Raw genomic sequence first — 57,671 nt, 5'->3', positions numbered from 1 at the left:
GCTCCAGGCTGGCGGCGTCGATCTCGATCTCACGGTCGAACACCGCGCCCTCGTCGGTGCGGAGCGTCTTCCAATAGCTGACGGCGGCCTCGAACGCGGCGCCCTTGGGGGCGCGCGGCTTGCCGGCGACGTAGGTGAAGGTGGTCTCGTCCGGGGCGATCAGGCCCGCGCGGGCGCCCGCCTCGATCGTCATGTTGCAGACGGTCATCCGGCCTTCCATCGACAGGCCGGTGATCGCCTCGCCGGCATATTCGATCACATAGCCGGTGCCGCCAGCGGTGCCGATCTTGCCGATGATCGCCAGCACGATGTCCTTGGCGGTGACGCCGGCCGGGGCCTGACCCTTCACCGTGATCCGCATGTTCTTGGCCGGCTTCTGCACCAGGGTCTGGGTCGCCAGCACATGCTCGACCTCGGAGGTGCCGATGCCGAACGCCAGCGCGCCGAACGCGCCATGGGTCGAGGTGTGGGAATCGCCGCAGACGATGGTGCTGCCCGGCAGGGTGAAGCCCTGTTCCGGCCCGACGATGTGGACCACGCCCTGGCGGATGTCGTCCATCGGGTAATACTCGACCCCGAACCTGGCGGCGTTGGCGGCCAGGGTCTCGACCTGAATCCGGCTTTCCGGGTTCTCGATCCCGTGCGAGCGGTCGGTGGTGGGGACGTTGTGATCGGCCACCGCCAGGGTGCGCTCGGGGTGGCGGACGCGGCGGCCGGCCATCTCCAGCCCCTCGAACGCCTGGGGCGAGGTCACTTCATGGACGAGATGACGGTCGATGTAGAGCAGACAGGTGCCGTCATCCTGGACGTCCACCAGATGGGCGTCCCAAATCTTGTCGAACAGCGTGCGAGGCTTGGCCATGACGATTCCCTGAAGTGCGGCGCGGCCCGGTCGGGCCCGATCGCCTCAAAGGTCGGACACATCCGGCACCGGCCGGGGAGCGGCGGGGCTGCCGCCCCGCACCCCGCCCGGGGGCCAAGCCCCCGGCCCCCCTTATTTTCGAAAATAAAGGGGGTCCGGGGCATCGCCCCGGGCGGGTGCGGGCGGCAGCCCGCCCACCATCGCCAGACCGGCCGAGGGACGGCCGAAGTTACTCTTTCGCCTTCGCCTTGGCGGCGGCGGCGTCGGCGCGCTCGGCGGCGGCCACCTTGCCGGAATGGCCGGTGGTCTGCTCGGCGATGCGGGCCGCCTTGCCGCGCAGGTCGCGCAGGTAGTACAGCTTGGCCCGGCGGACGTCGCCGCGACGGACCACCTCGATCGAGGCGATGTTCGGCGAGTAGAGCGGGAAGATACGCTCGACGCCTTCACCGTAGGAGATCTTGCGGACGATGAACGACGAATTGATGCCGTCGTTCTTGCGGGCGATGCAGACGCCTTCGTAGGCCTGGACACGCTCGCGGTTGCCTTCGATCACCTTGACGTTCACCTTGACGGTGTCGCCGGGGGCGAAGCTGGGGACGCCGCGCGCGGCGGTCAGCTTCTCGATCTGCTCCTTTTCGAGCTGCTCAATGATGTTCACCATGGCTCAACCCTCGCTCAGGTCAGTGGCGGCCTGGTACCGGTCCCACAGATCGGGCCGGCGCCGCCGGGTTATCTCCTCCGCCTGGCGACGCCGCCAGGCGCGAATCTTCTCGTGGTGACCGGACAGCAACACCTCCGGCACCGCCCGCCCCTGCCACAGCTGGGGACGGGTATAATGGGGATATTCGAGCAATCCCCACTCGAAACTCTCTTCGTCCAGCGATTCGGCCGCGCCGACGATCCCCGGCAACAACCGCACCACCGCGTCGAGCATCACCAGCGCCGCCGGCTCGCCGCCGGACAGGATGAAGTCGCCGATGCTGACCTCGACCGCCTCGCGGGCCTCCAGCAGACGCTGATCGACCCCTTCGAACCGGCCGCACAGCACCCGGACCCCGGGCCCCGCCGCCAATTCCCGCACCAGCGGCTGATCGAGCCGCCGCCCGCGCGGGGTCAGATAGATCAGCGGCCCGACCCCGCCCGCGCCGTCAAGAGCGGCGTCGAGCACGTCGGGGCGCATCACCATCCCGGCCCCGCCGCCGAACGGCGAATCATCGACCGAACGGTGACGGTCGGTGGCATAGCCGCGGATATCGACCGCATCGAGCGACCAGATTCCCTCGGCCAGACCACGCCCGGCCAGCGACAGGCCGAGCGGCCCCGGAAACATCTCCGGGAAGATCGTCAGCACCGTGGCACGCCACGGCCCGTCAGGTCTCTGCTCCACCCGCGCCCTCGTTTTCCTGCCCGCCCTCGGCATAGACCGGCGGCACCACCACCAGTCGGCCGTTGGCGAGATCGACTTCCGGCACGCTGGCCCGGGTGAAGGGCAGCAGCAGGCTGCCGCCTTCGTCCAGGGTGATGTCCAGCACGTCGCCGGCGCCGTGATCGGCCACCGCGCCGACCCGTCCCAACCGGTCGCCTTCCCCGGTAACGGCCACGAGGCCGACCAGATCGGCATAGAGGAACTCGTCCTCGCCGGTCGCGGGCAGACGGGCCCGCTCGACATACAGCCGCGCCCCTTTCAGCGCCTCGGCCGCGTCACGGTCGGCGATGCCGTCGAGGGTGGCGATCACCGCCCCCTTGGCTTCACCCGTGACCCGGAGCCGCCAGCGCCGCGTTCCGCTCTCGTCCTCCACCGGGGAGTAGCGGCCGATGTCGGCCGCCACCTCGGTGAAGCTCTTGAGACGGACCGCGCCCCGCACGCCGTGCACGCCGACGACCAGCCCGACACAGACACGCGAGGCCATCGGGCGTGATTACTCCGCCGAAGCCGCGGCGGCGGCGCGCTCGGCCGCTTCCTTGGCGCGGAGCTGCGCCTTGGCCTTCGGCTGCGGCTGCTTGGTCTGCTCGGGACGGGCCGGCTTCACCACCAGACCGAGGTCGGCGAAGAAGCGAACCAGACGGTCGGTCGGCTGGGCGCCGACCGACAGCCAATGCTTGGCGCGTTCCTGGTCGAGCACCAGACGCAGGCCGCTGTCGCTCGGCAGCATCGGGTTGTAGGTGCCGATCTTCTCGATGAAGCGGCCGTCGCGCGGCGAGCGGGCGTCGGTGACCACGATCTTGTAGAACGGGCGCTTCTTGGCGCCACCGCGGGAAAGGCGAATCTTCAGAGCCATCCTTGGGTCTTCCTCTGTTCGAAATCAAACACCGTGGGCGGCGGACCGCCCTGGGCGACTGGACCGGGCGGGTTCTACCGCCCCATTCTGATGTTGGGCGGCAGCAGCCCGGCGATGCCATGGCGCGCCAGCCCTTTCTGCCCCAACTTGGCAACCTTCTTCATCACGTCGGACATCATCAGGTACTGCTTCAGCAGCTTGTTGACCTCCTGGACGTCCACCCCGGCGCCGGCGGCGATGCGCTTCTTGCGCGAGGCCTTGATCAGGTCGGGATTGCGGCGTTCCTGCATCGTCATCGACAGGATGATCGCCTCCTGGCGCGCCAGCAGCTTGGGATCGACGCTGGCATCCTTCATCGCGGCGGCCATCTTGCCGGCGCCCGGCAGCATGCCGAGCATACCCTTGAGGTCGCCCATCTTGCGGACCTGGGCGAACTGCTTGCGCATGTCGTCGAGGTCGAACTTGCCCTTCTCGATCCGCTTGGCGAGCCGCTCGGCCTCTTCCTTCTCGACCGTCTCCATCGCCTTTTCGACCAGGGAGACGATGTCGCCCATGCCGAGGATGCGGCCGGCGACGCGGTCGGGGTGGAACACTTCGAGCGCGTCGAGCTTTTCGCCCGCGCCGAGGAACTTGATCGGCCGGCCGGTGACCGCGCGCATCGACAAAGCGGCGCCGCCGCGGGCGTCGCCGTCGATCCGGGTCAGCACGATGCCGGTGACGCCGACCTTCTCGTTGAATTCGCGGGCCAGGGTCACCGCGTCCTGACCGGTCATCGCGTCGGTGACCAGCAGGGTCTCGGCCGGGCGGGCGACGTCGCGCACCTCGGCGACCTCGGCCATCAGCGCCTCGTCGATATGCAGACGGCCGGCGGTGTCGAGGATCAGGACGTCGAAGCCTTCCTTGCGGGCCATGTCGAGGGCGCGGTGGGTGATCGCCACCGGCTGCTCGCCCATCACGATCGGCAGCGAGCCGACCTCGGCCTGCTCGGCCAGGATCTCCAACTGCCGCTGCGCCGCCGGGCGGTAGACGTCGAGCGAGGCCAGCAGCACCTTCTTGCCGGCCTTCTTGAGGCGCAGCGCCAGCTTGGCCGAAGTGGTGGTCTTGCCCGAGCCCTGAAGGCCGACCATCAGCACCACCGCCGGCGGGGTGACGCTGAGGTTGAGTTCGACCCCCTTGCTGCCGAGGGTGTCCATCAGCTCGTCATGGACGACCTTGACCACCATCTGGCCGGGGGAGACCGACTTGATCACCTCGGTGCCGACGGCGCGGGCCTTGACCCGGCCCATCAGTTCCTTGACCACCGGCAGGGCGACGTCGGCTTCGAGCAGGGCGACGCGAACCTCGCGCAGCGCCTCGGTGACGTCGGCTTCGGTCAGTGCCCCCCGCCCGGTCAGGCGTTCGAACACGTCACCCAGTTTCGCGCTCAGGCTCTCGAACATGCGCTTTCCCCACCCTGGTGGCCGTTCGCCCGCAACGAAAGTCACGCCGGTGCGCGAAACTCGCGGGCCGGCGGACCCCCTCGGGGGCATAAATCCGTCTTCAGCGAACCGAAGAGAGGCGGTTTCTACTCCGTTCCCCACCCCCGGTCAATAAAAATGCACAGATTTCCGTGCGCGACCGCAACCGCTGCCCCCCACCCTGCCCCCTCCCCGCTGCCCCGTCCTCCGCGCCCACAAACAGCGAAAAATTTTCGGTTTATTTTAGCCTTCAAGAATCGAATCTCTTTCTGAGTTTAATAAGATTGACTCGTGGCAATCAAAAAAAGAAATTGACGCCCCCCCCCCCTTCCCCGCTTCGCGCGCCACGGCGGCTGTCGTCGATGTTGGCGACCGCAACGACAGAGCCTTGCCATGCCCAATGATCTCACCACTCTGTGCATCGTCACCGGCCCGGCTCCGGCGCTGCTCGCCTTCCGCAACCGCTGCCTCCGCGTCCCGGACGGCGGAGGGCCGGGGTCGATCGTTCTCGATTTCCAGGCGATCCTGCCGATGCCGGAAGCCCTGATCGACACCACCCGCAGCGGCGAGACGGCGATCGCCATCGAGGCCCTGACCGGACAGACGCCCGACACCATCGGCGCCGGCTCCGCCCTCGCAACCGACTGGGCGCGGGAGCGGGACCTTACGACGCTCGAACAGCTCCGGGCCCATCTGGAGGAGAACCGACCGGAACTCCTGGCCGCCGCCCGGCGCTGCCTCGCGGCCTTCGCCGCGACGGGCCATTACAGCTGGTATGACTGGTGCCTCGAACACTGGGGCACCAAGTGGAACTGCTATGCGTTCAAGGAGGTGTCCGCCACCCCCGATCGCTATGAATTCAGGTTCGACACCGCGTGGGGCTTCCCCACGCCGATTTTCCGCCGGCTTGCCGCCGACTTCCCCGAACTGACCTTCGAATGCGCCTGCTTTGATGCCCTGGCCAATTTCGGCGCGCTCGGCCGGTTCGGCAACGGCGTGTGTACGTTCGCGGAGACGGAGCCGACCGAGGCACTCTATGAACGGGTCTATGGGGCGCCGCCACACCCCCACCACGGCGCACCGCAGGATCAGGCCCACCCACAGAGACGGGGCCGGCTGGCGCGGCTCTCGCGCCGGGTGATCAGCTGGCTGGGACGGGGACGGAAGCCGGGCTGAGCGTTGCCCCGCCGCCGTTCACAACCCCAGCAGCTTGCGGATCACGCCGAGGTTCCAGCCCTTGGCGGTGTCGAGCAGCAGGTCGGAAGAGGCCACCCCGTCGCCCTCGACCTGAAGCAGGGCACGGCCGCCCAGCACCAGCGTCACGTCGCCGGAATGGGTGCCGCCATCCCAGCGCACCAGCGCCTCCTCGCCCGCCACCTTGACCCGGCGGACATTGGCCGCCAGCGGCGCCCCGGGCTGGAACTGGGCGGCGGCGGCGGCCACCGCCGGGCTGTCCAGAATCAACAGCACGTTGACGCTGGCATCCTCGCGGGTGAAGGCCCGCCCGACCGACAGCCCGCCGCCCGAGCTGAACAGGCTCTGGGTTTCGGCCGCCTCGGCCTGCCAGCCCGACGGCGGCGGCGGCAGGGCGGCGGCCAACTGGGCGCCGATCCGGGTTTGCAGGTCGGACACCGCCGCCTCGAGATCATGGGCGGCGCGGGCCAGATCGCCGCGCGCATGGGCGGCGCGGGCGGAGTCCAGCCAGCCCGGCACCGGGTCGGGCCGCGCCGCCGCCGGCCCGTCGGCCGCCAGCCCCGGACCCGCCGTCACCACCGCCAGCGCCAGCATCAGCCCCGCTCCGGTCGTCAGCAGACGCATCTTGTTCGCCTCCCTCTTGCCGATCGCACCGGTTCCCGACTCTAGTCCCGAAGCGGCCGGGGCCGACCCGCGCTTTGCCCCGCCCTTCCATGCCGGCATCGCAAGGCCGGCCCGTTGCCTCATCGCGCCAGCTCCCGCCGCACCCGGTCCTTCTCCAGCACCAGCCATTGCAGCGCCAGCACCGCCATCGCGTTGTTGATCCGCCCGTCGCGGACCATCGCCAGCGCCTCGGCGGTGGAAACGACATGGGTGCGGATGTCCTCGCCCTCGCTCTCCAGCCCGTGCACGCCATGGATGGCGCGGCTGTCGATCCGGGCGCAATACAGCCGGCAGCTTTCCGACGAGCCGCCGGCGGTGAGCAGGAAATCGCCGACATGGACCATCGCCTCGGGATCGGCTCCCGCCTCTTCGCGCGTCTCGCGCCGGGCGACGTCGTCGGGATGCTCGCCCGCCTCGATGATCCCGGCGACGCATTCGATCAGCCAGGGATGCCAGCCGGCGGCATAGGCCCCGGGGCGGAACTGCTCGATCAGCGCCACCTCGTCGCGCTCGGGATCATACAGCAGCACCACCACCGCGTGGCCGCGCTCGAACACCTCGCGCACCAGCTCGCGCGACCAGCCCCCGGCGAAGGTGCGGTGGCGCAGGCGGTAGCGATCGACCCGGAAATAGCCCTGGAACACCGTCTCGCGGCTGATGACATCGACATCCTTGCTGGCGTCCACACCGTCTCTCCGTTGGTCGTGATGGGGGGGGGAAAGGCCGGGAAACGGCCAGGGGGGAAAGGCGAGAGTAAGCCGCCCCTCGCCGCTTGAAAAGGTGGGAAACGCCGCCCGGCTCCCCCTCCCCCCGGCGCGGGGCTTGACGGCGCGGCCCGGCTTGTCTACTCACTGGGCGAAAATCCCCGCTTTGTCCTTGTCTTCCCCCGGAGAGCCCGATGGCCGCCTATCAGTACGTCTACGTAATGAAGAATCTGACCAAGGCCTATCCGGGTGGCAAGGAAACCCTGAAGGGCCTGTGGCTGAGCTTCCTGCCCGGCGCCAAGATCGGCGTGCTCGGTGCCAACGGCGCCGGTAAATCGACCCTGCTCAAGATCATGGCCGGGATCGACAAGGAATATGGCGGCGAGGCCTGGGCCGCCGAGGGGGTCAAGGTCGGCTACCTGCCGCAGGAGCCCCAGCTCAATCCCGACAAGGACGTGATGGGCAACGTGATGGAGGCGGTGGCCGAGACCAAGGCCCTGCTCGACCGCTTCGAGGAAGTCTCCGCCCGTTTCGCCGAGGAACTGTCCGACGACGAGATGAACGACCTGATCGCCGAGCAGGCCGACCTTCAGGAAAAGATCGACCATCTCAACGCCTGGGACCTCCAGCGCACCATCGAGATCGCGATGGACGCCCTGCGCTGCCCGCCCGGCGACGCCGACGTCACCAAGCTGTCGGGCGGCGAGCGCCGCCGCGTCGCCCTGTGCCGGCTGCTGCTGTCCCATCCCGACATGCTGCTGCTCGACGAACCGACCAACCACCTCGACGCCGAATCCGTCGCCTGGCTCGAACGCTACCTGGAGGATTACAGCGGCACCGTGGTGATCGTCACCCACGACCGTTACTTCCTCGACAACGTCACCGGCTGGATCCTCGAACTCGAACGCGGCCAGGGCATCCCCTACGAGGGCAACTACACCGGCTGGCTGGAGCAGAAGGAAAAGCGCCTCGCCCAGGAAGAGCGCGAGGAAAGCGCCCGCCAGCGCACCATCAAGGAAGAGCTGGAATGGGTCCGCGCCAGCCCGAAGGCGCGCCAGACCAAGAGCAAGGCCCGCATCAACGCCTTCGAGGATCTGGTCGCCAAGTCGCAGGAAAAGGCCACCGGCCCGGCCCAGATCACCATCCCGCCGGGGCCGCGCCTGGGCGGCAAGGTGATCGAGGCCGAAGGCGTGTCGAAGGGCTTCGGCGACCGCCTGCTGTTCGAAAACCTGTCGTTCCGCCTGCCGCCGGGCGGCATCGTCGGCGTGATCGGCCCCAACGGCGCCGGCAAGACCACCCTGTTCCGCCTGATCACCGGCCAGGAGAAGCCCGATACCGGCAGCTTCACCGTCGGCGAGACCGTGGTGCTCGGCTATGTCGATCAGAGCCGCGATTCGCTCGATCCCAACAAGACGGTGTTCGAGGAAATCTCCGACGGCCAGGACGAAATCGACCTCGGTCGCCGCAAGATCAACTCGCGCGCCTATTCCGGCCTGTTCAACTTCCGCGGCCCCGACCAGCAGAAGAAGGTCGGCGTGCTGTCGGGCGGTGAGCGCAACCGCGTCCACCTCGCCAAGATGCTGTCGCGCCCGGCCAACGTCATCCTGCTCGACGAACCGACCAACGATCTCGACGTCGAAACCCTCCAGGCGCTGGAAGAGGCGCTCGGCGAGTTCCCCGGCTGCGCCGTGGTGATCTCGCACGATCGCTGGTTCCTCGACCGCATCGCCACCCACATCCTCGCCTTCGAGGGCGATTCGAAGGTGGTGTGGTTCGAAGGCAACTACCAGGATTACGAGGCCGACCGGCACCGCCGCCTCGGCACCGAGGCTGATCAGCCCCACCGCATCAAGTACAAGCCGCTGACCCGGTAGAGATAAAAGTGGGCGCTGCCCACACCCGCCAAGGGCCGCAAGGCCCTTGGATCCCATCGATGGTCGGGCACCCCCGGCGATCAAGGGAACGGGATCCAAGGGCCTCCGGCCCTTGGCGGGCGTGGGCGGAGCCCACATGAACCGCGTCTTCGTCGCCCTGGTGGCGGTATCGTTCCTGTTCGCCGCCGCCGGTGGCGAAGCGGCGATGCAAAAGCTCTCCACCGGGCTGGTCGAGGGCGCGGCGGCGGCGGTGCCGCTGGCCTTCGGCCTGATCGGCATCATGGCCCTGTTCCTCGGGGTGATGAAGGTGGCCGAGGCCGCCGGTCTGCTCGACGCTCTGGCCCGGCTGCTGCGGCCGGTGCTGACCCGGCTGTTTCCCGAACTGCCGGCCGATCATCCCGCCTTCGGGGCAATGGCCCTCAACCTTGCCGCCAATCTGCTCGGGCTCGGCAATGCCGCGACGCCGTTCGGGCTGCGGGCGATGCAGCAGCTTGAACGCGCCAATCCCCATCCCGGCACCGCCAGCAACGCCCAGGTGCTGTTCCTCGCCCTCAACACCGCCGGCATCACCCTGCTGCCAGCCAAGGTGATCGCCCTGCGCGCCAGCGCCGGCGCCGCCGATCCAGCGGCGGTGGTCGGCCCCACCCTCGCCGCCTCGCTGACCGCGCTGGTGGTGGCGGTGATCGCCGCCAAGCTCCTGCAACGGCTGGTGCCCCCGCCGATCGCCCTGCCCGCCCCGCCCCCGTCCGACGCGCCACTCGCGCCGCTGCTGCTGACCCTGGCCGGGCTGGCTGGGCTGGCGGCGGCGCTGCTGGCCTGGGGCAGTACGGTCGGGCCGTGGCTGCTGCCCAGTCTGGTGGCGGGGATCCTGCTCTATGGCGCGGCGCGGCGGGTGCCGGTCTATGAAAGCTTCGTCGCCGGGGCGCGCGGCGGCTTCGCGGTGGCGATCCGCATCCTGCCCTATCTGGTGGCGATCCTCGCCGCCATCGCCATGCTGCGCGCCTCCGGGGCGCTCGAAGCCCTGTTGACCCCGCTCGGCCACCTGACCGCCCCGCTCGGCCTGCCGGCCGAGGCGCTGATGATGGCGGTATTGCGCACCCTGTCGGGCTCGGGCTCCTATGGGCTGTTGGCCGACGCGATGAAGACTCCCGGGATCGGGCCGGATTCGCCGCTCGGGCTGCTGCTCGGCACCCTTTACGGTTCGACCGAGACCACCTTCTACGTGCTGGCGGTCTATTTCGGCGCGGTCGGGCTCAAGCGCATCCGCCACGCCCTCGCCGTCGGGCTGATCGCCGATACCGCCGCCCTGGTCGCGGCAGTGCTGGCCTGCCGGTAAAAAAGCGCGGGCTCTGCCCGCACCCGCCAAGGGCCGCAAGGCCCTTGGATCCCATCACGAAAAGGAGATCGGGATGAGTCTGGCCTTTCTGCTCACCTCGCTGATCGTGGTCGCCTCGCCGGGGACCGGGGTGGTGATCACCCTGGCCGCCGGGCTGTCGCGCGGCCCCCGCGCCGCGCTGGTGGCGGCGCTGGGCTGTACCCTCGGGATCGTGCCGCACATGCTGGCGGCGATCACCGGGCTGGCGGTGCTGTTCCATGCCAACACCCTTGCCTTCGAGACGATCCGCTGGGCCGGCATCGCCTATCTGCTGTGCATGGCCTGGATGACCCTGCGCGAGCACGGCACGCTGAAGGTCGAGCCGGCGGGGGCGCCGCGTTCGGATGCCCAGGTGATCGTCCAGGCGGTGCTGGCCAACCTGCTCAATCCCAAACTGTCGATCTTCTTCTTCGCCTTCCTGCCCCAGTTCGTCGCCGCCGACGAGCCGCAACCGACCCTGCTGATGCTGGAACTGTCGGCGGTGTTCATGGCGATGACGCTGCTGGTGTTCGCGCTGTACGGGCTCTGCGCCGCCGCGATGCGCGACCGGGTGCTGTCGCGGCCCCGGGTGCTGACCTGGCTGCGGCGCAGCTTTGCCGCCGCCTTCGTCGGCCTGGGGGTCAAGCTGGCCCTGACCGAACGCTGACTTCCCCCAAAGGGTTCCAAGGGCCTTGCGGCCCTTGGCGGGTGCGGGCAGAGCCCGCATCCTTGTTTCCCCTTCAGTTCACCCCTGCCAGGAGAACATCTCGGCCGGGGCCTCACTGCAATGGCAGGTTTTGGTGCCGCAGCATCCGCCCTGCTGACGCTTGACCTTGCCCCGGGCGATCCACTGATCGAGCACCAGCGCGACCGCATCGGGATCGGCATCGCAGGCGATGGCGAGGTCGGTCCGGCTGGCCGGGCCATTTTCGATCAGGTAGGCACGCACACTCGACAGGCTCAGCATGTGGGTCACTCCGCGGCGGCCGGATCGAGGCGGCGCACCTGCCGCCGTCCGGCGATGGTCATCAGCACCACCGCGCCGGTGATCAGCAGGAAGCATCCCACCAGCCACGCCCCAGCGGTGGCCGGGTGGCGGCTGAAGGTGGCGGCCTGATAGAACACCACCGCCGACAGATAGCCGAGCGAGGTGGTCCAGGCGGCGGCGAAGGCGGTCCACCCCCCGCCGGCTTCCTGGCGGATCGCGCCGGCGGCGGCGACGCAGGGGGTATAGAGCAGGATCAGCATCATGTAGGCGAAGGCACCGATCGCGCCGTCGAAGCGGGCCACCATCGCCCCGAACACGCCGCCGGCCACCTTCAGTTCCGCCGCCACCTCTTCGGTCTCGTGGTGGGCCGCCGCGCCGAAGCCGAGCGGGTCACCCGCGTCCTTGGCCAGGGCGCCGAGCTTTTCCGGGATGGTCGCCGCCGCCGCCGCGAGCTTTTCGCTCAGGGTCGGGGCCGGCGGCGCTTCGCCGGACGGGGCCGGGGCGGCGGCATCGTCGATCTGCGAATAGAGCGCGTTGAGGGTGCCGACCACCGCTTCCTTGGCGAAGATGCCGGTGAACAGCCCGACCGCCGCCGGCCAATTCTCCTCGGTGAGGCCGATCGGGGCGAACACCGGGGTGATGGTCCGGCTGATCACCGACAGCAGCGATTCCTTGGTGTTCTCCTTGCCGAAGCTGCCGTCGGTGCCGAGCGTGTTGAGCAGCGACAGCACCATCACCATCGGCACGATCACCTTGCCGGCGCGGAACAGGAAGTCACGCAGCCGCTGCCACGCCTGGAGCCCGACGCCGCGCAGGGTCGGCAGGTGGTAGGGCGGCAGCTCCATCACGAAGCGGGTCGGCTCGCCCGGCAGCAGGGTCGATTTCAGCAGCAGACCGGTCACCACCGCGAAGGCCAGCCCGAGCAGATACAGCCCGAACACCACGTTCTGGCCGTTGTCGGGGAAGAACGCCACCGCGAACAGCACGAACACCGGCAGCCGCGCGCCGCAGGACATGAACGGCGCCATCAGGATGGTCAGGATGCGGTCGCGCCGGTTTTCCAGGGTGCGGGTGGCCATGATCGCCGGCACGTTGCAGCCGAAACCGACGATCAGCGGCACGAACGACTTGCCGGGCAGGCCGATCGCCCGCATCGCCCGGTCCATCACGAAGGCGGCGCGGGCCATGTAGCCCGAATCCTCCAGCGCCGACAGGAACAGGAACAGGCAACCGATGATCGGCAGGAAGGTCGAGACGGTCTGGATGCCGCTGCCCAGGCCCTTGGCGACGGCGACGACCAGATCGGGCGTGCCCAGCCCGGCCAGCGCCTCGCCCAGCCCGTCCACCAGCAGCGCGCCGAAGGCCTGATCGAAGAAATCGACGAAGGCGCCGCCGATCTTGATGGTGAACAGGAACATCAGATACATCGCGAACAGGAACACCGGCACGCCCAGCACCCGGTTCAGCACCACCTGATCGATCCGGGCCGACAGGGTGGACGAGACCCGGCGGGTGCGGCGCAGGCCGGCGGCGATGAACCGCCCGGCCAGGGCGTAGCGGGCATCGGCGATGACGATGTCGGCCTCGTCGCCCAGCGCCTCCTCGATCGCGTTGCGGCCGGCGATCAGTTCGCCGTCGAGCCGGCCGGCGGCGAGCGATTCGGCCAGTCCGTCGCCTTCCAGCAGCTTCAGCGCGGCCCATTCGGGATCGACCCCGCGCGCGGTGGCCGCCCCGGCCAGACCGGGCAGCAGCGCCCCCACCGCGTCGAGCACCGCCGGCGGGTAGTCGGGGCGCACCGCCGAGGCGACCGGCCGCGCCGCCACCGCGGCGATGGCGCCGCGCAGGTCGTCGATGCCCTTGCCCCGGCTGGCGACGATGCCGACCACCGGGCAGCCCAGCTCCCGCGCCAGCGCGTCGAGATCGACGGCAAGGCCGCGCCGGCGGGCGATGTCGATCATGTTGACCGCCACCACCATCGGCACCCCGGTCTCCAGCAGCTGGATGGTGAGGTAGAGATTGCGTTCCAGCGCGGCGGCATCGACGATGTTGACCACCAGCCGGGCCTGGCCCGACAGCAGGTAGTCGCGCGCCACCCGCTCGTCCTCGCCGCCGCCCCCGCCGCCGCCCAGCAGATAGATGCCGGGCAGATCGACCACGGTGACCTCGTCGCCATCGAAGCGATAGCGGCCTTCCTTGCGCTCGACGGTGACGCCGGGCCAGTTGCCGACCTTCTGGCGCGCCCCGGTCAGGGCGTTGAACAGGGTGGTCTTGCCGCAATTGGGATTGCCGGCCAGGGCAATGGTGATGGGCATGGTCAGATCCGCTCCAGCCGAAGAATCGCCGCCTCGCCACGGCGCAGGGTCAGGGTGAAGTCACGCAGGGCGATTTCGACCGGGTCGCCGAGCGGGGCCACCCGGGTCACCCGCAGCGACACGCCGGGAGTCACCCCCATCGCCAGCAGACGCTGGCGATAGGCGCGGTCCCCTGCCCGAAAGCCGGCGACCCGGGCGGACTCCCCCGGTTTGAGATCGGTAAGACTGAGGTCCATCGTCAACTCCCGGGATCCTTATTCGCAGATTTTGCGAATGAATTGCATTTGGACCTCAGGCTAGTCCCTGAACCGCGTGGGGTCAAGCGCGGGATGTGCCTGCGACGCACTCGCATGGCTGCCCGCCGCCAGCGGCGGGGCCGATCGGCAAACCGGCGTTGGCAGCGCGGCGGAACGCGCCGTAAGATGCCGGCCTGCCCTCTTCCTGCCGGGATCCCTTTTCCTTGACCAGTTCCGATCCGGCCCTCGGGGCCGACCTTCTCGCCCTGCTGGAGCGCCTGATCGCGCTCGACACCTCCTATCCGCACGGCAACCTGCCGCTGCTGGAGCTGGCGGCGGAACGGCTTGCCGCCTGCGGCGCCAGCCTGCGCTGGAGCTGGAACGACGACCGCACCAAGGCCAACCTGTTCGCCACCATCGGCCCGGCCGACCGCCCGGGTTTGATGCTGGCGGGCCATACCGACGTGGTGCCGGCCGGCGCCCAGGGCTGGAGCAGCGAGCCGTTCCGCCTCGCCCGCCGCGAGGGGCGGCTGTTTGGCCGGGGCACCGCCGACATGAAGGGCTTCATCGCGGCGATGCTGGCGCTGGCCCCGGCCTGCGCCGCCGCGCCGCTGGCCCTGCCGATCCATTTCGCCCTGACCTATGACGAGGAAATCGGCTGCATCGGGGTGCGGCGGCTGATCGAGGATCTGCGCGATTTCGCGCCCCGCCCCCGCCTGTGCGTGATCGGCGAGCCGACGATGATGCGGGTGGTGACCGGCCACAAGGGACGCAAGGCGGTGCGGGCCCGGGTGCTGGGCCATCCCTGCCATTCCTCGCTCAACGACCAGGGGGTCAACGCGGTCGAGATCGCCGCCGAACTGGTGGCGCGGCTGCGGGCGATGCAGCAACGCTTCCGCGAGGAAGGACCGTTCGCCCCGGGCTACCAGCCGCCCTACACCACCGTCCATACCGGCCTGATCGCCGGCGGCCGCGCCCTCAACATCGTGCCCGATCTGTGCAGCTTCGAATTCGAGATCCGCAACCTGCCCCGCCACGACCCCGACAGCGTGATGGCCGAGGTGCGCGGCTGGGCCCAGGATCTGGTGCCGGAAATGCTGGCGGTGTCGGACGAGGCCGGCATCCTGCTCGACGAACACACCACCGCCGGCCTCGACATGGACGACGACGACCCGGCGGTGCGCCTCGCCCTGCGCCTCGCCGAGGGCGGTCCCACCGCCCGGGTGTCCTACGGCACCGAGGCCGGATTGCTCCAGCAGGCCGGCTTCCCCACCGTGGTGTGCGGCCCCGGCGACATCGCCCAGGCCCATAAGGCCGACGAATTCATCGCGATCGACCAGTTGGCCCGCTGCGAGGCCTTCCTCACCCGCCTGCTCGCCTTCGCCCGGAATCCGGGCTGACACCGGCGGGGGGAGTTACGCGGGCTCCCGCCCGCGGGCCCGGCCGGGGCGATGCCCCGGACCCCCTTTGATTTCATCTCTGTAAATCGAACCTGTATCTGGATCAGGGCTCGCATTGAAGAATGACGGCTTGGTGTTTCTGGCCATACTTCCCGAACAGCGCGACCTCGACCCTGTCGCCCTCGACCGGCTGCATCTTGAGGTAGCCCATTGTCAGAATGGAGCATTTCCCCGCCCCGGCTCCCTTGAACGAAAAGGTCGAGATCGTGCCATCCCGCCCCGAAAACTGAAGGGGAAAACCACAGAGCCAGGGTTCCTCGAAGCGAATCTCTCCGCTGGTGGCTCCGAGATCGACCGGGGAACGAGACAAGGTCAGGATCACCGGAACCAACCGTTCACCTATTGGCGATGGGAAAGTGCCTAAGCAGCGTTGTTCCGCCGCCAGAGCCCCACCCTGGAAAAAAACCAGCATGACGCCCACTACGCCGAGCAGAAACAAGGGATTGGTCATTGATTCCTCCTGATCCTGGAGGTCAGAACCTCATGGCAACACGACGTTTCATTCGCTAAAAATTACAACTAAAAATAAAATAAATAAAGATATTTTGATTTAAAATATGACGCTGCCATAAATATAATCAAAGAAACGAACAAAAATCCTCCAAAAATATAGACTTTCTTTTTAGATGATCTTTTTTCAATAAAAAGCCCCCTCACCCGATCCCATTCTTCATTTGAAAGCGTCAGAACGATCGGCTTCCGCTGATTCATCCTCCCCCCCCTTGCCGTGGGTAACGCGCAACAAGCACACCGTCGATCCGCGCCTCGATCGGTCGGGCGGGATCACCGTCGAGCAAGATGGTCAAAGCATGCCGTTCACGGCCGGACCGCCCGTCACTCATCACCTGCAACGCCACCCCGTCCGCCCCGGCCTTCAGCCGGGTCTGGAACTCCACCTCCAGCGAGGCGATACGGACCTGGGGCCAGCAATCCCGACAGGTGGCAGTGGCACGATCGAGTTCGGCGCCGAGACGGCAGGCAAACATTTCCAGACCACTGCCCATTACCCTGCCTCCTCCGGATCAAGCCAGTAGGGTTTGCGGACGAACCCAACATGGTAGACCATCGCCTGCAGCACCACCTGATGCTCGCCAACATTGAGCAGAGTGAAATTCTTTTCGATGCCGATAATGCGTCCGCGCGGGGGTTCAGACAGACAACGGTTAAGCAGCAAAGCCTCGCGCGCCGTCTCTTCTTCCGAGACCAGCTTTTCCGGGTTGGTGTTGCCAACCACGATCCGCTTCACATAGCCAACATTCGTCAAATCAAACATGGGAGGCGCCTTCCCGGAAAAGCTGTACCCCTAGCTGCCATTCTGACGTTCACTCACGGCGTACCCGTCCCCACGGCCGGCGTCGCGGCCGACGCATTAACCGAAGTGATCTTTTTGGGCGCAACCGACTGAGCGATCAGGTCAAGCACGCGCGCCAGCCCTTCGGGCATCCCGTCATCAACAGCATGAACCTCGACGTGATATTTGGCGGTCTGGTCGGTCGAGCGGGTGTTTTCCTTGTGCGAAGAGACCGAGCCGGTAATTTTGACCGAGACACTGAACGGCCCCCAGCCGACCTTGGCCTGAGCATCGAGCGCAGCTTGGCTGGTGGAACCCTCGCTGCTCGCCTGGGCATTCTTCACCTCCATGTCGAAGGTGATGTCCACCTTGTTGATCGCCAAGCTGGGAATCTTGACCAGCGCGAGCAGGGGCACTTCCAGATTGACGGTTTCCTGTGGAATGTCGCTGGCTTTAATGTCGGGGGGCGTGCTCCGAGACGCCCGGTCGAAGCGGAACGCGACCGTGCGCACCTGAAGCGGGTCGTTGTCGTTCTTCGGCGGGAGGAACCCTACCACATTGATGAAATTGGCGGTGGCGGTGGCCAGTCGAACCTGCGCTTCGCAGGCCGCGCTCAGCGGCGCGCCGATCAGGTCCCCCATCGGCAGGCCACGGAACTGGTCACCCATGTTGAATTCGGGCATGGGAAGATCTCCTTGGTGTGGGTTAGATCAGCTTGTCGAGTTGCTGGATCAGTCGGGCCATCCCGTCGGACGGGGGCTGGCTCTCGACCCGGAGGGTGACACGGGCCGTTCCCCCCGTGGCACCATTGCGGCGAGCACTGAGATCGACCCCCAAAGGCTGGTGGGGTTCGCTCGGCCAACCCGGCGTGCCGTTCCGCACCGGGTCGGCGGAGGCGGGTGATTTAGCCTCCGCCTTGCCGTCCGGGTTGCCGAGACCGACCTCGAAACTGATTTCCATATCCTTGATACTGAGCAGGCGGCTCCCAACCAGAGACAGCAGGGGCACCCGAACCAAGCGTTCATCACCCTGCTCGGCGTCGAGCGATAGCGACGGCAACCGCACATCGACACTGACGGGACGGTTGTCGGCATCAAAATAACGACTGACTGTCGAGATCTGGAAACGCTGAATCTTGTCCTGAGCTTCCGCCACCGCTCCGGCAATACTCTCGATCAATTGATGAAGCGACAGATTGGTCACGTCCACCTCCTCATCACTCGCCACCATTTGTGACAGATCGCGAGCAATAAGCTCGCATTACATTTGAGGAAAATTCTGAGTAATATAATTATATTCCACAGAGAGCGATATACGCAGCCGCACCATCAATATTATTGAATGAAAAAGCATTAAAGCGATTGTGACAACCACCTTATTTTAAAATAACCGATCAATTTCATTAATAATATGGATCTATGGTCATCTTTTTTATTGGATTATTTTTTAATGAGCACCCTCTCTTACAAGAGAGTCGTATCCGTAAAAACATCCATATTATAGCGGCGTCACCGCATTAACTTCAACCTTAAATTTATATCAGAGTCGGATCGGCGCCGTTAGGCTGCATAACCGATGCATACGGGCCGGGAAGCCACTATCCTCATTACCATGAGATCAGTTCTGGCGTTGCGGGGCTCACTGACCGCAGCAAGTCGCCCGGCCGCCTCGTGCCCGATACGACTGAAGCCACGCGGACCCGTCCGGGGCGATGCCCCGGACCACCTTTGATTTCATTGACAAAAAAATGAGGGGTTCGGGGAGCTTTGCTCCCCGAGCGGGGTGACGGGGCGGCAGCCCCGTCCGCGACGGTGCCGCTCCCTATCGCCCGAGATCGACCCCCCAGATGTCGCGGGCATATTCGATCACGGTGCGGTCGGACGAGAACTTGCCCATCCGCGCCACGTTGAGGATCGCCTTGCGGGTCCAGCCCTCGGCGTCGGCATAGGCGCGATCGACCCGGTCCTGCGCCGCCATGTAGGAGGCGAAATCGGCGGTCAGCAGGTAATGGTCGCCCCCCACCGTCAGGGTATCGATCAGGCTGCGGTAGCGGTCGGGCTGGTCGGGCGAGAAGAAGCCCGAGGCGATCATGTCGAGCGCCATCGCCAGATCCTTGTTGGCGCGGACCCGGGCGCAGGCGTCGTAGCCATCGACCCGGTAGCGGGCGACCTCCTGCGCGGTCAGGCCGAACAGGAACATGTTTTCCTCGCCGACCTCCTCGCAGATCTCGACATTGGCGCCGTCCCAGGTGCCGATGGTCAGCGCCCCGTTCATCGCCATCTTCATGTTGCCGGTGCCCGAGGCCTCGGTGCCGGCGGTGGAGATCTGCTCGGACAGGTCGGCGGCCGGCATCACCATCTCCGCCACCGAGACGTTGTAATTGGGCAGGAACACCAGCCGCAGCCGGCGGCCGACCAGCGGGTCGTTGTTGACCACCTCGGAAATGTCGTTGACCAGCTTGATGATCAGCTTGGCCAGCACGTAGCCCGGCGCCGCCTTGCCGCCGATGATCACCGTGCGCGGCTGGGATTCCAGCAGCGGATTGGCCCGGATCCGGGCGTAGCGCACCACCACATGCAGCAGATTCAGCAATTGCCGCTTGTATTCGTGGATCCGCTTGACCTGGACGTCGAACAGCGAATCCGGGTCGGTCTCGATGCCGAGGCGCTGGGCCATCATCTCGGCCATCGCCCGCTTGTTGGCGCGCTTGACCTCGACGAATTCGGCGCAGAAGGCGGGATCGTCGGCCAGCGGCTCCAGCCGGCGCAGCTGGTCAAGCTCGGTGATCCAGCCGGCGCCGATATGGCGGGTGATCAGCGCCGACAGCCGGGGATTGGCCGCCAGCAGCCAGCGCCGTGGGGTGACGCCGTTGGTGCGGTTGACGATCTTGCCGGGCGAGAGATGCTCGAAATCGGAGAAGATCGTGCTCTTCATCAGGCCGGTATGGATCGCGGCGACGCCGTTGACCTTGTGGCTGCCGATCACCGCGAGATGGGCCATCCGCACCCGCTTTTCCGCCCCCTCCGAGATCATCGACACCCGCCCCAGCAGCTCGGAATCGCCGGGGTGGCGATAGCGCACGCCTTGCAGGAATTCGTGGTTGATCTGGTAGATGATTTCCAGGTGGCGCGGCAGCACCCGGGCGAACAGCTCGACCGGCCAGGTCTCCAGCGCCTCGGGCAGCAGGGTGTGGTTGGTGTAGGCGCAACAGCCCTGGGTGATGGTCCAGGCCTGCTCCCACGGCACCCGGTGCTCATCGACCAGCACCCGCATCAGCTCGGCCACCACCAAAGCGGGATGGGTGTCGTTGAGCTGGATCGCCACCTTGTCGGGCAGGCGGTCCCAGTTGGAATGGCTCTTGCGGAAGCGGGCCAGGATGTCCTGGATCGAGGCGGCGACGAAGAAATATTCCTGCTTGAAGCGCAGTTCCTTGCCCCGCACCGTCAGATCGGACGGATAGAGCACCTTCGACAGCGTTTCCGACTCGTTCTTGTCGCGCACCGCCTCGATGTAATTGCCGGCATTGAAATATTTGAGATCGAACTCGCGGGTGGACTTGGCCGACCACAGGCGCAGATTGTTGACGCGCTCGCCGCCGAAGCCCGGCACCGGGATGTCGTAGGCCATCGCCATCACTTCCTCGGCATCGACCCACTGGGTGCAGTCATGGCCGCGGCTGTCGCGGAAATGGATCACCCGCCCGCCGAACCGCACCGGGAAGATCACGCCGGGACGGGGGAATTCCCACGGATTGCCGTAGCGCAGCCAGTTTTCCGGGCTTTCGACCTGCCAGCCATGCTCGATGTGCTGGGTGAACATGCCGTAATCGTAGCGGATGCCGTAGCCGAAGCCGGCGACTCCGGTGGTGGCCATCGAATCGAGCAGGCAGGCGGCCAGCCGGCCGAGGCCGCCATTGCCGAGCGCCGCCTCGACCTCCCACGCCGCCACTTCCTCGAAATCCTGGCCAAGCGCCTGGAGGGCGTCGCGCACCGTGTCGTAGAGGTCGAGATTGATCAGGCTGTTGACCAGGGTCCGCCCGATCAGGAACTCCATCGACAGGTAATAGACCCGCTTGACGTCGTCGCGGTAATAGCCGTCAAGGGTCGGCATCCATCGTTCGGTCACCCGGTCGCGCACCGCGTGCGCGGCGGCGAGAAACCAGTCGCGGGCGGTGGCGCCAAGGGCTTGCTTGCCGACGGTATAAAGCAGGTGATTGAGGATCGCCGTCTTCATCCCTTCGACGTCTTCACGGGGCGAACGCGCCGCCACAGGCTCGGGTTTATTCATCTCGTCACTCTCTCGCCCGCCAGGGATCAAAATGGGCCGCCATTCCGCCACGAAACGGGCCTCGACGGCAAGTCTATGGTCGTTGGCGCGGCGCGGGGGGGGATCAGCGCCGGGCCGCCATGTCCTCCGCCAGCCGGGCGAAGCGGGGATCGGCCAGGATCGCCGCCACCTCGACCGGGTAACGCTGACGCCAGTTGGGATGCTGGGTGGTGGTGCCCGGCAGATTCATTTGCAGGGCCAGCCCCAGCACGTCCTCGATCTGCACCATCGCCAGCCGCGAGCGCGACCGGGCCAGATAGCGGTGCGCCGCCGTGGTCAGCCGGTCGATCTCGTCATCGGACAGCGCCCCGGCGCGGGGAAAGGCGGCGGTCAGCAGCCCGGCGCCGTGCAGCGCCGCCACCAGCGCGGCGCGGTCGCGGCCACGCTCGATCCGCTCCTCCTCGGCCTGACCGGGGCGGGGATAGAGGTCGAGCCGTTCGCGCGCCTCGATGTCGCTGCCGTCCCACCACGCCCGCGCCGAGGGCAGATCGTGGGTGGCGAAGATCGCCAGCGCCGCCTCGTCGAACCGTTCGGGCGGGCGGAAGCCCTCCTCCTCCTTCTCGAACACCATCACCCGGTAGGCGAACAGGCCGGTGCGCTCCATCCGCTCGCGGAAGCCGTCGGGCACGGTGCCGAGATCCTCGCCGATCACCAGGCAGCGGTTGCGCCGGCTTTCCAGCGCCACCAGCCGGAACAGGTCCTCGACCGGATAGCGGACATAGGCGCCCTGGTCGGCCGGCAGGCCGGGCGGCACCCAATAGAGCCGCTGCAACGCCATCGCATGGTCGAGCCGCATCGCCCCGGCATGGCGCATGTTGGCCCGCATCACCGCGATGAACGGGGCGTAGGCGTGATCGCGCAGCGCCAGCGGGTTGAGCGGCAGCAGGCCCCAATCCTGGCCCTTCAGCGCCAGCGGATCGGGCGGCGCCCCGACCGAGACGCCGAGGGCCAGAACGTCCTGTTCCAGCCAGGCCTCGCCGCCGTCGCCGGCCAGCCCGACCGCGAGGTCGCGATAGAGCCCGATCGCCGCCCCCGCCGCCCGCCCGGCCTGATGGGCCTCGGCCAACTGGCGGTCGGCGACGAACTGGAGCCACTGGTAATAATCGACCCGCTCGGCCCGCTCGGCGGCGAAGGCGGCCACCGCCGGGGAGTCCGGCCGGCGCAATTCCTCCGGCCATTCGCGCCAGTAGGGGCGGCCCTCCTCGCTCATCCGCTCGTGCAGCGCCTCGAACACGGCGAAGCGGCGGGCGCGCTCGCCCGCCTCGGCCTGGAAGGCGGCGAAGGCGGCCTGATCGCCCTGACGGCGGAAGCAGCGGAACAGCGCTTCGAGGATCGGCCGCGCCAGTTGGGCGGCGGTGACGTAATCGACCAGCGCCGCGCCCCGGGCCCGGCCCAGCATCTCGCGCGCCGCCGGGGCGGCGAACAGCCGCTGCGCCTCGCGGCAATCGGCGAATTCGGGGATCGATTCGATGTCGATATAGGCGGTGTTGAGGAAGGTGCGGCTGGAGGGGGCGTAGGGGCTGAACCGCTCCGGCTGGTTGGGGAACAAAGCATGGACCGGGTTGATGCCGACGCAGGCGGCGCCGAGCCGGGCCGCCCCCGCCGCCAGCTCGCCAAGGGTGCGGTAGTCGCCGACGCCCCAATCGCGGTCGCGGCGCAGGGCGTAAACCTGGGTGGCGATCCCCCACAGCCCCGGCGGCCGGGCCAGCCCGGCCGGGACATGGGCGCGCGACGGCGCGACGATCAGGTCGAGCCGCCCCTCGCGCCCGTCGGGGCCGGTGACGGTCAGGCGGTGATAGCCGGCCGGCGGCAGCGCCGGCAGGGCCAGCACCCGCCGCCGCAACAGGGCGCCGTCGAGGATCCGTTCCTCGTAGCCGCCCAGCTCGAACGGGCGGAACCAGCCCTCATGGACGATGCCGAGTTCCTCGTCGATCCGCCAGCGGAACGGCTGGGCATCGACCTCGGCCGGCAGGGTCAGCGGGATCGCCGGCGCGCCGCTGCGTTCCTCGACCACCAGCACCGGGTCGAGCCAACGCCGCCACGGCCGCGCCTCCAGCGCGGCGAGGCTTACGCGGGCCTCGTCCTCGTCGGCGGCGGGCAGGCCCATCGTGGCGAGGAACACCCGCTTGGTTTCGGGCGGCACCACCCGCCAGCGGCCGAAGAAATCCCACCATCCGTCCTCGATCCCGGCCAGCCGCGCCAGCCGGTCGAGGGCTGAAACTCCGGTCATCCCCCGATTCCCTCCCCTGTTTCGCGCGGCAGGCCGCGCGCGCCGCCGGCCACCCGCAACACCGCGAGCGAACGGGGCTTGACCGCATAGGTGATTCCGGCGGCCCAGGTGCCGCTGGGATGGTCCTCGGCGGTATCGACCACCACTTCCCACATCCGGCCGAGCGTCGCCGGCGGCAGGGTGTAGGGCACCGCCTCGTGATAGGCGTTGATCAGCACCAGGAAGGTGTCGCCGCTTTCCTCGAGCCCCTTCGGCTCGTCGATCACCGCGACGCCGCCGCCCAGCACGAAGCCGAGCGAGCGGGCGTAAGGCAGGGTCCAGTCGGCCTGGGTCATCTCCCGCCCGTCGGGGGTGATCCAGACGATGTCCTTGACCACCTGATGCGGCAGCCGCTTGCCTTCGAGGAAGCGGCTGCGGCGGAACACCGGATTGTCGCGCCGCAGCCGGATCAGGGTGCGGACGAAGGCCAGCATCTCCTCGTCGCCGCCGGTCCAGTCGATCCAGCTGGTCGGGTTGTCCTGGCAATAGGCGTTGTTGTTGCCATGCTGGGTGCGGCCCAGCTCGTCGCCGGCCAGCAGCATCGGCACCCCCTGCGACAGCAGCAGGGTGGCGATCAGGTTGCGGGCCTGACGCCGGCGCAGGGCATTGATCTCGGGCTGGACCGTCTCGCCCTCGATGCCGCAGTTCCAGGCGTAATTGGCGTCGGTGCCGTCGCCGTTGTTCTCGCCGTTGGCCTCGTTGCGCTTGCGCTGGTAGGTGACCAGATCGCGCAGGGTGAAGCCGTCATGGCAGGTGACGAAATTGAGGCTGGCCCACGGCCGCCGCCCGCCCCAGCCGAACAGGTCGGCCGAGCCGGTCAGACGCGAGGCCAGATCGCCGATCATGCCGCCCTCGCCGCTCCAGAACCGGCGCACCGTGTCGCGGTAGCGGCCGTTCCATTCCGACCAGCCGGGCGGGAAACGGCCGAGGCGGTAGCCGTCGCCGCCGAGATCCCACGGCTCGGCGATCAGTTTCATCCGCGACAGCACCGGATCCTGCCGCACCGCGTCGAGGAAGCCCGAGCCGCCGGCATCGAACCCGTCCCGCCCGCGCGCCAGCGCGCTGGCGAGGTCGAAGCGGAACCCGTCCACCCGCATCTCCTCGGCCCAGTAGCGCAGCGAATCCATCACCATCTGCAACACCCGGGGATGGCTGAGATTGAGGGTGTTGCCGCAGCCGGAATAATTCTCGTACCAGCGCGGGGTGCCGGCGCGCAGGACGTAATAGCTGGCATTGTCGATGCCCCGGAACGACAAAGTCGGGCCGAGATGGTTGCCCTCGGCGGTGTGGTTGTAGACCACGTCGAGGATCACCTCGATCCCGGCGGCATGGAGCTGCTGCACCATGCTCTTGAAATCGCGGTGGGCGCTGGTGGCGTAGAAGCGCGGATCGGGGGCGAAGAAGCCGATGGTGTTGTAGCCCCAGTAATTGCGCTGGCCGCGTTCGACCAGATGACGCTCGTCGATATGGGCCTGGACCGGCAGCAATTCGATGGTGGTGACGCCGAGCGAGACCAGATGGGCGACCACCCCGGGCTGGGCGAGGCCGAGGAAGGTGCCGCGATAGACCGGCGGCACCCCGGGATGGGTCATGGTCAGGCCACGGACATGGGCCTCGTACAGCACGCTGCGCGACCACGGCACCGTCGGGCGGCGGTCGTCGCCCCAGGTGAAGGCGGTGTCGAGCACCCGGCATTTCGGCATGAAGCGGGCATTGTCGCGCCGGTCGGGCACCAGATCCTGGCGCGGCCCGCCCAGGCGGAAGCCGAAATGGGCGTCGCTCCACACCAGCTCGCCCGACAGCGCCTTGGCGTAGGGGTCGAGCAGCAGCTTGTGCGGATTGAAGCGGTGGCCGGCATTGGGGTCATACGGCCCCCAGACGCGGTAGCCGTAAAGCTGGCCGGGGCGGATGTCCTGGAGATAGCCGTGCCAGACCTGATCGGTGTATTCGGGCAGGATCACCCGCTCGATCTCGCGCTGGCCGCGATTGTCGAACAGGCACAGCTCGACCCGCTGGGCGTTGGCGGAGAACAGCGCGAAATTGACGCCGTTGCCGTCCCAGGTGGCGCCCAGCGGATAGGGGGCGCCGGGCAGGAGACGGCGGGCGCTCATCTCAGCCGATCCTGCGGGGCGGGGCCCCGCCGGTGCCGCCGGCGATCGCCACGGCGGGACGGAGGGGCTGCATCCGGGCCGGGTGGAGGCGCGGGGACATGCAGGCAATCATCGGCGCCATCATCATCGTTCCCCGCCAGTAAAGACCAGAAGAACCGCAAGGGTGAGTGTAACGAATTCTTAACCGTCACCCTGTTCGGCCTGACGAGGATGGTAGTCCGGTTCGCGGATCCTGCCAAGACGGCACGACGCGTTTCAGCCATCCCGTTTGAACACGGATACCGCCAGCGGCGGCAGGCGCAGCAGAATCGACCAGGCATGGCCGTGCCACGCCACGTCCTCGGCCTCGACCCCGCCATTGTTGTGGACGTTGGACCCGCCGTACCATTCCGAATCGGTGTTGAGGATCTCGCGGTAGAAGCCCGGCTCGGGCACGCCGACCCGATAGCCCTCGCGCGCGATCGGGGTGAAATTGCCGGCCACCACCACGAAATCATGCGGGTCGATCGCGCGGCGGATCCAGGTCAGCACCGAATTGTCGCGGTCGTTGCAGTCGATCCAGGCGAAGCCGCGCTGGTCGGTGTCGAACTGGTGCAGCGCCGGCTCGGTGCGGTAGATCCGGTTGAGGTCGGCCACCAGCCGCTGCACCCCCTGATGCACCGGATACTGGGTCAGGTGCCAGTCGAGGCTGGCATCGACGTTCCACTCGCTGCTCTGGCCGAACTCGCCGCCCATGAACAGCAGCTTCTTGCCCGGCTGGGTCCACATGAAGCCGTAATAGGCGCGCAGATTGGCGAAACGCTGCCATTCGTCGCCCGGCATCCGCCCCAGCAGCGAGCCCTTGCCGTGGACCACCTCGTCATGGGACAGCGGCAGCACGAAATTCTCGTGGTAGGCGTAAAGCTGGGCGAAGGTCAGCTGGTTGTGATGGTAGCGGCGGTGGATCGGATCCTTCGAGAAATAATCGAGGGTGTCGTGCATCCACCCCATGTTCCATTTGTAGCCGAAGCCGAGCCCGCCGAGATGGACCGGGCGCGACACCATCGGCCAAGCGGTCGATTCCTCGGCCACCGTCATCGCGCCGGGATGTTCCTGATAGACCAGCTGGTTCATCTGGCGCAGGAAGTCGATCGCCTCGAGATTCTCGTTGCCGCCGAAGCGGTTGGGCAGCCAGTCGCCCGGCTCGCGCGAGTAATCGAGATAGAGCATCGAGGCCACCGCATCGACCCGCAGCCCGTCGACGTGGAATTCCTCCAGCCAATAGAGCGCGTTGGCCACGAGGTAGTTCAGCACCTCGGTGCGGCCGAAATTGTAGATCAGGGTGTTCCAGTCGCGGTGAACGCCGAGGCGGGGATCCTGATGCTCGTAGAGATGGGTGCCGTCGAACCAGTGCAGCCCGTGCGGATCGCTGGGGAAATGGGCGGCGACCCAGTCGATGATCACGCCGATGCCGCGCTGGTGCAGCCGCTCGACGAAGGCGCGGAACTCGTCGGGATTGCCGTAGCGGCTGGTCGGCGCGAACAGCCCGACCGGCTGATAGCCCCACGAGCCGCCGAACGGATGCTCGTGCACCGGCAGCAGCTCGACATGGGTGAAGCCCATCTCGCTGACGTAATCGCCCAGCTCGTCGGCCAGTTCGAGATAAGACAGCGGCCGGTTGCCCTCGTCGGGGCGGCGGCGCCACGAACCGAGATGGACCTCGTAGATGCTGACCGGGGCGTGGCGATCGGCGCGGCGCTGGCGGCCGCGCATCCATTCGCCGTCATCCCACGGCCGGGGCGGCTGCCCCCACACCAGCGAGGCGGTCTTGGGCGGCCGCTCGGCCCACACCCCGCAGGGATCGGCCTTCAGCGGCAGCATCACCCCACCCCGGGCGAGGATCTCGTATTTGTAGATGGTGCCGTGATCGAGCCCGGGGATGAACAATTCCCACACCCCGGCCTCGTGGCGCAGCCGCATCGGGTGGCGCCGGCCGTCCCAGCCATTGAAGTCGCCGACCACCGACACCCGCTCGGCATTGGGGGCCCACACCGCGAAACCGACGCCGGTGACCCCGTCGAACGCGCGCGGATGGGCGCCCAGCACCTGATAGAGACGGTGATGGGTGCCCTCGACCAGCAGATGGACGTCAAGGCTGCCGAGCAGCGGCGGGAAGCGGTAGGGATCCTCGCTCTCGACCACCGCGCCGTCGCGCCCGGTCACCCGCAGGCGGTAGCGCGCCGGCTCGGCCGCCAGCCGGACGGCGAACAGGCCGTCGGGATGGACCCGGGTCATCGCCACCGCCTGATCGCCGTCGAGCAGCTCGACCGAGGCGGCCTGCGGCTGGAAACAGCGCACCACCGCCCCGTCCGCGACCGGATGCGGCCCCAGCACGGCGAAGGGATCACCATGGCGCCCGGCGGCAAGGGCATCGGCATCGCCGGGTCGGACCAGTACGGGGGTCTCGCGCATGTCAGCTCCTCGAAGGTCAGGAAACGGGAAAGCCCCGCCGGACGGGCTGGCGGGCCTTGGCGCCGTGCCGTCTCCTTTAAATCGTTCTTGCCAGTGTTACCGCCCGCAAGAGCGATGACAAAGGGGGATTTCGCACCCCCGCCCCCTCCAATTACCCCGGATTTCACCGTCACCGCAACCCGGGCAACCGGCCGGCGGAATCGAATCGCCCGCCCCTCCCCGCTCTGCTATCGTAAAGGTCGTCTCGGCGGGGCAACAAAAGGGATGATGCGATGAGCACCCTCGGCAAGGTCATCGGGGTGGTCGGCGCCGGTCTGGGGCTGATCGCGCTCTATGTCTCGGTTTCGGCCACCGGGGCCCTGTCCGGCGCCAACACCGATCCCGGCCCGGCCACCAGCCCGCTCGGCTTCGCGATCTATATCGGCCTGCTGCTGACCGCCGTCTGCGGCGGCCTGGTGCTGATTCTCGCCACCTCGGGCGGCGGCGGCGACGAGTAACATCGCCCCGCCGGCCACGGCGCCCTACTCGGCGTCGTCGCTTTCCATCGACAGCACCCCGGTCAGCAATTCCTCGACCTGGGCCCGCGGCAGATCACGGGTGATGAAGACGATCCGGGTGCGGTGATCCTGGTCGGGCCAGCCCGGCAGCGGCGCCGGCGGATGGAACACATGCTGGACCCCGTGGATCGCCAGCGGCTCGACGCTTTCGCGCGCATTAACGATCCCCTTGACCCGCAGCAGCGATTCGCCCCGGGTCGAGATCATCATCTCCAGCGCCAGCGCCAGCGCCGGCCAGGACACCGGCTCGTCCATGGTGAAGACGAACGACTGGATCCGGTCGTCGTGGCGGTGGGGCTCGTGGCCGTGCCCATGATGATGCCCGTGGCCGTGCCCATGCCCGTGGTCATGATCGTGCCCATGCCCATGATCGTGGTGATCATGGTCGTGGGCGGCGTCGCGGGCGCGGTAGGCTTCCTCGTTGAGCCAGCGGCCGACGTCGGGAATGTGGGTGTCGCGGTTGAACAGGCCGGCATCGAGCACCGCCGCCGGATCGAGCCGGCCCTGTTCGGCGACGATCACCGGCGCGGCGGGATTGAGCGCGGCCAGCCGCTCGCGCAGCGCCGCCAGCGCCGCCGGGGACGCGAGGTCGGTCTTGGTCAGCACCAGCCGGTCGGCCACCGCCGCCTGCTTGACCGCCTCTTCCTGGGCATCGAGGGTGGCGGCGCCGCACACCGCGTCGATGGTGGCGACGATGCCGTCGAGCTTGTAGCGGGCCGACAGCACCGGATCGTTCATCAGGGTGTGCAGGATCGGGGCGGGATCGGCCAGCCCGGTGGTCTCGATCACCACCCGGCCGAATTCGGGCACCTCGCCCTTGACCCGGCGCAGGAACAGGTCGCGCATCGCCTCAACCAGATCGCCGCGCACGCTGCAACACAGGCAGCCGGATTCGAGCAGCACCACCGTCTCGGTCAGCGGCCGCACCAGCAGATGGTCGAGCCCGACCTCGCCGAACTCGTTGATCAGCACGGCGGTGTCGGCCAGCCCGGGCTGGCCCAGCAGATGGTTGAGCAGGGTGGTCTTGCCGCTGCCGAGAAAACCGGTCAGCACGGTTACGGGAATCAGGCTCATCCGCTGCTCTCTCCTTGGTGGTTCAGGCGCCGTAAAGCTGCTCGGGCGGCACCAGCACCGGCGCGACCTCGACCAGCCCCTCGGGCCGGGCCGCGGTGTAGAAACAGGTCCGCCGGCCGGTGTGACAGGCGACGCCGTCCTGATCGACCAGCACCAGCAGGGTGTCGCCGTCGCAATCGACCCGCAGATCGACCAGACGCTGGCGCTGGCCCGAGCTTTCGCCCTTGCGCCACAGCTTGCCCCGCGAACGCGACCAGTAGCAGACCTGACCGGTGGTCAGGGTCTCGGCCACCGCGTCGCGGTTCATCCAGGCCATCATCAGCACCTCGCCGCTGTCGTGCTGCTGGGCGATCGCCGCCACCAGCCCGTCGGCGTCGAAGCTGATGCGGGACAGCAGGGCGGCGGGGTCGATCTGGGCGGACATCGGCGGTTCTCTCCTCGAATGGCGTGGCGGCCCCGGTATACCCCGCGCCCGCCCCGCCGCAAACCCCGTCGGCCAAAAAACCCGCGCCCGGCCCCGAGAGGAATGTTATAACATAACCTTTCCCTGGGGGCCACGCATGACCTTTCCCGCGCCGTCGCACGACCATGACCATTGCATCGCCGCCGCGCTGGCGCTGGCCGAGCAGGAATGCCGGCGGCGCGGCGCCCGGCTGACCGAGCTGCGGCGGCGGGTGCTGGCGCTGGTGTGGGACAGCCATTGTCCGATCGGGGCCTATGCCCTGCTCGACCGCCTCGGCCATGACGGCCGCGCCGCCGCGCCGCCGACGGTCTACCGCGCGCTCGATTTCCTGCTCGACCAGGGGCTGATCCACCGGGTGCCGTCGCGCAACGGCTATATCGGCTGCCCCCGGCCCGACCACCCCCATGCCGGCCGGATCCTGCTGTGCCGCCGCTGCGGCCGGGCCAGCGAACTCGACGCCCCCGACCTCGACGCCGCGATCGCCGCCGCCGCCACCGCCCAGGGCTTCCACGCCCACCGCCTCAGCCTCGAAATCGAGGGACTCTGTCCCGCCTGCCACGCCGACGGGCCGGAGTGAACCAAGGCGACCAACGCCCGCGCCCAAGCTGACCGGCCGTTCCGTGCCCGACCCCCAATGGGTTCCAAGGGCCTTGCGGCCCTTGGCGGGCGTGGGCGGAGCCCACATCACCCCGAAAATTGAGCCTTTTTAAGACTCAAGCGAGGGAGAATCCCCGCTGGGCAACGCGAAGGAAAAGGCGCTGCCCTGGCCGGGGTGGGATTCGGCCCAGATCCGGCCGCCGAGGGCCTGGACGATGCGTTTACAGATGGCGAGGCCGACGCCGCTGCCGGCGGGGCCTTCGTGGGGGCGGACGCGGCGGAACAGTTCGAACACGTCCTGTTCCTCGGGATCGAAGCCGATGCCGTTGTCGCGGATGGTGAACACCCATTCCGCCTCGCCGCGCCGGGCGGAGACCTCGACCCGGCAGGGCCGGCCGGGGGCGCGGAACTTGACGGCGTTGCCGACCAGATTCTGGAACAGCTGCATCAGCGGCAGTTCGTCGGCCTGGACCTCGGGCAGGTCGCCGATGACGATTTCGGCCTGGCTGTCGCGGATGATGGCGTCGAGGCTTTCGACCGCGACCCGGCAGGCGGCCAGGGCCGAGACCCGGGCCGGCGGGCCGACATTGGAGCTGACATAGGAATAGGCCAGCAGCCCGCCGATCAGTTCGTGCATCCGCCGCGCCCCATCGACGACATAGCGCAGGTAATCGCGGCCGGTGGCATCGAGCCGGTCGCCGAGATGGCGTTCGAGCAACTGGGCGAAGCTGGTGACCGAGCGCAGCGGCTCGCGCAGATCGTGGGCGGCGACGAAGGCGAAGCGTTCGAGTTCGGTGTTCATCACCGTCAGCCGTTCGATCACCGCCTGCATCGCGTCGGCGACGCGCTGCTGCTCGGCGAGGCGGGCCTCGATCACCGCGATCTGGCGCTGGCGCAGCGCCGCCTCGCGCCTTCCGATCACGTTGCGGACCCGGGCCAGCACCAGCGGGGCGACGAACGGCTTGTGGATGAAATCATCGGCGCCGAGCGACAGGCCGTATTCCTCGTCGCTGGGGGAATCGAGCCCGGTGAGGAAGATCACCGGCACGTCGCGGCCAAGCGGATGGAAATGCAGCCGGCGGCAGACCTCGAACCCGTCGAGGCCGGGCATCATCACGTCGAGCATCACCAGATCGGGGGTCGGCTCGCGTTCGAGCCGGGCCAGCGCGGCGGCGCCGTCGGCGGCGGTCTCGACCTCGTAGCTGCCGGCCAGCAGGTCTTCCAGCACCAGACAATTGTCGATCTGGTCATCGACCACCAGGATCAGCGGTTTGGCCTTCATGCCGTTCCTTTCGTCCCCACCCCCGCCGTATGGGCCGCCAGCTCGGCCACCACCGCCGCCACCATCTCGGCCAGCCCGTCCGCCGCCGCCGCCAGATCCGCCGCCGGCACCGCCCCCGACCGCGCCAGCCGCTCGACCTCCGCCGCCCGCCGGGCCAGCGGCCCGGCATGGAGGTTGCCGGCGGTGCCCTTGACCTTGTGGGCCAGGGCGGCCAGGGCGGCGGCATCGCCGACCCGCCCGGCCTCGGCCAGCGCCGCCGCCGTTTCGGCGTGGGTGTCGCGCACCGTCGCCGCCAGCCGGAGGATGAAATCCTCGCGTCCCTGATAGTGGTGTGACAGGGCGTCCCAATCAACCCCCGCCGGCGCCGGGGCCGGGGCCGAAACGGCCGGGGTCACCCGGGAGCGGATCACCTCGACCAGCCGGTCGAGATGGACCGGCTTGGTGACATAGGCCACCATCCCGGCGGCGCGGCAGCGCGCCTCCTCCTCGGGCAGGGCATGGGCGGTGATGCCGATCACCGGCAGGGCGGGCGCCAGCGCCGCCAGCCGGCGGGCGAGGTCGTAGCCGTCCATCTCGGGCATCTGGATGTCGGTCAGCACCACGTCGAAGGCGTCGGCGCCGTCGCGTTCGATGATCGCCAGCGCCTCGCGGCCGTTGCCGGCCTCGACCAGTCCGGCCCCGGTCAGGTCGAGCATCTCGGCCAGCACCAGCCGGTTGACCTCGTTGTCCTCGGCCGCCAGCACCCGGATCCCGGCCAGCGGATGCTGCTCGGCCGGCGGCGGTGGCGGCGGCGGGGACGGCGCGCTCTCGGCCAGCACCTGCCGGGCCCGGGGCGGCCAGTCGAGCCCGACCGCCGCCCCGGCCAGCCCGGACGGCAGCCGGGCCGAGGGCGGATCGAGCACCACCGCCACCCGCCGCCCCAGCGCCGCCAGCTTGCGCAGGATCGGCGCCGCCTCGGCGGCCAGGGCGGTGCCGACCACCAGGATCGCCGCCTCGGGCAGCGGATCGAGCCCGTCGGCCAGGGTCACCGCCGCGCCGCGCGCCCGCAGCGCCGGGGCCAGATCCTCCGCCCCCTCGCGGCCGAGGCCGATCAGCGCCACCGCAGGCGGCGGCGGCGGCGACGGATCGGCCAGCGCCCGCAGCGGCAGCCGGACGGTGAAACGGGTGCCGGCGCCGGGGGCGCTGTCGACCGTCACCTCGCCCTGCATCAGGGTCAGCAGGTGGCGGCAGATCGACAAACCGAGCCCGCTGCCGCCGAAATGGCGGGTGGTCGAGCTGTCGGCCTGCTCGAACGGCTGGAACAGCCGGGCGACCTGCTCGGGGCTCATGCCGATGCCGCTGTCGCTGACGGTGAAGCGCAGCATCCCCTCGCCCACCGCCACCGCCAGCGTCACCGAGCCGCCGGGCGGGGTGAACTTGACCGCGTTGGACAGCAGGTTGCCCAGCACCTGGGTCAGCCGGGCCGGGTCGCCCTCGATCCGCGCCGGCAGTTCGACCGCCTCCTCGATCCGCATCCGCAGCCCCTTGTCGCGCGCCCGCGCCGCCACCAGCCCGACCGCGCGGTCGATCACCGGGCCAAGCGCCAGCGGCACCCGCTCGGCCCGGACCTTGCCGGCCTCGATCTTGGCGAAATCGAGGATGTCGTTGACCACGTCGAGCAGGGTCTCGCCCGAATCGACGATGCGGCCGAACAGGGTGCGGGCGCGCTCGCCGAGCTGGGCATCGCCCCGGCCGAGCTGGGCCAGGCCGAGCACGGCGTTGAGCGGGGTGCGGATCTCGTGGCTCATGTTGGCGAGGAAATCGCGCCGCACCTGGGCCAGACGCTGCGCCTCGGCCAGCGCCGCCTCGCGGGCGCGGCTGGTCTCGATCTGGGCGGTGACGTCGCTGAAGCTGACCACCGCGCCGATGATCGCCCCGTCCTGCTTGATCGGATGCACCGCGTAATGAACCGGAAAGGCGGAGCCGTCGGCGCGCCAGAACACCTCGTCCTCGACCCGCCGGGTGATCCCGTCCTCCAGGGTCAGCGTCGCCGGGCAGGCGGCCTCGGCATAAAGCGAACGGTCGGGATGGCTGTGATGGAAGGCGAGATGGGCGTTGTGGCCGACCAGCGCCTCGAGCGGGGTGTCGAGCAGGGCGCAGGCGGCCGAATTGGCGAAGGTCACCACCCCGTCGGCATCGATGCCGAACAGGCCGTCGGCGCTCGATTCGAGGATCAGCCGCCATTTGGCCTCGGCGGCGCGCAGGTCGGCGGTGCGCAGCGCCACCACCTCCTCCAGGTGATGGCGGTAGAGGTCAAGCTCCTGGGCGATCCGCTTCTTTTCGGTGATGTCCTCCTTGATCGCCAGATAATGGGTGACCTCCCCCTCGACGTTGCGGACCGGGGAAATGCGGTCGAGTTCAATGAACACCTCGCCGTTCTTGCGCCGGCTGATGAACTCGCCCTGCCACGCCCGCCCCTCGGCCAGGGTCTGCCACAGATCGGCATAGGTCGAGGCCGGGGTCAGGCCGGAGGCGAGCAGCGACGGGTTCTGGCCGATCAGCTCGTCGCGCTCGTAGCCGGTCATCGTCAGCAGGGCGGCGTTGACGTAATCGATGGTGCCGTCGGCATTGGTGATCTGGATGCCGTTGGGGCTCTGCTCGACCGCCAGCGACAGCTTGCGCACCTGCTCGCGCGCCAGGACCCGCTCGGTGATGGTCTCGCTCAGGATCAGCAGCCCGCCGACCGCGCCATCCTCGCCGCGCCAGGGCAGCACCTCCCAGCGCAGCCAGTCGGTGCCGCCATCGGGACGGGGATAGAGATCCTCCTCGCATTTCTCGGTTGCCCCGGCCAGACAGCGGCGGTGGATCTCCTTCCACCGCCCGGGCAGCGAGGGAAACAGCTCGTAATGGCAGGCGCCGATCACCTGGGCGGGATCGAGCCCGAAATCGGCCGCCCAGCGCCGGCTGGCGACCAGATAGCGCATGTCGCGGTCGAACATCGCCAGCGCCACCGGGGCGTTGTCGATGAACAGCCGCAGCCGGCCCTCGGCCACCGCCAGCTGCAACTCGGCCAGCTTGCGGTCGGTGATGTCCTGGAGGGTGCCGCGGATCGTCGTCACCCGCTCGCCCTCGCGCACCGGGGCGCCGATCGCCCGCACCCATTTGCGCTGGCCGGCCGGGGTGACCAGCTCCAGTTCCAGCTCGTAGCCGATGCCGTGGTCGCGCGCCGCCGCCACCGCCTGTTCCAGCCGGGCGCGGTGCGGACCGTGGAACTGGGCCATCCCCTGGGCGAGCGAGAACGTGTCGCCCGGCTCCAGCCCCTCGATCTCGGCCACCTCGTCGGTGATCGACACCACCCCGGTGGCGAGGTCGAGACTCCAGGCGCCGATATGGGCCAGCCGGCTCATCTCGTGCAGCAGGGCGTCCTTCTCGCGCAGCGCCGCCTCGGCCTCGACCCGGGCGGTGATGTCGAGGGCGACCCCGCTGCGGGGAAAGCTCATCCCCTCGCGGTCGGGTCCGCTCGGGGTCGAGTTGAACTGGATCCACCTGACCCGCCCGCTCGGGGAGGTGATGCGCAGATCGACGCTGTAGGGCTGGCGGGCCCGGGTGGCGGCGCGGTGCAGGGGCAGGATCCGCGCCCGCTCGGCCGGGTCGATCTGGCGGCGGATCGCGCCGAGATCGGCCAGCGCCTCGGCCGGCTCGATCTCGAACAGCTCGCGGCAGTAATCGCTGACATAATGCAGTTGCTCGTTGCCGTCGTCATCGACGGCATATTCGTACAGCATGCCGGGGACCGAGGCGGCCAGCCGGGCCAGCTTGTCGGCCGAGGCGCGCACCGCCGCCTCGGCCCGCCAGCGGGCGGTGATGTCGCGGCCGATCCCCAGCACCCCGACCACCTCGCCGCCCTCGCCCCACATCGGCGTCTTGATGGTTTCGAGCAGCACCCGCGCCCCGTCGGCGAAGCGGATCCATTCCTCGTTGGTACTCGGCCCCCCGGCTTCGATCGCCCGGCGGTCGTTGGCGCGGAAGCCGTCGGCGGTCTCGGCGTCGATCAGGTCGTAATCGGTGCGGCCGAGGATCGCCTCCTCGGCGCGGCCGACGAAGCGTTCGAACATCCGGTTGCAGATCAGGAAGCGGCCCTCGACATCCTTCAGCCACACCAGATCGGGCAGGGTGTCGAGCAGGGTGCGCAGCAGCCGCCGCTCCGCCGCCAGCGACAGTTCGGCGGCGCGGCGCTCGGTGCAGTCCTCGAAGGTCAGGGCGACGCCGAACAGGCGGCGGTTGCCGTCGCGGATCGGGCTGGCCCGGCCCCGGATCGGCCGTTCGTGCCGGTCGCGGCCGACCAGCAGCACCTGCCCGGCCGGCCCGAACGGATCGTCGCCGGCGATCGCCCGCGCCAGCGGATCCTCCACCGGGCTGCGGTCGCCCTCGGACAGGAGCACGAACACCTGATCGAGCGGACGGCCGCGCGCCTCGGCCCGGCTCCAGCCGGTCAGCGCCTCGGCGGTGCGGTTGAGAAAGGTGACCGACCCGGCAACGTCGGTGGCGATCACCGCGTCGCCGATGCTGTCGAGGGTGACCCGGTACATCTGCCGCCGCGCCTCGGCCCGCAGGCGGCGGCGGTGGGTGGTTTCGCTGACGACGCTGATCAGCCCGCCGCTGGCCAGCAGGATCGCCAGATCATAGACCGCCCCGCCGCCCCAGGACTCGGCGGTGGGGAACAGCACCAGCCCGATCGCCACCGCCGACAGCAGGGTGGCGGCCAGACCGGGCCCCAGCCCGCCCAGCAGCGCGGCGGCGGCGATCGCCGGCACGAACAGCACCAGCAGCGGCAGGGTCTCGACCGGCACCGTGATCGCCAGCCGCACCAGCAGGGTGGCGCCGACCGCGATCAGGGCGAACAGCAGCGCCGCCCAGGCCGGCCAGGGGGCGCCGCGCACCACCTCGCCACTCGCGGCCTCGTCGCCCGGAGCCTCGTCGCCCGGGGCTTCGTCGCCCGGAAGCCGGTCCGGCTCGGGCCGCCACGCGCGGGCGCGGTCGGGCACCGCCAGCAGCAGGAAATACAGCGCCAGGGTGGTGGCGAGGACGAAGAAGCTGCCCTTCAGCAGGCTGAGGGTGGCCAGCGTCTCCGCCGAGCCCCAGCGCGCCATCACCAGATCGGAGCCGAACACCCAGGCGAAGGCCCCGAGGCCATAGCCGGCGGTGGCAACGAGGATGAAACGGCTGCGGCGCGCGGCGGCCATCTCCGGTCTGTCTCCCCCCCTGACGAACGGCCGAGCGTATCGGGTGATGACTGATACTTACATCATAGTCATCCACCCGGCACGGAACAACCAAAAGGGTCGGAAGCCGGAAGGTCAGGCATTGGCCTGGGCGAAAGTGCTCTCCACCCGCACCGGGGCGGGGGGAGGCCGGCCTCAGGCGCCGATGCCGGCCAGACGCAGCAGGTAGAGCAGGCCGACCGCCACCGCCAGCACGATCAGGAACGGCCTGGCCATCGTCCAGACGAAGGAGAACATCGCGAAGGGCGTGACGACGATGCCCCGGGTGGGACGGGAGGACTGATCGTCGGATTGCTCGGTCATGGTCGGGTCGGGTCCGGACTGGGTTCAGGAAAGGCGCGCAGTTTACGCCGAGCCCGTCCCGGCTCCAAGGGGCTTCCGCGCCGGAGTCGGGGCGGGGCGGTGGGCTGCGGCAACGGCGGTTGACTCGGCGCCGGGCATCGTCCATCACCGTGCGAGCCCATCATTGCCGCCCAGCGAGGATTGCACCCATGGCCGCCGTCACCACCGTCGCCACCACCCCGATCGCCGGCCAGAAGCCCGGTACGTCCGGCCTGCGCAAGAAGGTCGCGGTGTTCGCCGGGCCGCATTACCTCGAAAACTTCGTCCAGTCGGTGTTCGACAGCATCGGCGACACCGCCGGCCAGACCCTGGTGGTCGGCGGCGACGGCCGCTATCACAACCGCGCCGCGATCCAGACCATCCTGCGGATGGCCGCCGCCGCCGGCTTCGCCAAGGCGATGGTCGGCCGGGGCGGCATCCTCTCCACCCCCGCCGCCTCCTGCGTGATCCGCAAATACCGGACCTTCGGCGGGCTGATCCTGTCGGCCAGCCACAATCCGGGCGGGCCGGACGAGGATTTCGGCATCAAATACAACATCCCGGCCGGCGGCCCGGCGCCCGAGGCGGTGACCGAGGCGATCTATGCCCGCACCCAGACCCTGCGCGAATACCGGCTGGTCGAGGCCGCCGCGGTCGATCTCGACCGCCTGGGCGAGCAGCGGGTCGGCGCGATGGTGGTCGAGGTGTTCGACCCGGTGGCCGATTACGCCGCGCTGATGGAGACGCTGATCGATTTCGACGCGATCCGCGCCCTGTTCGCCGACGGCTTCCGCCTGCGCTATGACGCGATGAACGCGGTGACCGGCCCCTATGCGGTCGAGATCCTGGAGCGCCGGCTCGGCGCCGCCCCGGGCAGCGTGGTCAACGCGGTGCCGCTCGAGGATTTCGGCGGGATGCATCCCGACCCCAATCTGGTCCACGCCCATGATCTGGTGGCGGCGCTGACCGGCCCCGACGCGCCCGATTTCGGCGCCGCCTCGGACGGCGACGGCGACCGCAACATGATCCTCGGCCGCGATTTCTACGTCACGCCGTCGGATTCGCTGGCGGTGCTGGCGGCCAACGCCCATCTCTGCCCCGGCTATGCCGGCGGGCTGGCCGGTCTGGCCCGCTCGATGCCGACCAGCGCCGCCGCCGACCGGGTCGCCGCCAGGCTCGGCATCCCCTGCTACGAGACCCCGACCGGCTGGAAGTTCTTCGGCACCCTGCTCGATGCCGGCCGCGCCACCTTGTGCGGCGAGGAAAGCTTCGGCACCGGCTCGGACCATGTCCGCGAAAAGGACGGGCTGTGGGCGGTGCTGATGTGGCTCAACATCCTGGCCCGCCGCCGGGTCGGCGTGGCCGAGATCGTCACCGCCCACTGGCGCGACTTCGGCCGCAACGTCTATTCCCGCCACGATTACGAGGGGATCGACTCCGCCGCCGCCGAGGGGCTGATGGCCCATCTGCGCGGGCTTGACCTCACCGGGCGCGAGCTCGACGGCCGCAAGGTCGCCCTGTTCGACGATTTCGCCTATACCGACCCGGTCGATGGCAGCACCAGCCACCACCAGGGCATCCGCGTGCTGTTCGAGGACGGCGCCCGCATCGTCTACCGCCTGTCCGGCACCGGCACCCAGGGGGCGACGCTGCGGGTCTACATCGAACGCTACGAACCCGACCCCGCCCGCCACGGCCTCGACCCGCAGGTGGCGCTGGCCGACCTGATCGCCACCGCCCGCCGGCTGGCCGAGATCGAGGCCCGCACCGGCCGGACCGAACCCACCGTCATCACCTGATCCCCACCCCGTCTCCCGCCACAGGAGAATTTCCCCATCGCCTGTTGGGCCCGATCATGGCACTGTCATGATCGGGAGACCGGATGTTACCGCCCGTTACCAACCCGGCGATGATGGCGTTACCGAAGTGGACTATCCCTGGCCGGACGGTGCGCAACGGGCGCGGGGGGAGAATGAAGGCGATGATCGAACACACGCGCGGCCTGGCTTTGCGGTTCCATCAGGGGGCCACCGGTCTGGTGCGGCGAATGTCGGTTTCGACCCTGCTGATCGTCACCGTCACCGCCTATGGCCTCGTCTGCGGCGTCAGCCTGCTGATCCTCTGATCCCCCGCGCACGATAACGACGGTTTAGGCGGGCTGCCGCCCGCCGGCCCGCTTGGGGAGCAAAGCTCCCCAAACCCCTCATTTTCCAGTTCTTTCGCGCCAGACAGGCCTGAGGTGGATGCGCCGATCAAGTCCGCGCATCACGGCAAGAACCGTCCCGCCCTGATCAATCGAAGAAAACGAAGGGGGTCCGGGGCATCGCCCCGGGCGGGTGCGGGCGGCAGCCCGCCGGGAGGATCACAACGGCCGGAAGGCGACGATGGCCATATCGTCGCGGCGTTGCTGGGGGCCGCGATATTCGGCCTGGGCCTGTTCCATCCGCGTCACCTGCTGATGGAGCGGCAGGCCCTGGGTGGCGAGGATGACCTCGCCGAGGCGGCGGCGGCCGAACAGGCGGGGCGGTTCGCCGCCGACATGGTCGGTCATCCCGTCGGTATAGAGGTAGAAGCAATCGCCGGGGGCGACCGGGATCACGGTTTCGGTGAAGGTGCCCTCGATCCGGCCGGTGCGATAGCCGAGGCTGCGGCGGTCGCCGCGCAGGGTGGTCAGTTCGCCGTCGGCCAGGATCGACAGCGCCATGTTGGCCCCGGCGAAGGTGACGGTGCGGGCGCCGCGGTCCCACAGGCAGATCGCCGCGTCGAGTCCGTCGTCGGAAGCGGAATCCGGGCGGTCCTGGCGCAGGCGCTCGCGCACCACCCGGTCGAGCCGTTCGAGGATCGCGGCGGGGGCCAGCGGCACTTCCTCCTCCAGCAGGATGCGGTCGAGCGCCGAGGCCACCACCACCGTCATGAACGCCCCCGGCACGCCGTGGCCGGTGCAGTCGGCCAGCAGGATCAGGGCGCGGTTGCCGAAACGGTGCAGCCAGTAATAATCCCCGCCGACCTGTTGCAGCGGCTGCCAGCTGATGTGCAGTTCGGCCAGCAGGTCGCCCAGGCAGGAGGCGTCGGGCAGCAGCCCGTCCTGGATCTTGCGGGCATAGCCCAGGCTGTCGAGCACCAGCCGGCTGGCCCGTTCCAGTTCGGCGTTGTTCTCGATCAGGCGGGCCTGGGCCGCCTCCAGTTCGCGCACCAGCCGCTCGGCCTTGTCGCCGGCCTCCAGCCCCTCGACCATCCGGTTGAAGGAACGGGCGAGCCGGCCGATCTCGTCGGCGCTGTCCCACTTCACCCGCACCGAATAATCGCCGGTGGCGTGGACCCGGTCGGCGGCGTCGGCCAGCCGGGCCAGCGGGCCGGAGATCCGCCGCGCCACCCGCAGCACCAGCGCCAGGATCACCCCGAGCAGCAGCCCGGCCAGCAGCAGGCTGCGGTACATCCGGGCGAAGAAGCCGTCGATCCGCCGCGCCACCAGCCGGTCAAGCTCGGTCGCCGCCACCCTCCAGGCGGCGTGGGTGGCCTGCAATGCCGGAACGAAGCCGTCATGCAGCCCGCCGGCCGCCGCCGGCTCGAACCGCCCCGCCGCCAGCCCGGCACGCAGCCCGCGCGCGACCCGATCGAGCCGCCCGGCCAGTTCGGCGAAGGGCGGCGCCAGCGCGGCGCGCAGGCCGCCATCGGCGTCACCGCGCCAGCCGGCGGCGAGATCGGCCTCGATCCCCTGCGTCAGCGCCGCCAACTGGCCTTCGAGCAGGCCGAGATCGGTGCGGCGGTCGGGATCGAGCGGCCCGGTCCCGGCGGCGGCGAGCTGGAGATCGAGCCGGGTCAGCAGGTCGGCCAGCGCCGGCAGCCGCACCACCGCCAGCGACATGGTGTAGAAACTGTCGAGATCGGGATCGAGGATCAGGTTCGAACTGTCGCCCAGCCGGGCGATCAGCGCCCGCAGCCGGTCGAGCGCCGGCTCGACCGGTCCCCCCTGCCCCGCCGCCGCCGTCGCCGCGATCGCCGCCTCGGCCAGGGCGGCACTGTCGAGCCCGTCGCCCAGCCGCGCCTCGGCCGCGCGCAGCCGGTCGAGCGCGCCGGCCAGATCGCCCTCGCCGCCCAGGGAAAAGCGCCGGTCGAGCAGCGCGAACAGGCCGTCGCGCGCCACCCCGATATAATCGAGCCCGATCAGTTCGCGCCGGGCGAAATTGATCGCGAGGTACTTTTCCTCGACCAGGCTGGCGCCGAGAAACACCACCGCCACCATGTCGAGGGCGTAGATGGTCAGCAGCTTGTACGACACCCGCAATCGCGACAGCAGCGCCACGCCCACCCCCGGCGATCGTCATTTTTCAACTGATAGACAGCTTAGTCCCACCGCCGGCGGGCTGTCTCGCCACGAAAGGGAACGTGAATAGCAAAATTCGCGTCAATTTTGGCTAAAATTGTCAGCATTTTTCGCCAACGCCGTCACGAAGCCTCTTCCGCCCCGGCCAGGGTGGCGGCAAAGTGCGAACCGTTTGCAATTTTGCCGATGAGGACGCGATGAGGGGTCTGGTGTGGGGACTGGCGCTGGCGCTGGCATGGGCCGTGCCGGCGACGGCGGAACAGGTGCGGGTGACCTTCCTGCACGTCAACGACATCTATGAATACCACGCCCGCGACGGCGTCGGCGGGCTGGCCGAACTGTCCACCCTGCTGAAGCGGCGCGAGGCGGTGGTGCCCAACCCGCTGCGCACCTTCGGCGGCGACCTGCTGTCGCCGTCGCTGGCCTCCAACCTGACCAAGGGCGCCCATCTGATCGCGCTGTTCAACCAGCTCGACCCGGTGGCGGCGGTGCCCGGCAACCACGAATTCGATTTCGGCCCCGAGGTGTTCGCGGCGCGGATCGCCGAATCCCGCTTTCCCTGGATCGGCAGCAACGTGCTCGGCCCCGACGGGAAGCCGTTCGGGGGGATGATCGCCCGCCGCATCGTCACCAAGGGCGGGGTCAAGGTCGGCTTCCTCGGCATCCTGACCGCCCAGACCGCCAACCTCGCCGTCGGCGGCGGGGTCCGCTTCGCCGACGAGACCGAGACCGCCCGCGCCGCCGCCCGCGCCCTGCGCGCCGAGGGGGCCGAGCTGGTGGTGGCGCTGACCCACCTCGATTTCGACCAGGACCGCGCCCTGGCCCGCGCCGTGCCGGAGATCGACCTGATCCTCGGCGGCCACGACCACGACCCGATGGCGATCCAGGAAGGCGGCGCGCTGGTGCTGAAGGCCGGCTCGGACGCGCACTGGCTGGGCGAGGTCGAGATGGTGGTCGATCGCCCCGACCCCGGCACCACCGGCAAGACCCGCGTCTTCCCCGCCGACTGGCGGTTCGAGGCGGTGCGCGACCTGCCGGCCGACCCGGCGCTGGCCCCGACCATCGCCGCCACCGACGCCCTGCTGGCCGACGGTCTCGACCGGCCGCTGGCCACCCTCGCCCGCCCGCTCGACAGCCGCACCGTCCTGGTGCGGAGCGAGGAGGCGGCGCTGGGCGACCTGTTCGCCGACGCCCTGCGCGCCCAGTTCGGCGCCGACGCCGCCCTGATCAATGGCGGCGGCCTGCGCGGCAACCGGCTCTATCCCGCCGGCACCACCCTGACCCGCCGCGACGTGCTGACCGAGCTGCCGTTCGGCAACGTGGCGATGCTGGTCGAGCTGAGCGGGGCCGAGCTGCGCGCCGCGCTGGAAAGCGGGCTGGCCAAGGTCGAGAGCAAGGCCGGGCGGTTCCCCCAGGTGTCGGGGCTGCGGCTGCGCTACGACCCGGCCGCCCCGGCCGGACGCCGGCTGGGCCCGGTCGAGATCGGCGGCCAGCCGCTCGACGAGTCACGCCGCTACCGGGTGGCGATCACCGACTACCTCGCCAAGGGCGGCGACGGCTATGCCCCGCTCGCCGCCGCGCGGGTGCTGATCGACGCCAGCGCCGGCCCGTTGCTGGCCAACGTCGTTGCCGACCATCTGGTCCGGCTCGGCCGGGTCGATCTCGCCCCCGACGGCCGGATCGCCCCCACGCGGTAACACCGGCCGCCCTTTGAACTGATCCGTTCGGCGGCCGGCCAGCCCGCGCGGCGTCTGAGCGTCACCGTCTCGGCCTGAACTGACCCAACGGGTCAGTTCATTGGCCGGGCGGTACTAAGAGCGCCCGGCCCATGAAGGGGGCCGGCATCATGCACGGTGGCCGAGGGGGGGGGCATGGCCGCGATGCCCCCCTTTCGCCCCTCGCGGGAATGAGCTAGCTTCCGTCCCCGAAGGGGAGAGGAAAACGCATGACCTCGCAAGATTTGGTTCAGACCGGGAAGCGCGTTTTCCCGATACTTTGGCTGTATGCCCTCACCGTCATCCTTGCCCATGGCACCCGAATGTTTGTCCCGACATTCGGCGGCGACGACTGGCACGCCATTGTTCGCCCTGATTTTCAGTACGGCCTGATCGTTGCCATCGGCCGCTGGATGAACCTGCTGGTCTGGCGTCTGGCCGATGGCAACAGCTTTGGCCCAGCGACCGGGGTCGCCGTGCTGTCGCTGGCGCTGCTTTTCCTGGCCCTGGCCTGTTGCCGCGCGCTGGGGATCCGGCGGCCGGGGATCATCGTCGCCTTCGCCGCGCTGCTGGTCAGCTTTCCGATCATGGCGGAGACCTTTTCCTTCAAACAGAACCACTTCCCCAATGCCGCCGGCATCCTGCTGGCGACCGGGGGCGGGCTGATGACGATCGAGGCCTGGACCTGCCTGGGCCGTGGCGCGCGGCGGGCCGCCCTGCTCCGTTCGGTGGCGGCGGTGGTGTGCATCACCCTGTCGTCGGCCTGTTCCCAGCAGACGATGCACTTCACCGTCGCCCTGCTGCTGGCCCATCTGGTCGGGCTGTCCCGGCAGCCGGCGCCGGCAGCGATCGGGCGCCGGGAGGCGCGGGGGCTGCTGTTCGGGCTGGCCATCCTGGCGGCCGGACTGACGGTTTACGCGGTGTCGGTGCCCCTGTCGCAGCATCTGCTCGACATCCCCACCTTCAGCGGGCGCGGCGGGCACAGCATGGGTGCGGGCATGGTCCAGTCGCCGGAGGAACTGGCGCAGGGGGTGCGGAGCTTCCTCACCGGATGGGGCAGCTTTCTGTTCCTGTCCACCCACCTGTTCCCCCTGCCGTTGAAGCTGGCCTTTTACGCCGCCCTGGCGGTCTGTCTGGTCCTCGCCCCGCGCTGGCGGGAACGGATCTGCCTTGCCGTCTGCACCCTGCTGATGCTGGCCCTGCCCTTTGCGCTGGCGATCGTCCGGGTCGAGGCGGTCTTCCGCTTCACGGCGATCATCGCCCTGGCGGTGCCTTACGCGATGGTCTTCGCCCTGATGGCCGACCATCTGCACCGGCGGCGACGCGGACGCTGGGCCTGCGCCGCCCTGATCGGGATGACGCTGCTGTTCTGCTTCGAACAGAACAAGGCCAGCCTGTCCACCGTCCTGCTCAACCAGCGCGACCGGGCGGTTGCCGCCCGGATCCTGACCCGGTTGCAGGCGGCGCCGGAATTCGCCCCCTTCGCCACCACGGGGGTGCTGCCCATCCTGGTCGTCGGCCAGCTGGAGGACCGGATGCCGCCCTACCCCTTCGCGCCGGATTCGCCCGACGCGCCGCCCCCGCAGAATTACTCGATCGACAGTTGCGGCGTATTCAATTGCTCCATCGGCCGGCTCGAACCGTTGCTGCAACTGATCGGAGAGGCAACGATGCGCTATCCGGTGTCGGTCTGGCAGCACCGTCCGGCCGAGATGACCGACCCGGCCCTGTCCGACCGGATCGCCGCGGCGCCGCCCTGGCCCGCGCCCGGCTCGATGATCTGGACCGCCGACGGCGTCGTGCTGGTGCTGGGCCGGACCGCCCCCCAGCGGCCTGCCCCGTGACTGAGGCTGGCGCGCGGCGGGAAGGGGAGACCTGACTACCCGAAATCAAGCGCGCGGCGACAGGCGGGCAGCAGCCGCGACACCCGGTCGAGATCGAGGGTGAGGGGGTCGCCATATCGCCACGCCTTCCGCCCGCTCCGCCGCCGCCGCCCGGGCGAACGGCAGGTGAAAATCGCGGTGGATCGAGCGGCGGATCACCATCGACCGCTCCGGCACGATGATCTGCGCGAAGGCCTGCGGCTGGTTGGTCACCACCACCTGCCCCGCCAGCCCGAGCAGCTCGAAAAAGCGCTGGATGAAGGCCGGCACCGCCTGCCCCGGCTGGGTGTGCTGGAACAGGATCGGTCCGGTGAAGCCATGACGCAGCGGCCACCACAGCCGGTTGGTGGATTCGAGCAGGAAATGGCCGAAATGGGGGAACAGCAGGCCGCCATAGACCGCCGGACCGGGCCGGACCGGCACCTCGGCCGGATCGATCGCGGCCGGATCGTGGGGCTCGGTCCAGGGCCCGGCGGCGCGGTCGAGCATCGACAGCGGGCAGACCGTGCCCGAGCGGCGGTAGACCCCCGCCTGCCAGCGGGTGATCGGCTGGCCGTCGCGGCCGGTCCGCGCCAGCGGACGACAGGGCGGCACCCAGCCCGGCTCGACCGCCAGCGGCGCCTCGCCCACCGGCGGCAGCGGTTCGACCCGGGGCGAGTCCGCCTCCCCGCCGAACACCAGGATCCCCCCCATCCGTCCCCCCTCGCGCCGACACCGCCGATGCGGGCTCCGCCCGCTTCCCAGACGCGCTGGAATACCGTACCCTGCCGCCGAAGATAAGCGAAAGCTGTCGATCGGACGGACGGAAATCATCAAAAATGGAAAATCCCTTCGTGAAGGCGATCATCGTGCCGGGAAAGGACAGCGTGCGTCCCTCCGGCGTCGAGGATCAGGCGGAGGGGCGACGATGAGCGCCCCAACGGCGAGGAAACCGGCCCCGACGCGACCGGGGCGGGGCTAGCGATGGCGCGGGTCTTCGTGGTCGGCGCCTACATTCCCAATGGCGGCACCCTGATGGCCTATCACCTCGGCCGCATCCTCCAGCAGGATTTCGGGCTGGAGGGCTGGGCGGTGCGGGTGGGCGGAGAATCGCCCGACCACGGCATCTTCGCCTACGACCCGGTGTTCCCGTCGATCGACCTCGACGCCCTGCCCGCCACCATCCGCGATGAGGACGTGCTGATCGCCAATCCGTCCTTCTCGGCCCATTGCCTCGGGCTGCGCTGCGCCGGGCGCAAGGTGATGTACGTCCAGGGCTTCACCACCTTCGACCTGCTCGACGGCCATTTCGACCTCTATGTCAGCGTCAGCCGGGTCGTCCACGACTTCATCCGCAATCTCTACGGCATCGACAGCGAAGTCATTCCCCCCTTCATCCGCCCCGACAGCTTCCCCACCCCGCCACCCTGGCCGGACCGGCCGGAGGGCGGCGTGCTGCTGCACAACAAGGGCCACGGGCAGCGCCAAACGCTGCTGCTGGAACGGTTCCGCCAGTTGGTCGCCCGCCGCCGGCCCGGTCTGGTGCTGGAACCGCTGCCGCAGGGCAAGATCCGCCAGCCGGACTTCGCCGCCCGGCTGGGGCAGGCGCGCCACCTGCTGTCGCTGTGCCCGGCCGAGGGTTTCGGCCTGATCCCGCTCGAGGCAATGGCGATGGGCACCACCGTGATCGGCTTCGACGCCTTCGGCGGGCGCGACTATCTCCGCCCCGGCGACAATTGCGAAAGCGTCCCCTGGCCACGGCTGGAGGCGCTGGCCGACCGCCTGCTCGACCTGCTCGACCAGCCGGAGCGGGCCCGGACCCTGGCCGAGCGGGGCCGCGCCACCGCCCTGGCCGACCGCTTCACCCCGGCGCATTTCCGCGCCGCCTGGGGCGCGCAGTTCGAACGCCTGCTGGGAGGGCGGCGGTGACCACCCTGCTGCTGACCGGGCTGCCGCGCTCGGGCACCACCCTGGCCTGCGCCCTGCTCAACGCCTGCCCCGACACCGTCGCCCTGGCCGAGCCGCTGCGGCTGGAACGGCACGGCGACCGCGCCCGCGCCGTCGCCGAGATCGAGGCCTTCCTCGCCGCCGCCCGCCGGCAATTGCGCGAGGAGGGCCAGGCCCCGTCGCTGCATGTCGGCGGCATCATCCCCGACAATTGGGCGGCCGAGCCCACCGCCGCCCCCGGCCGCCGCCCGTCGCGGGCGGAACGCGGGCTGGTGCGCTTCGCCCAGCCGCTTTCGGCCGATTTCACCCTGATCGTCAAGCATCCGGGCGAGTTCAGCGCCCTGCTCGACCTGCTGGCGCCGCGCCTTCCGCTGCTGGCCCTGGTGCGCGACCCGCTGGCGGTGCTGGCCTCGTGGCAGACGGTCGATTTTCCGGTCGGCACCGGCCACCTCCCCGCCGCCGAGGCCTTCAACCCGGAACTGGCCGCCCTGCTGGCCGGGATCGACCGGCCGCTGGCCCGCCAGGTCGCCCTGCTCGACTGGCTGCTGCGGCGCTATCGCGCCCTGCTCGGGCCGGAGCGGATCCTGCGCTACGAGGATCTGACCACCGACCCGGCGGCGGCGCTGGCCCGCTTCGGCGTGCGGCCACCGGCGGTGGGGCGGACCCTCGCCCCGCTCGATCCCGCCCGCCGCTATCCCTCGGTCGATCTGCGCCCGCTCGCCGCCGCCCTGCTGCCGATCGCCCCGACCTGCGAGGCGTTCTATCCCGGCTTCGCCGCCGCCCTGCACCGCCGGTTGTGAACCGGGCCGGGGCGCTCGACCACCGAGACGGGCAAAAACTCGACGCGGTCTATGGCGTCCGCAACAGTCGGCGTTTCCATCACTAGGTATTTTAATCCCTCGGGTAATGCGTCAGTATGGCGTGCCTCGCCCGTATCAAGGGAGTTAACCACCGATGTCCACCACCGCCGAACGGAAGGCGCAGAAGGCGCTGCAATATCTCCAGTCCGCCCGCGAGGTCGCGGCGGAGATGGAGCGGCTGCGCGGCGCCCTGGGCGAAACCAGCCTGCCGGCGGGGGAACGCCGCCGGATCGGCGACGACCTCAACGACGCCACCATCCGGCTGTGCAACCTGATCTCGCTGGCGATGGGCGAAATCGACCAGAGCGGCGAGGCCAGCCTGCGCGCCCGCTTCAATCAGGTGCTCGATCAGGTGCGCGGCCGCTGGGTCGAACTGCATCTCGGCCAGATGGCGGACCGGGTGCGCCAGATCGACCGGGTGGTGGCGGAAACCCTGTCCTCCGGCCTGTGCCGGCTCGGCCTCGCCCGCCGGCTGGAGCAGGCCTTCTCCGAGGTCCGCGCCACCCTCGAGGCGATGGGCACCGAGCCGGTCGAAGGGCTGGAACCCGGCTATCTCGACGATCTGTCGTCACGAATCAGCGTGCTGGCGACGCTCGAAACGGATACCTTCGGTCTGCTCGATCTCAACCGGCCGCGCGGCCGGTGAGGCCCGTGATTCCGGAGCCCGCCCGATGCCCGACCTTGCCGACCCGTCCCTGCTGCGCCGCGAAACCCTGATCGACGGCCAATGGGGCGGCGCCGCCTCCGGCGCCACCCTGGCGGTGATCGACCCCGCCGACGGGCGCGAGATCGCCACCGTTCCCGCCCTCGGGCCCGAGGACGCCCGCCGCGCCATCGCCGCCGCCGAACGCGCCTTCCCCGCCTGGGCCGCCCGCACCGCCGCCGAACGCGGCCGCATCCTGCGCCGCTGGGCCGAACTGATCCTCGAACACCAGGACGACCTCGCTCGCCTGCTCAGCGCCGAGCAGGGCAAGCCGCAGGCCGAGGCGCGCGGCGAGATCGCCTACGGCGCCAGCTTTTTCGACTGGTTCGCCGAGGAAGGCCGCCGCGTCTATGGCGAGGTGATCCCCGAACCCGCCGCCGGCAAGCGCCTCCTCGTCACCAAGCAGCCGGTCGGGGTGGTCGCCGCCATCACGCCGTGGAACTTCCCCAGCGCGATGATCACCCGCAAATGCGCCCCGGCCCTGGCCGCCGGCTGCACCGTGGTGCTGAAGCCGGCCGAGGCGACGCCGCTGTCGGCGCTGGCGCTGGCGGTGCTGGCCGAACGCGCCGGCCTGCCGCCCGGGGTGCTCAACATCGTCACCACCGCCGACCCCGCCGCGATCGGCGCCGAACTGACCGCCAGCCCGGTGGTGCGCAAGCTCAGCTTCACCGGCTCGACCGCCACCGGCCGGCTGCTGATGCGGGCCTCGGCCGACACCGTCAAGCGGCTCAGCCTGGAGTTGGGCGGCAACGCCCCGCTGATCGTGTTCGACGACGCCGACCTCGATCAGGCGGTGGCCGGCGCCCTCGCCTGCAAGTTCCGCAATTCCGGCCAGACCTGCGTCTGCGCCAACCGCATCCTGGTCCAGGACGGCATCCACGATGCCTTCGCCGCCCGCTTCGCCGCCGCCGCCGCCGCGCTGCGGGTCGGGCCGGCCAGCGACCCCGCCAGCCAGCAGGGGCCGCTGATCTCCGCCGCCGCCGTCGCCAAGGTCGAACGCCTGCTGTCCGACGCGGTCGAACGCGGCGCCCGGGTGCTGACCGGCGGCCGCCGTCACCCGCGCGGCGGCACCTTCTTCGAGCCGACCGTGCTCGACCGCGTCACCGCCGCGATGGCGATCACCCGCGAGGAAATCTTCGGCCCGGTCGCGCCGCTGCTGCGATTCGGCGGCGAGGCCGAAGCCGTCCGTCTCGCCAACGACACCGAATACGGGCTGGCCGCCTATTTCTTCAGCCGCGACGTCGGCCGGGTCGCCCGCGTCTCCCGCGCGCTCGAATACGGCATCATCGGCATCAACGATACCGCCATCTCCACCGAGGTCGCCCCGTTCGGCGGCATGAAACAATCCGGCCTCGGCCGCGAGGGCTCGCGCCACGGCATCGAGGAATTCCTCGAAATCAAATATCTCAGTCTCGGCGGGCTCTGAGCCCCCCGGACCGCGCCGGTCGGCGGGCTCCCGCCCGCACCCGGCCGGGGCGAGGCCCCGGACCCCCCTCTTTTTTCTTATATATCCATAGTCGTGGTTTTGCTATGCCTGTGGCATGGGACTGGCGGAATGTGATAGAAGGAGGAATCCCCTCCCCATCAACCGACCGGAGATGATCCATGGCGGATCGGATATTGATCGCCGACGACGAAGCCTTCAGCCGCCGGATGGTGGCCAGCATGCTGCGCGAGGACTGGCCGGACGGGGTGACGGCGGTCGCCAGCAGCGCCGAGGCGCTGATCGAGCTGACCGGGCCGACCGCCAACCGGATCAAGATGCTGATTTCCGACTTCAACATGCCGGGGATCAACGGTCTGCAATTGCTGAAGGCGATCCGGCTGGGGGTGGACGGGGTGCGACGCGACCTGCCGGTGATGCTGCTGACCGGCCATGCCGACCGCGCCCTGATCGGGATGGCGCTGGCGCTCGACGCCGACGCCTTCCTCGCCAAGCCGATCGCCAAGGGCACCCTGCGCGACAAGATCGCCCGGGTGCTGGCGGCGCCGCGCAGCATCAAGCCGATCGAGGCCTACGCCCTGATCAACCCGCGCGAGGACATGCTGGTCCATTGGCGCGAAGGCGACAGCCCCGCCGCCGCCCCGGTCCCCGACGCGGACTCCGGCCCGTCGATCAGCCTGCCCCTGGCCGAGGTGCCGGAGGATTCGATCCTGGCGGCGCCGATCCGCTTCCCCGACGGCACCGACGTGGTCCCCGCCGGCCGCCGCCTCGGCCGCGCCCTGCTCGACCGCCTCGCCGACCTCAAGGCGATGGGCCTGCCGGTCGAACCGGTCCATATCCAGACCCAGTAAGCCGGGATCCAAGGGCCCATGGCCCTTGGCGGGTGCGGGCAGCGCCCGCGCCAGGGGGGCACAAGCCCCCCCCAAGACGATGCCGTTGCAGTTATTGCATTTGAACCATATATTTCAGATGCGATCCTTAACGGAGCACCCACCATGCGTTCGCCCGGCGACACGCCCTTCATGACTGAAAATGAAGGCGAAACCGCCATGGCTCACACTCTGAGCCATACGTTGGCCGGGCTGTTCGCGTTGGCGCCGCCCCGGCTGGAGGCGACGATCACCGTCAACGGTCAGAAGTTGGCGATTCCGCTCGCCACCGTTTCCCTGCTGGCCAAGGCGGCCGGTCTGATGGCGGGCGGGCACCCGGTCGATGTCGTCGCCGTTGATCGGGAGATGTCCGCGCAGGAAGCGGCGGACCTCCTCAAGGTATCGCGGCCTTATCTGATGAACCTGCTGAACCAGGGGATCCTGCCGTTTCGCAAGGTCGGCGCGCATCATCGCCTCCCCTACGAGGCCGTCATCGCCTACAAGCGCGAGCAGGAGCCGCGACGGCGGGCGGCGTTGGACGCGCTGGCGGCCGAAACCCAAACGCGTGAAGGGTGATGCCCCTCTGAATGGAAACCGCCGTTCTCGATGCCTGCGTGCTGTTCCGGGGCGGCATGCGGGATTTTCTGCTGTCGCTGGCCGAGGCGACCCTCTTCTCTCACCCGAGCGTCGCCGCAAACGCCTTGATCGCCTCGAACTCGGCGGCGGCCTGATGTTCCCAGGCGGCGAGCTGCTCGAACGGAGTTTCGGCCGCGCCCTGTTCGATGTCCATCAGCAGCGCGGCCAGGGCGGGGGCGCAGGCGTTGCGGGCGGCGCCCTTGCCGGCGTGGGCGGCGAAGCGGATCGCGGCGCGGTCGCCGGCGGCCAGCGCGATCGCCAGGGCGTCGCCGCTGGCGGGATAGGCCTCGACGAAGAATCCCACCACCTCGGCCAGCAGCGAGGGATCGTCGTCGCCCAGCAGCCCGGCCAGCGCGGCGAGGTCGAGCGGCACGGCCGGCGCGGCGGCCGGGGGCGGGACCTCGGCCGCCGGCGCGGGTTCGGGTTCAGGCGCGGGTTCAGGCGCGGGCTCGGGCGCGGGCTCGGGCGCCGGCTCGGGCGCCGGCTCGGGCGCCGGCTCGGGCGCCGGCTCGGGCGCCGGCTCGGGTTCGGGCGGGGCGGCGTCGGCGTCGGCCGGCGGCGACGGCAGGTGGCGGTCGAGCATCGCCGCCAGCTTGTCGATCGCCACCGGCTTGCTGAGATAATCGTCCATCCCGGCGCGGCGGCAGGTTTCGGCGTCGCCCGGCAAAGCGTTGGCGGTCAGGGCGAGGATCGGCAGGCGGCGGCCGCCGCTGTCCGCCTCGGCGGCGCGGATCCGCATCGTCAGGTCGTAGCCATCGAGCACCGGCATGAAGCAATCGGTCAGCAGCAGGCCGTAGGACACCTCGTGCAGCGCCTTCCACGCCGCCTCGCCCTCCTCGACGATGTCGAAGCGATGGCCGAGCCGGTCGAGCTGCTTGCCGATCACCAGCCGGTTGGTGGGATTGTCCTCGGCCACCAGGATCAGCCGGCCGGCGGCCAGCGCCTGCTCGCGGGTCAGCAGCGGGCGCGGCGGCGGCGCGGCCTCGGCGGTGGCGGCGGCTTCGCCGGCCGCCCCCGGCTGGCGCCCGGTGGCAACGGCGACGGCGCGGATCAGCGAGCCGCTGCGCAGCGGCTTGGCCAGCACCGCCCCCAGCCCGCGCGCCGCCCGCAGCGGGGCCAGCGCCTCGGGCCGGCCGGGGGTGGTGATCAGGGTGGCGGCGGGGGCGACGCCCAGCCGGTCGAGCGCCGCCTCGATCTCCGGCCCGTCGTCGATCAGCAGCAGGTTGGGCCGCAGGCCGGATTCGGCCAGGGCGGCGACGGCCTGGTCGGCATCGGCCGCCGCCACCACCTGGGCGCCGTGGCGGGCCAGGATGTCGGCGACGCAGCGGCGGGCGGTGGGCTGGTCATCCACCACCAGCACGGTCAGGCCGGCGCAGTCGCGCCGCCGTGGCGGCAGCTCCTCCGGCAGCAGCCGCAGCGGGGCGGTGAACCAGAAGGTCGAGCCCTGCCCCTCGACGCTGTCGACGTCGATGCCGCCGCCCATCATCTCGACCAGCCGGCGGCAGATCGACAGGCCGAGCCCGGTCCCGCCAAAGCGCCGGGTGGTCGAGGCGTCGGCCTGGGTGAACGGGGTGAACAGCCGCTGGCGCTGCTCCTCGCTGAGGCCGATGCCGGTATCGGTCACCGCGAACCGCACCGCCACCCACTGGTCAAACCGCTCGGCCAGCGTCACTTCCAGGCTGACCGAGCCCTGCTCGGTGAACTTGATGGCGTTGCCGATCAGGTTGATCAGGATCTGGCGCAGCCGCACCGGGTCGCCCAGGCAGCTTTCCGGCAGGGTCGGGTCGATGTGCCAGGCCAGTTCCAGCCGGCGGTCGCGGGCGCGGTGGGCCAGCATCTCGACCGTGCATTCGATCATCTCGCCGAGGGTCAGCGGGATGGTCTCCAGGTCGAGCCGCCCCGCCTCGATCTTCGACAGATCGAGGATGTCGTCGATGATCGCCAGCAGCGACTGGGCCGAATTGCGGATCACCCCCACCACCTCGCGCTGCTCGCCGTCGAGCGGGGTGGTGTGCAGCACGTCGAGCATCCCGAGCACCCCGTTCATCGGGGTGCGGATCTCGTGGCTCATCGTGGCGAGGAACATCGACTTGGCCTGATTGGCCCGCTCCGCCTCCTCCTTGGCCTTCTTCAGTTCGGCCTCGGTGTGCTTGCTCTCGGTGATGTCGTTGAGGCCGATCAGGATGCGGTTGCGCTCCTCGACATGGATCACCTGACCGGACAGCCGGGCCCAGAAGATCTCGCCGTAATCGGTGGTGAACTGGGTTTCGAAATTATCGACGAAGCCGCCGTTGCGGAGCTGGTCGCGGAAGGCATCGCCGGCGGCGGTGCCGATGTAATCGTCGAACAGCTTCTCGCCGCCCGGGGCGCCCTCGACCAGTTCCGAGCCGCGCCGGTTGACCCGGATCACCCGGCCGCTGTCGGCATCGACCAGCAGCATCGCCAGCGGCGCCCCCTCGAAGAAGCGGCGCAGCATCTCCTCGGCCTGCTTGCGGTCGGTGATGTCGGAAATGCCGACCAGGACGCAGCGTTCCTCGGCCAGGGTGACGATCTGGCCCGACAGCGCCACCGGCAGCAATTCGCCGTAGGCGGTGGTGATGCGCAGTTCGTAATCCTCGAGATAGCCGCCCTCGCTGAGCCGGGCGCTGAAATCGCGGTAGGTTTCCGCCCCGATCAGCCGGTTGAACCGGCCGGCGCGCCCGCCGACGTCGAACAGCTCGGCGGCGCGGCCGTTGGCCAGGATGGTCTCGCCGGTGGCATGGCGATAAAGCAGCATCGGCAGCGGCGCGCCGTTGAACAGGCATTCGATCCGCTCGCGGTCGAGCTTCTGGCCGCTGAGGTCCTGGATCCAGGCGATGGTGGCCTCGACCCCGTTGAAGCGGGTCTGGTCCCAGGTCATCAGCGCCCAGAAATCGGTGCCGGACATCCGCCGCATCCGCAGCTCGACCTCGCGCACCGCCCCCTTGCGCTCGTAGATCCCGAGCAGCCGGGCGTGGTGGTCGGGATGGGCGTAGAGCACCGCCACCGCGCTGTCGAGCAGCAGCGCGCGCGGCAGGCCGAACAGCCGCTCCGCCTGGGGGTTGCCGTACATCACCTGCCCGTCGCCGTCGAACACCAGCACCGCCAGCGGACAGCCTTCCAGCATCCGCATCAGCCCGAGCGGGCTGGGGCCGGTTCTGGTGGCGGGTGAAGTCGAGGCAGCTTCCATCCCGAGGCACTCCCGATGCGACGGGGGGAGCGCCGCGCCGCCGCCGGCCCGGTTTCCACCACCCGATTCCCGGCAAATGGGCGTTGCGCGCGCTTTTTCCCAGCCCCGGCGCGTCTTAAAAAACTCTCCTTTCAAATCAATTTTTTATAATGTTTTTTGGAGCGGAATATCCTTTTCCGCCTGTGGGAAATCCTCTAGGATCGTCGCCCGGAACATAACCTGAACGGCATTCATCGGCGATGAGCGGCTTCATCCGGGTGCGCGGCGCGCGCGAACACAATCTCCAGACCATCGACATCGATATCCCGCGCGACCGGCTGGTGGTGATCACCGGCCTGTCGGGCTCGGGCAAATCCTCGCTGGCGTTCGACACCATCTATGCCGAGGGCCAGCGCCGCTACGTCGAATCGCTGTCGGCCTATGCCCGCCAGTTCCTCGAACTGATGCAGAAGCCCGACGTCGAGAGCATCGAGGGCCTCAGCCCGGCGATCTCGATCGAGCAGAAAACGACGTCGCGCAACCCGCGCTCGACCGTCGGCACCGTCACCGAGATCTACGATTACATGCGCCTGTTGTGGGCCCGGGTCGGCGTGCCGCACTCGCCCGCCACCGGCCTGCCGATCGAAAGCCAGACCGTCAGCCAGATGGTCGATCGGGTCGAGGCGATGGACGAGGGCACCCGGCTCTATCTGCTGGCCCCGGTGGTGCGCGGCCGCAAGGGCGAATACCGCAAGGACCTGCAAGACCTCCAGAAGCGCGGCTTCCAGCGGGTCAAGGTCGATGGCACGCTGTACGAGATCGACGCGGTGCCGGCGCTCGACAAGAAGAAGAAGCACGACATCGAGGTGGTGGTCGATCGGCTGGTGGTGCGGCCGGGGATGGGCAACCGGCTGGCGGATTCGCTCGAAACCGCGCTGGCGCTGTCGGACGGGCTGTGCTTGGCCGAAAACGCCGAGACCGGCGAGCGCACCACCTTCTCCGCCAAGTTCGCCTGCCCGGTGTCCGGCTTCACCATCGAGGAGATCGAGCCCCGGCTGTTCTCGTTCAACAACCCGTTCGGCGCCTGCCCCTCCTGCGACGGGCTCGGGGTGCGGCTCTATTTCGATCCCGAGCTGGTGGTGCCCAACCCCGATCTGTCGCTGCGCGAGGGGGCGATCGCCCCCTGGGCCGCCGGGCCGACCGCGCGCTATTACCAACAGACCCTGCTCGGCCTCGCCACCCATTACCGCTTCAGCCTCGACGCGCCGTGGGCCAGCCTGCCCGAGCCGGCCAAGGCGGTGATCCTGCACGGTTCGGGCCGCGAGGAAATCAGCATCGATTACGAGGACGGCTTCCGCGACATCCATACCCGCAAGGCGTTCGAGGGGGTGATCCCCAACCTCGCCCGCCGCTACCGCGAGACGGATTCGGCCTGGATGCGCGAGGAACTGGCCCGGTTCCAGTCCAGCGCCCCGTGCGAGGCCTGCGGCGGCGCCCGCCTCAAGCCCGAGGCGCTGGCGGTCAAGATCCAGGGCCTGACCATCAGCCAGTCGGCCGAGATGTCGATCCTGGCCGCGCGCGACTGGTTCGGCGGGCTGGAACAGGCGCTGCGCCCCAAGGACCGCGAGATCGCCCGCCGCATCCTGCGCGAGATCAACGACCGGCTCGGCTTCCTGGTCGATGTCGGGCTCGATTACCTGACGCTGGCGCGCGGCTCGGGCTCGCTGTCGGGCGGCGAAAGCCAGCGCATCCGCCTCGCCAGCCAGATCGGCTCCGGCCTGACCGGGGTGCTGTACGTGCTCGACGAGCCGTCGATCGGGCTGCACCAGCGCGACAACGACCGCCTGCTCGCCACCCTCAAGCGGCTGCGCGACCTCGGCAACACCGTGATCGTGGTCGAGCATGACGAGGACGCCATCCGCACCGCCGACCATCTGATCGACATGGGGCCGGGCGCCGGGGTCCATGGCGGCCGGGTGGTCGCCGAGGGCACCCCCGCCGAGGTGATGGACCATCCCGACAGCCTGACCGGGGCCTATCTGACCGGCCGGCGGCAGGTGCCGTTGCCCCCCATCCGCCGCCCCGGCAGCGGCGCCCGCCTCGCCTTGATCGGCGCGCGCGGCAACAACCTCAAGGACGTCACCCTGTCGATCCCGCTCGGCACCCTGACCTGCGTCACCGGCGTGTCGGGCGGCGGCAAATCGACCCTGGTGATCGAAACCCTCTACAAGGCGCTGGCCCGCCGCCTGATGGGCGCGCGCGAACAGCCGGCCCCGTTCGACCGCATCGAGGGGGTCGAGCATCTCGACAAGATCATCGACATCGACCAGAGCCCGATCGGCCGGACCCCGCGTTCGAATCCAGCCACTTACGCCGGAGCCTTCACCCCGATTCGCGACTGGTTCGCCGAACTGCCCGAGGCCCGCGCCCGCGGCTACAAGCCCGGCCGCTTCTCGTTCAACGTCAAGGGCGGCCGCTGCGAGGCCTGCCAGGGCGACGGCGTCATCAAGATCGAGATGCACTTCCTGCCCGATGTTTACGTGCAATGTGATGTCTGCAAGGGCAAACGCTACAACCGCGAAACCCTGGAAATATCCTTCAAGGGCAAGACCATCGCCGACGTTCTTGATATGACGGTCGAGGAAGCGGCCACCTTCTTCGAGGCGGTGCCGGCGATCCGCGACCGGATGGTAACGCTGCAACGGGTCGGGCTCGGCTACATCCGCCTCGGCCAGCAG

The 57,671-nt window shown here is 69.3% G+C and carries 46 protein-coding genes (2 of these 46 running past the window's edge); 18 read left to right on the top strand and 28 right to left on the bottom strand.

Going from position 1 to position 57,671, the window contains the following annotated elements; genetic code table 11:
* The 6 genes from leuC to ffh form a co-directional block, all read right to left on the bottom strand.
* On the bottom strand, window positions 1–862 hold the 5' portion of the coding sequence (leuC, locus tag ACFSNB_RS03550) for a 3-isopropylmalate dehydratase large subunit (protein ID WP_377314564.1). It extends 542 nt beyond the left edge of the window; the window shows 862 of its 1,404 coding nt (coding positions 1–862); the start codon lies at window positions 860–862; its stop codon lies off the left edge, out of view.
* Window positions 863–1,091: 229 nt separating this feature from the next.
* Window positions 1,092–1,520, bottom strand: coding sequence for a 50S ribosomal protein L19 (rplS, locus tag ACFSNB_RS03545; protein ID WP_377314638.1), 429 nt, complete (start codon window positions 1,518–1,520; stop codon window positions 1,092–1,094).
* Between the two features lie 6 nt (window positions 1,521–1,526).
* Window positions 1,527–2,249 carry a tRNA (guanosine(37)-N1)-methyltransferase TrmD gene (trmD, locus tag ACFSNB_RS03540; RefSeq protein ID WP_377314562.1) on the bottom strand — a complete coding sequence of 241 codons (723 nt, stop codon included), beginning with the start codon at window positions 2,247–2,249 and terminating at the stop codon, window positions 1,527–1,529.
* Window positions 2,233–2,772, bottom strand: coding sequence for a ribosome maturation factor RimM (gene rimM, locus ACFSNB_RS03535; protein ID WP_377314560.1), 540 nt, complete (start codon window positions 2,770–2,772; stop codon window positions 2,233–2,235). Before rimM ends, trmD begins: the two co-directional genes overlap by 17 nt.
* Before the next feature lie 9 nt (window positions 2,773–2,781).
* The gene (gene rpsP / locus ACFSNB_RS03530; RefSeq protein WP_377314558.1) at window positions 2,782–3,141 is read right to left on the bottom strand and encodes a 30S ribosomal protein S16; all 360 of its coding nucleotides are present in this window, start codon (window positions 3,139–3,141) and stop codon (window positions 2,782–2,784) included.
* 74 nt (window positions 3,142–3,215) lie between these two features.
* Window positions 3,216–4,580, bottom strand: coding sequence for a signal recognition particle protein (gene ffh, locus ACFSNB_RS03525; protein ID WP_377314556.1), 1,365 nt, complete (start codon window positions 4,578–4,580; stop codon window positions 3,216–3,218).
* A gap of 411 nt (window positions 4,581–4,991) precedes the next feature.
* Between ffh and ACFSNB_RS03520 the strand changes: the two genes are divergently transcribed.
* Window positions 4,992–5,774, top strand: a complete 783-nt coding sequence (locus ACFSNB_RS03520; protein ID WP_377314555.1) for a hypothetical protein — start codon at window positions 4,992–4,994, stop codon at window positions 5,772–5,774.
* Between the two features lie 18 nt (window positions 5,775–5,792).
* Here ACFSNB_RS03520 and ACFSNB_RS03515 read toward each other — a convergent pair whose 3' ends face one another.
* Together ACFSNB_RS03515 and ACFSNB_RS03510 are read right to left on the bottom strand one after the other, a co-directional pair.
* Window positions 5,793–6,416: a hypothetical protein gene (locus ACFSNB_RS03515; RefSeq protein ID WP_377314554.1), complete on the bottom strand. Its 624-nt coding sequence runs from the start codon at window positions 6,414–6,416 to the stop codon at window positions 5,793–5,795.
* A 119-nt stretch (window positions 6,417–6,535) separates the two neighbouring features.
* Entirely contained in the window at window positions 6,536–7,141 is a 606-nt protein-coding gene (locus ACFSNB_RS03510) for an NUDIX domain-containing protein (protein ID WP_377314552.1), read from the bottom strand.
* Window positions 7,142–7,353: 212 nt separating this feature from the next.
* Between ACFSNB_RS03510 and ettA the strand changes: the two genes are divergently transcribed.
* The 3 genes from ettA to ACFSNB_RS03495 all read left to right on the top strand — a co-directional run bounded on the left by ettA (window position 7,354) and on the right by ACFSNB_RS03495 (window position 11,054).
* Entirely contained in the window at window positions 7,354–9,033 is a 1,680-nt protein-coding gene (gene ettA, locus ACFSNB_RS03505; RefSeq protein ID WP_377314550.1) for an energy-dependent translational throttle protein EttA, read from the top strand.
* Window positions 9,034–9,169: 136 nt separating this feature from the next.
* A complete protein-coding gene (locus ACFSNB_RS03500; RefSeq protein WP_377314548.1) occupies window positions 9,170–10,369 on the top strand; it encodes a spore maturation protein in 1,200 nt (399 codons plus the stop codon).
* Between the two features lie 73 nt (window positions 10,370–10,442).
* On the top strand, window positions 10,443–11,054 hold the full coding sequence (locus tag ACFSNB_RS03495) for a LysE family translocator (protein WP_377314546.1): 612 nt from the start codon (window positions 10,443–10,445) through the stop codon (window positions 11,052–11,054).
* A 78-nt stretch (window positions 11,055–11,132) separates the two neighbouring features.
* On the opposite strand, the gene ACFSNB_RS03490 is transcribed toward ACFSNB_RS03495, so the two are convergent.
* Genes ACFSNB_RS03490 through ACFSNB_RS03480 form a run of 3 tightly spaced genes read right to left on the bottom strand, consistent with a single transcriptional unit; the run spans window position 11,133 to window position 13,923 of the window.
* Window positions 11,133–11,354, bottom strand: coding sequence for a FeoC-like transcriptional regulator (locus ACFSNB_RS03490; RefSeq protein WP_377314544.1), 222 nt, complete (start codon window positions 11,352–11,354; stop codon window positions 11,133–11,135).
* A 5-nt stretch (window positions 11,355–11,359) separates the two neighbouring features.
* The gene (gene feoB, locus ACFSNB_RS03485) at window positions 11,360–13,687 is read right to left on the bottom strand and encodes a Fe(2+) transporter permease subunit FeoB (RefSeq protein ID WP_377314542.1); all 2,328 of its coding nucleotides are present in this window, start codon (window positions 13,685–13,687) and stop codon (window positions 11,360–11,362) included.
* Between the two features lie 2 nt (window positions 13,688–13,689).
* Window positions 13,690–13,923, bottom strand: coding sequence for a FeoA family protein (locus ACFSNB_RS03480; protein WP_377314540.1), 234 nt, complete (start codon window positions 13,921–13,923; stop codon window positions 13,690–13,692).
* Between the two features lie 224 nt (window positions 13,924–14,147).
* Here ACFSNB_RS03480 and argE point away from each other — a divergent pair, with 224 nt between their 5' ends.
* Window positions 14,148–15,323: an acetylornithine deacetylase gene (argE, locus tag ACFSNB_RS03475; RefSeq protein ID WP_377314538.1), complete on the top strand. Its 1,176-nt coding sequence runs from the start codon at window positions 14,148–14,150 to the stop codon at window positions 15,321–15,323.
* Between the two features lie 103 nt (window positions 15,324–15,426).
* Here argE and ACFSNB_RS03470 read toward each other — a convergent pair whose 3' ends face one another.
* From ACFSNB_RS03470 to glgB, 9 genes are all read right to left on the bottom strand, one after another.
* Window positions 15,427–15,834 carry a hypothetical protein gene (locus ACFSNB_RS03470; RefSeq protein WP_377314536.1) on the bottom strand — a complete coding sequence of 136 codons (408 nt, stop codon included), beginning with the start codon at window positions 15,832–15,834 and terminating at the stop codon, window positions 15,427–15,429.
* 256 nt (window positions 15,835–16,090) lie between these two features.
* Entirely contained in the window at window positions 16,091–16,387 is a 297-nt protein-coding gene (locus ACFSNB_RS03465; protein ID WP_377314534.1) for a hypothetical protein, read from the bottom strand.
* On the bottom strand, window positions 16,387–16,656 hold the full coding sequence (locus ACFSNB_RS03460; RefSeq protein WP_377314532.1) for a hypothetical protein: 270 nt from the start codon (window positions 16,654–16,656) through the stop codon (window positions 16,387–16,389). Before ACFSNB_RS03460 ends, ACFSNB_RS03465 begins: the two co-directional genes overlap by 1 nt.
* A gap of 53 nt (window positions 16,657–16,709) precedes the next feature.
* Complete coding sequence (locus ACFSNB_RS03455; RefSeq protein ID WP_377314530.1) at window positions 16,710–17,357, bottom strand: DUF2589 domain-containing protein; 648 nt, start codon at window positions 17,355–17,357, stop codon at window positions 16,710–16,712.
* A 22-nt stretch (window positions 17,358–17,379) separates the two neighbouring features.
* Window positions 17,380–17,877 (bottom strand): DUF2589 domain-containing protein, encoded by a 498-nt coding sequence (locus ACFSNB_RS03450; RefSeq protein ID WP_377314528.1) that lies wholly within the window; start codon window positions 17,875–17,877, stop codon window positions 17,380–17,382.
* Between the two features lie 618 nt (window positions 17,878–18,495).
* Window positions 18,496–20,907, bottom strand: a complete 2,412-nt coding sequence (locus tag ACFSNB_RS03445; protein WP_377314527.1) for a glycogen/starch/alpha-glucan phosphorylase — start codon at window positions 20,905–20,907, stop codon at window positions 18,496–18,498.
* 157 nt (window positions 20,908–21,064) lie between these two features.
* Window positions 21,065–23,230 carry a 4-alpha-glucanotransferase gene (gene malQ / locus ACFSNB_RS03440; protein ID WP_377314525.1) on the bottom strand — a complete coding sequence of 722 codons (2,166 nt, stop codon included), beginning with the start codon at window positions 23,228–23,230 and terminating at the stop codon, window positions 21,065–21,067.
* Window positions 23,227–25,380: a glycogen debranching protein GlgX gene (glgX, locus tag ACFSNB_RS03435; protein ID WP_377314524.1), complete on the bottom strand. Its 2,154-nt coding sequence runs from the start codon at window positions 25,378–25,380 to the stop codon at window positions 23,227–23,229. Before glgX ends, malQ begins: the two co-directional genes overlap by 4 nt.
* A 255-nt stretch (window positions 25,381–25,635) precedes the next feature.
* Complete coding sequence (glgB, locus tag ACFSNB_RS03430) at window positions 25,636–27,831, bottom strand: 1,4-alpha-glucan branching protein GlgB (protein ID WP_377314522.1); 2,196 nt, start codon at window positions 27,829–27,831, stop codon at window positions 25,636–25,638.
* A gap of 272 nt (window positions 27,832–28,103) precedes the next feature.
* Between glgB and ACFSNB_RS03425 the strand changes: the two genes are divergently transcribed.
* On the top strand, window positions 28,104–28,328 hold the full coding sequence (locus ACFSNB_RS03425) for a hypothetical protein (RefSeq protein ID WP_377314520.1): 225 nt from the start codon (window positions 28,104–28,106) through the stop codon (window positions 28,326–28,328).
* Between the two features lie 24 nt (window positions 28,329–28,352).
* On the opposite strand, the gene ACFSNB_RS03420 is transcribed toward ACFSNB_RS03425, so the two are convergent.
* Both ACFSNB_RS03420 and hisI read right to left on the bottom strand, forming a co-directional pair.
* Window positions 28,353–29,462 carry a CobW family GTP-binding protein gene (locus tag ACFSNB_RS03420; protein WP_377314518.1) on the bottom strand — a complete coding sequence of 370 codons (1,110 nt, stop codon included), beginning with the start codon at window positions 29,460–29,462 and terminating at the stop codon, window positions 28,353–28,355.
* A 22-nt stretch (window positions 29,463–29,484) separates the two neighbouring features.
* Complete coding sequence (hisI, locus tag ACFSNB_RS03415) at window positions 29,485–29,886, bottom strand: phosphoribosyl-AMP cyclohydrolase (RefSeq protein WP_377314516.1); 402 nt, start codon at window positions 29,884–29,886, stop codon at window positions 29,485–29,487.
* Between the two features lie 136 nt (window positions 29,887–30,022).
* Here hisI and ACFSNB_RS03410 point away from each other — a divergent pair, with 136 nt between their 5' ends.
* Window positions 30,023–30,502, top strand: a complete 480-nt coding sequence (locus ACFSNB_RS03410; protein ID WP_377314515.1) for a Fur family transcriptional regulator — start codon at window positions 30,023–30,025, stop codon at window positions 30,500–30,502.
* Window positions 30,503–30,631: 129 nt separating this feature from the next.
* Here the strand turns inward: ACFSNB_RS03410 and ACFSNB_RS03405 are convergent, their stop codons facing one another.
* The 3 genes from ACFSNB_RS03405 to ACFSNB_RS03395 all read right to left on the bottom strand — a co-directional run bounded on the left by ACFSNB_RS03405 (window position 30,632) and on the right by ACFSNB_RS03395 (window position 37,368).
* Window positions 30,632–31,804 (bottom strand): sensor histidine kinase, encoded by a 1,173-nt coding sequence (locus ACFSNB_RS03405; protein ID WP_377314513.1) that lies wholly within the window; start codon window positions 31,802–31,804, stop codon window positions 30,632–30,634.
* Window positions 31,801–37,026 (bottom strand): PAS domain S-box protein, encoded by a 5,226-nt coding sequence (locus ACFSNB_RS03400; protein WP_377314512.1) that lies wholly within the window; start codon window positions 37,024–37,026, stop codon window positions 31,801–31,803. The genes ACFSNB_RS03405 and ACFSNB_RS03400 overlap by 4 nt, the downstream gene beginning before the upstream one ends.
* Before the next feature lie 174 nt (window positions 37,027–37,200).
* Window positions 37,201–37,368, bottom strand: a complete 168-nt coding sequence (locus ACFSNB_RS03395; protein ID WP_377314510.1) for a hypothetical protein — start codon at window positions 37,366–37,368, stop codon at window positions 37,201–37,203.
* 188 nt (window positions 37,369–37,556) lie between these two features.
* Between ACFSNB_RS03395 and ACFSNB_RS03390 the strand changes: the two genes are divergently transcribed.
* On the top strand, window positions 37,557–39,185 hold the full coding sequence (locus ACFSNB_RS03390; RefSeq protein WP_377314508.1) for an alpha-D-glucose phosphate-specific phosphoglucomutase: 1,629 nt from the start codon (window positions 37,557–37,559) through the stop codon (window positions 39,183–39,185).
* 182 nt (window positions 39,186–39,367) lie between these two features.
* Window positions 39,368–39,511, top strand: coding sequence for a hypothetical protein (locus ACFSNB_RS03385; protein ID WP_377314506.1), 144 nt, complete (start codon window positions 39,368–39,370; stop codon window positions 39,509–39,511).
* A gap of 237 nt (window positions 39,512–39,748) precedes the next feature.
* Here ACFSNB_RS03385 and ACFSNB_RS03380 read toward each other — a convergent pair whose 3' ends face one another.
* Window positions 39,749–41,695 carry a SpoIIE family protein phosphatase gene (locus tag ACFSNB_RS03380; RefSeq protein ID WP_377314504.1) on the bottom strand — a complete coding sequence of 649 codons (1,947 nt, stop codon included), beginning with the start codon at window positions 41,693–41,695 and terminating at the stop codon, window positions 39,749–39,751.
* A 212-nt stretch (window positions 41,696–41,907) separates the two neighbouring features.
* On the opposite strand from ACFSNB_RS03380, the gene ACFSNB_RS03375 reads away from it, so the two are divergent.
* Together ACFSNB_RS03375 and ACFSNB_RS03370 are read left to right on the top strand one after the other, a co-directional pair.
* On the top strand, window positions 41,908–43,407 hold the full coding sequence (locus tag ACFSNB_RS03375; RefSeq protein ID WP_377314502.1) for a bifunctional metallophosphatase/5'-nucleotidase: 1,500 nt from the start codon (window positions 41,908–41,910) through the stop codon (window positions 43,405–43,407).
* A 341-nt stretch (window positions 43,408–43,748) separates the two neighbouring features.
* Window positions 43,749–45,269, top strand: coding sequence for a glucosyltransferase domain-containing protein (locus tag ACFSNB_RS03370; protein ID WP_377314501.1), 1,521 nt, complete (start codon window positions 43,749–43,751; stop codon window positions 45,267–45,269).
* A gap of 45 nt (window positions 45,270–45,314) precedes the next feature.
* On the opposite strand, the gene ACFSNB_RS03365 is transcribed toward ACFSNB_RS03370, so the two are convergent.
* Window positions 45,315–46,001 (bottom strand): glycosyltransferase family 61 protein, encoded by a 687-nt coding sequence (locus ACFSNB_RS03365; RefSeq protein WP_377314499.1) that lies wholly within the window; start codon window positions 45,999–46,001, stop codon window positions 45,315–45,317.
* A gap of 270 nt (window positions 46,002–46,271) precedes the next feature.
* Between ACFSNB_RS03365 and ACFSNB_RS03360 the strand changes: the two genes are divergently transcribed.
* The 6 genes from ACFSNB_RS03360 (at window position 46,272) to ACFSNB_RS03335 (ending at window position 51,686) form a co-directional block, all read left to right on the top strand.
* A complete protein-coding gene (locus ACFSNB_RS03360; protein WP_377314497.1) occupies window positions 46,272–47,216 on the top strand; it encodes a glycosyltransferase in 945 nt (314 codons plus the stop codon).
* A complete protein-coding gene (locus tag ACFSNB_RS03355; protein ID WP_377314496.1) occupies window positions 47,213–48,034 on the top strand; it encodes a sulfotransferase in 822 nt (273 codons plus the stop codon). The genes ACFSNB_RS03360 and ACFSNB_RS03355 overlap by 4 nt, the downstream gene beginning before the upstream one ends.
* A 154-nt stretch (window positions 48,035–48,188) precedes the next feature.
* A complete protein-coding gene (locus ACFSNB_RS03350; protein ID WP_377314494.1) occupies window positions 48,189–48,740 on the top strand; it encodes a hypothetical protein in 552 nt (183 codons plus the stop codon).
* A gap of 25 nt (window positions 48,741–48,765) precedes the next feature.
* Entirely contained in the window at window positions 48,766–50,223 is a 1,458-nt protein-coding gene (locus ACFSNB_RS03345) for an NAD-dependent succinate-semialdehyde dehydrogenase (RefSeq protein WP_377314492.1), read from the top strand.
* A gap of 179 nt (window positions 50,224–50,402) precedes the next feature.
* Entirely contained in the window at window positions 50,403–51,092 is a 690-nt protein-coding gene (locus tag ACFSNB_RS03340) for a response regulator (protein WP_377314491.1), read from the top strand.
* 144 nt (window positions 51,093–51,236) lie between these two features.
* Window positions 51,237–51,686: a helix-turn-helix domain-containing protein gene (locus ACFSNB_RS03335; RefSeq protein ID WP_377314489.1), complete on the top strand. Its 450-nt coding sequence runs from the start codon at window positions 51,237–51,239 to the stop codon at window positions 51,684–51,686.
* 100 nt (window positions 51,687–51,786) lie between these two features.
* Here the strand turns inward: ACFSNB_RS03335 and ACFSNB_RS03330 are convergent, their stop codons facing one another.
* Window positions 51,787–54,954, bottom strand: coding sequence for an ATP-binding protein (locus ACFSNB_RS03330; RefSeq protein WP_377314488.1), 3,168 nt, complete (start codon window positions 54,952–54,954; stop codon window positions 51,787–51,789).
* A gap of 239 nt (window positions 54,955–55,193) precedes the next feature.
* On the opposite strand from ACFSNB_RS03330, the gene uvrA reads away from it, so the two are divergent.
* On the top strand, window positions 55,194–57,671 hold the 5' portion of the coding sequence (uvrA, locus tag ACFSNB_RS03325) for an excinuclease ABC subunit UvrA (RefSeq protein ID WP_377314486.1). It continues 366 nt past the right edge of the window; the window shows 2,478 of its 2,844 coding nt (coding positions 1–2,478); its start codon is at window positions 55,194–55,196; its stop codon lies off the right edge, out of view.

Origin of the sequence: Phaeospirillum tilakii (assembly GCF_042683125.1) — a bacterium.
GTDB lineage: Bacteria > Pseudomonadota > Alphaproteobacteria > Rhodospirillales > Magnetospirillaceae > Phaeospirillum > Phaeospirillum tilakii.
This window is presented reverse-complemented; position numbering and strand designations above follow the sequence as displayed.

Coding starts and splice junctions, on each gene's coding strand:
- rimM (WP_377314560.1), bottom strand. CDS start 2,772: ATGGCCTCGCGTGTCTGTGTCGGGCTGGTCGTCGGCGTGCACGGCGTG.
- rpsP (WP_377314558.1), bottom strand. CDS start 3,141: ATGGCTCTGAAGATTCGCCTTTCCCGCGGTGGCGCCAAGAAGCGCCCG.
- ffh (WP_377314556.1), bottom strand. CDS start 4,580: ATGTTCGAGAGCCTGAGCGCGAAACTGGGTGACGTGTTCGAACGCCTG.
- ACFSNB_RS03520 (WP_377314555.1), top strand. CDS start 4,992: ATGCCCAATGATCTCACCACTCTGTGCATCGTCACCGGCCCGGCTCCG.
- ACFSNB_RS03515 (WP_377314554.1), bottom strand. CDS start 6,416: ATGCGTCTGCTGACGACCGGAGCGGGGCTGATGCTGGCGCTGGCGGTG.
- ettA (WP_377314550.1), top strand. CDS start 7,354: ATGGCCGCCTATCAGTACGTCTACGTAATGAAGAATCTGACCAAGGCC.
- ACFSNB_RS03500 (WP_377314548.1), top strand. CDS start 9,170: ATGAACCGCGTCTTCGTCGCCCTGGTGGCGGTATCGTTCCTGTTCGCC.
- ACFSNB_RS03495 (WP_377314546.1), top strand. CDS start 10,443: ATGAGTCTGGCCTTTCTGCTCACCTCGCTGATCGTGGTCGCCTCGCCG.
- ACFSNB_RS03490 (WP_377314544.1), bottom strand. CDS start 11,354: ATGCTGAGCCTGTCGAGTGTGCGTGCCTACCTGATCGAAAATGGCCCG.
- feoB (WP_377314542.1), bottom strand. CDS start 13,687: ATGCCCATCACCATTGCCCTGGCCGGCAATCCCAATTGCGGCAAGACC.
- ACFSNB_RS03480 (WP_377314540.1), bottom strand. CDS start 13,923: ATGGACCTCAGTCTTACCGATCTCAAACCGGGGGAGTCCGCCCGGGTC.
- ACFSNB_RS03470 (WP_377314536.1), bottom strand. CDS start 15,834: ATGACCAATCCCTTGTTTCTGCTCGGCGTAGTGGGCGTCATGCTGGTT.
- ACFSNB_RS03465 (WP_377314534.1), bottom strand. CDS start 16,387: ATGGGCAGTGGTCTGGAAATGTTTGCCTGCCGTCTCGGCGCCGAACTC.
- ACFSNB_RS03460 (WP_377314532.1), bottom strand. CDS start 16,656: ATGTTTGATTTGACGAATGTTGGCTATGTGAAGCGGATCGTGGTTGGC.
- ACFSNB_RS03455 (WP_377314530.1), bottom strand. CDS start 17,357: ATGCCCGAATTCAACATGGGTGACCAGTTCCGTGGCCTGCCGATGGGG.
- ACFSNB_RS03445 (WP_377314527.1), bottom strand. CDS start 20,907: ATGAAGACGGCGATCCTCAATCACCTGCTTTATACCGTCGGCAAGCAA.
- malQ (WP_377314525.1), bottom strand. CDS start 23,230: ATGACCGGAGTTTCAGCCCTCGACCGGCTGGCGCGGCTGGCCGGGATC.
- glgX (WP_377314524.1), bottom strand. CDS start 25,380: ATGAGCGCCCGCCGTCTCCTGCCCGGCGCCCCCTATCCGCTGGGCGCC.
- glgB (WP_377314522.1), bottom strand. CDS start 27,831: ATGCGCGAGACCCCCGTACTGGTCCGACCCGGCGATGCCGATGCCCTT.
- ACFSNB_RS03425 (WP_377314520.1), top strand. CDS start 28,104: ATGAGCACCCTCGGCAAGGTCATCGGGGTGGTCGGCGCCGGTCTGGGG.
- ACFSNB_RS03420 (WP_377314518.1), bottom strand. CDS start 29,462: ATGAGCCTGATTCCCGTAACCGTGCTGACCGGTTTTCTCGGCAGCGGC.
- hisI (WP_377314516.1), bottom strand. CDS start 29,886: ATGTCCGCCCAGATCGACCCCGCCGCCCTGCTGTCCCGCATCAGCTTC.
- ACFSNB_RS03410 (WP_377314515.1), top strand. CDS start 30,023: ATGACCTTTCCCGCGCCGTCGCACGACCATGACCATTGCATCGCCGCC.
- ACFSNB_RS03405 (WP_377314513.1), bottom strand. CDS start 31,804: ATGAAGGCCAAACCGCTGATCCTGGTGGTCGATGACCAGATCGACAAT.
- ACFSNB_RS03400 (WP_377314512.1), bottom strand. CDS start 37,026: ATGGCCGCCGCGCGCCGCAGCCGTTTCATCCTCGTTGCCACCGCCGGC.
- ACFSNB_RS03395 (WP_377314510.1), bottom strand. CDS start 37,368: ATGACCGAGCAATCCGACGATCAGTCCTCCCGTCCCACCCGGGGCATC.
- ACFSNB_RS03390 (WP_377314508.1), top strand. CDS start 37,557: ATGGCCGCCGTCACCACCGTCGCCACCACCCCGATCGCCGGCCAGAAG.
- ACFSNB_RS03385 (WP_377314506.1), top strand. CDS start 39,368: ATGATCGAACACACGCGCGGCCTGGCTTTGCGGTTCCATCAGGGGGCC.
- ACFSNB_RS03375 (WP_377314502.1), top strand. CDS start 41,908: ATGAGGGGTCTGGTGTGGGGACTGGCGCTGGCGCTGGCATGGGCCGTG.
- ACFSNB_RS03370 (WP_377314501.1), top strand. CDS start 43,749: ATGTTTGTCCCGACATTCGGCGGCGACGACTGGCACGCCATTGTTCGC.
- ACFSNB_RS03365 (WP_377314499.1), bottom strand. CDS start 46,001: ATGGGGGGGATCCTGGTGTTCGGCGGGGAGGCGGACTCGCCCCGGGTC.
- ACFSNB_RS03360 (WP_377314497.1), top strand. CDS start 46,272: ATGGCGCGGGTCTTCGTGGTCGGCGCCTACATTCCCAATGGCGGCACC.
- ACFSNB_RS03350 (WP_377314494.1), top strand. CDS start 48,189: ATGTCCACCACCGCCGAACGGAAGGCGCAGAAGGCGCTGCAATATCTC.
- ACFSNB_RS03345 (WP_377314492.1), top strand. CDS start 48,766: ATGCCCGACCTTGCCGACCCGTCCCTGCTGCGCCGCGAAACCCTGATC.
- ACFSNB_RS03340 (WP_377314491.1), top strand. CDS start 50,403: ATGGCGGATCGGATATTGATCGCCGACGACGAAGCCTTCAGCCGCCGG.
- ACFSNB_RS03335 (WP_377314489.1), top strand. CDS start 51,237: ATGCGTTCGCCCGGCGACACGCCCTTCATGACTGAAAATGAAGGCGAA.
- ACFSNB_RS03330 (WP_377314488.1), bottom strand. CDS start 54,954: ATGGAAGCTGCCTCGACTTCACCCGCCACCAGAACCGGCCCCAGCCCG.